We start from the raw sequence: 57,412 nt of genomic DNA, 5'->3' as shown, positions 1-57,412 counted from the left end.
GGGTACGAGGTTTTGACAACCTGTTAATTGCCGTAGTTTTCCCGCTCCGGTGATATGGTCGGCATGGACGTGGGTTTCCAGACAAAAAGTTAACTTGAGATCCAATTCTTTGAGCAAGTTTAGATCCCTATCCACTTGTTCTAAAACAGAATCTACCAAGGCCGCAGACCGACCCTTGGGGTCAGCAATTACGTAGGTGTAAGTGGAGGTTTCCGGATCAAACAATTGACGAAACAGCATGGCTTTTATCGACTCTAATCTTTACATCGTGGAACGAAAACCAACAAAGATCAATCATTCATCGGTTAGATCTTTTAATTATCAGGGAAAATACGGACAGAGTAACAGCCTTGGTAAAATTTTCAGATAATTATTTCATACTAAAAGTGATGGAAACCACTGCGGTGATGTCTTTCTCGATGGAAGAGGTGTCATAGATTCCCATGTCGTTGACATCGGTGGAATTGCGGGAGGTAATTTGAAAAACTCCGGTTTGGGCACTCCGCACTGCCCCCACTTTGCTATTGGTGCTACTGGCGATCGCCTCGGCCCGAGCTTTGGCATCCTTGGTTGCTTCGGCCACCATTTCAATGCGGAGGGGGGCTAACTGAGTATAAAGATACTGGGGCGGTTCTACCGTTAAATTAATGCCTTCATTAATCAATTCGGTGGCTTCCTGGGACAATTTGCTGTAACGATCCACGTCATCGGCACTAATTTCAAACCGTTGCGTAAGACGATAGGCCAAGGTTCTCCCGGTTTCCTGCCCATTTTCAGTAACTTCGGGAATGGCATAGGTTTCCATCGCCCCCATACTAATGGCTGCCGTGGGCACATTTTTTGCTTGGAGATAGGCTTGCACCCGTTCAGTTTGACTTTGTAAATCCTGGTAAGCTGCCTGGGCGGTGGGCTGCTGACTAGAGACAGATAATCCCCAAACAATGTAGTCAGAAGTGATGGGTCGTTTGGCTGACCCCGTAACTATTAATACATCATTAGCATTTTTTACTTCCAGTAAGGCCTTGGCGGCGATCGCCGTGCTGACCACCAAAGACAGGGAAAGTAAAGCTAAACCAGTCAGTAATTGGGGGAATTTTGGCGGTAACAGGGCCTTGATGGTACTCATAGATAGTGCAGCCAAATTTTCAAAAAGAACCTAGCTGCCATTACCGAGAAAATAAACCCCAGGAACACAGCTAGTCCAAGGCTAACATCAATAAAAGGCATTGTTTGCGCTCCCAGTCCAAAAAATACTTTGGCTGTTCCTGACAGTAATTAGTAGGGTTGCAGAGCCAGAACGGTATTATAAGTTTTACCAGGGTTTAGCTAGGGCTTTCTCCTATGTTTTGGGGCAAAAGGTCTTGATTTTCCTCAATCCCAGGCCCTAACCAGCGTTCGGTAAATTCCGCAATTACCCTGCTGTAAAGCAAATTGAGCATCTCCACATTGATAGTCTTTTGCAAAGGACTATTTTCCTTGAGCACAAAGCCATAGGGCTCCAGGGAAACTCGAATTTCTGTCACCTCCAAGTTAAGATTAGGATTCTGTCTGGTGTAGTAAATTAAGGCTGGCCGGTCGAACATTACCGCCTCCACCTGTTTTTTTTGTAGTAGGGTAATGGCTGCTGTCAAATTATTAGTTTCCCTAACGTCAGCCTGATAAAAATTAGCCCAATCCACCGCTGTGGTATCCCGCACCACTGCCACCTCTTTATTTTTCAAATCCCCCACACTTCTAAACAAAGGTGTTGCACTAGCTTCGGAAAGAGCCGTGGAAAAAGCCGAAGCTAACCCCGCCGTAATGGAAGAAAAACTTAATAAGGCCACCAACATCCATACCCCCGCCACCAGTTGCCCTAACTTAGTCCTCGGCGATCGATCGCCATAGCCCACTGTTGTTAGGGTAACTAAGGCAAACCACATGCCATTTTGGACTCCTTCTGGGTAATGGGGGGAAAACTGCTCAGGATTTTTGCGATGTTCTGCTAACCAAATTAAATTCCCCACCAAAAATAAAAGTAGAGTAAGTACCCCCGCTGAAGACAAAGCGGCTATGCCAAAAAAAGGCGAAAATCTTTCCCATAAACTCACCGGTTTGCCTGGAATTAACAGGCCAATGCCACTACTGAAATAGGGCTGGGTGAAGGTAATGCCCTCTATGGCGGCCCGCTCTGGGGTAACACTAATGGGACCAATTAAAATATCCAATTCCCCTTCCGCCACCGCTGTGATGCCTGCGGAGATGGAATTTTGCCTTACATATTCTGAATTCCACTTCTGGGACTCGGCCACTGCTCTCCACACATCTAGGCTAATACCGGTAAATGCTGCGTTTTTTCCTTCTCCATAAAAGACAAAGGGAGGATTGCCCACCACCCCCACTTTTAGTGTTTGCGAGTCTACTGTCTCCACCCCCTGGCCTTGCACTGGTTCCAGCCCTGGTCTCGTAGTAATGTCAATGGCGATCGTGGCAAAACTAAGGGAAACAACTAGTATTAGGCGACGCAGGATTAACATTTGCCAGACAGAGCCTCAAGGACAAAGAACTACGCCCCTATACTGCCATAGATGGAGTTTGGGTCTTGCCATTTCTGCGCTGTTTCCCTCGACAAGCTCCCCGCTTCTTCTTCTGTTCCATAAACCGAAAGAGGGTTTTAAACTTCTTGGGGAATTGTTTGGGTGAGCAACAAAAAAGAAGCCCCGAAGAACTTCTTTTCGTTTTTTCTTTTTTTTTAATACCCCCAAGGGAATTCGAATCCCTGTCGCCTCCGTGAAAGGGAGGTGTCCTAGGCCTCTAGACGATGGGGGCTAGGCAGTCTCGATAACAGTTCGTTATTTCAGACGTTTTTAAATATAGCGATAAAGATTGATCACTGTCAACCCTAGACAATGAATTTTTTCTACGGTCAACAGGCCTGGGGTTTAACGGTAAAAAACAGTCCGCCCTGACCGGCCAGCTCATTACTAGCGAATGGGTTCGTGGACCGTCACCAGTTTAGTGCCATCGGGAAAAGTTGCTTCCACCTGTACCTCCGGTAACATTTCCGGCACCCCTTCCATGACTTCGTCCCGACTCAATAGGGTAGCGCCATAGTTCATCAACTCGGCTACGGTACGACCATCCCTGGCCCCTTCCAGGATAGCGGCGGAAATATAGGCCACGGCTTCGGGATAGTTGAGTTTGAGCCCTCGGGCCTTACGGCGTTCTGCCACTAGGCTGGCGGTAAAAATCAACAATTTATCTTTTTCCTGGGGGCTTAGCTGCATGGGATAAAAAATACAAAAGGAACTTGACTGAGAAAAATAAAAAGTTGGGTAATACCCTGACCGTAAGTATAGCGATTAGTCCGAGCAATATTAATGATTTGGAGGCAGAGTAACTTTTTGGGCTAGTCTGAAAATATACTTTCTTTCACCATGACCGATGACAAAAACCGAGTTACTCTGGCCAGCTTTGATCACTGCTTTGGCGACGATGCTTTACCTGGTGCTGGTGATTAATGTGGGGCGGGCTCGGGCTAAATATGGGGTGATGCCACCGGCCACCACCGGCAATGAAGACTTTGAGCGGGTGCTGAGGGTACAGTACAACACCCTGGAGCAGTTAGCCTTTTTTCTGCCGGGGCTATGGCTATTTGCCATTTACCGAGATCCAACCATTGCTGCCATTTTGGGGGCCGTCTGGTTACTGGGGCGCATTCTTTACGCCTGGGGCTATTACCAAGCGGCGGAGAAAAGAATGGTAGGTTTTGCCCTTGGTTCCCTTAGTTCCATGATTTTAGTGGTGGGGGCACTGCTGTCCATCCTTTGGCAGTTGCGGCAACTGTCCCAGTTTTGAACAAACTTTGTGATTTCTCTTCACCTAAGGGGAAACATCGGGGCGATCGCCTTTGTTCGCTACACTGATAGTTTGAACCCTTCATAAAGTGAGTCCTTAGCCTACAACGGTTGGGGGCTTTTTTTCAGCGGGAAGTCAGGATCAGATCAACCATCGATCAGTGGTCGGAAAAAACCTTAAAGCACCTGGGCCCGCAACCAGGCCACGGGTAAATATAGTAATTTCTTCGGAGTGGGTACATAGGCACGACGATTAAACACATTGTAATTATTGGCCTCAATCACATCCAAAATGCCTTTGTACAACATCAACGCTGTCCACACCGGCCAACGGGCATCCCGATTTAAAGCCCGAATACCCCGTTCCGCATCTTCAAAATAATGGCGGGCCCGGTCAATTTCAAACTTCATTAAACTGCGCCAACGATCATCGTTTACCCCATTGAGTAAATCCTGTTCGCTGTAATTAAATCGTTCTAAATCTTCCAGGGGTAAATAAATTCGACCCCGCTCCACGTCTTCCCCAACGTCCCGCAGAATATTGGTCAATTGGTTCGCCACCCCCAAGGCGATCGCCTCTTCCTGGGGAATGTACACGGCATCGGGTTGCCAAGGGGCCTGGCCATTGCCCGTATCGACTCCCAACACAGCACTGGACATCAGACCGACGGTGCCCGCCACTCGATAACAGTACAAGTCTAGTTCTTCAAAGGTTTGGTAACGGGAACGGTAAAGGTCCATCCGCTGACCGGCTATCATGTCCCGAAAGGGCTGAATATCGAGCGGAAATGTTTCCAAGGTATCCACCAGGGCCACATCGGCATCGTCCTGGGGTTGGCCAGCAAAAATCCCTTCTAAACGCCGCTCCCAATGGTCCAAAGTTTCCGGGGTGGTGGTGGCCGCCTGGGGCCCATCCACTAGTTCATCAGTCCTACGACACCAAAGATAGATCGCCCAAATGGCCCTCCTTTTGGCAGGGGGCATCAGCAAAGTTCCCAGGTAAAAAGTTTTTGCGTACTGGGCCGTTACTTGACGACAAATTTCGTAAGCTTCCTCAACAGAAGCACAGGGCTTTGCAGATGGAGACGGTTTGGGCAGTTGTAACATTAAGGACGGACGGGGTTCGGAAGTCAGCCACCAGGATTGGGGTTTGGTAACTGCACGCTGGGGAGAAATTTGACCGTTAGCCATTTAGCATTGTCGCATTAGGGTTGCCATTTGTCAGGAAGATTACCAGGGAGTCCAGGCGGCTTAACCCACGGTGACTATTTCCCTGGTGGGGGGAACGGTTTGGGGGTTGAAATCGGCGGCGATCGCCTGGGCGCATTGTTTGCCGGAAAGCACCGCCCCTTCCATACTGCCCAAGTATTTTTGCATGGTGAAGTCCCCTGCTAGGTAAAAGTTGGGCACCGATGTCCGTTGATCGGGGCGACAAGCCTGCCTTCCGGGGGTAGCTTTGTAGACTGAGCGGGGGGTTTTGACCACGTGGGATTTAAGCAGTCGGGCTGGATTATCCCCGTTGAAGTGTTGGGGAAAGAGTTGCTTGATCTCCGCCATGGTGGCCGCCACAATCTCTTCGTCGGATTTGCCGATCCAATCCTGGGCCGGAGCCAGCACCAATTCCAACATGGATTTGTCTGGATCACTGTATTCTCGGCAGGTGTTGCTCATGTCGGCGTAAACACTCAACAACGGCGATCGGGAGAATAACAAATGATCAATGTCGGTTAACTTACGGTCAAACCACAGGTGGAGGTTAATGACCGGGACTCCTTCCAAACCTTGGATTTGCTTAAACTCAGGATATTCTCTCCAGGGCGCTGGCACCATGGTTTTCAGGGGATCCACCGGCATGGCAGACACATATAAATCCGCTGTGATCACTTCGTCGGGGGCTCCATCTAGGCCCCGGATTAAGTAACCCTTAACGGAACCATCTTCATTAAGCAAAATTTCTTTGAGAGGTTTATTAATGTGTACTTCCCCTCCCCGTTCCGTAATATAGTCGACCAAAGGTTGGCAAAGACGCTCCGGTGGTGCCCCATCCAGGAATGCCATCTTAGAGCCATTTTTTTCCTGTAAAAAGCGATTGAGGGCAGTAAGTAAAATGGTGGCGGAAATTTCATCGGGATCAATAAAGTTCAACGCCTTACTCATGGCAATGAAAACTTCTTTTTCGATGCGGGGGGGAATATTTTGTTTGGCCATCCACTCTGACCAAGTGTATTTATCCATTTCTTCCACATAGCTCTGGCCCTGGACAATGGCCGGCAAGAGTCCCAAGCCAAAGCGAATTTTCTCCGGCCAGGTAAGCATATCGTTGTTGCGAAGAATGGCTACCAAACCATTGATGGGGGCCGGAATATCCGGAAAATCGAACCGAGAGTAGGTACCTGGTTTCTCTGGTTGGTTGAAGATCATGCTGTGCTCTTTCCATTGCAGACGATCTTCGATATCCAATTCCTTAAATAACTGCAACATGTTGGGATAGGCCCCAAAAAAAATGTGTAGGCCGGTTTCGTACCAATCTCCGTCCTCATCTTTCCACGCGGCGATCTTCCCGCCTAATACATCCCTACGTTCCAAGACGACGGGGGTAAAGCCCGCATCGGCTAAGTATTTGGCACAGGCTAGGCCGGCTAATCCGGCTCCGGCGATCACAACGCGCATGGGTTACTGTCTCGCTAAGGCATTTGGGGTTTACAGGTTGATTGTTATTATACTTTACGTTTCGTAATATTTCGGGGGACTTTGCCAAGATAGCCAATTTGTATTAAATGCTACCAGGGCGATCGCCAAGGGAGAAAACTAGCCTGGTCAGGGGATGGGAGTATTTGACCGCCTTAGGCCACGGCGATGCAAACAGTGGCGGCGAACTTTTTCGCGTCCCTTGGACCGCCAGAAATAGCAACCAAATTCCCTCCATCGGTAACGGAAAACCAGGTCACTGCAGCGGCAGGGGATCAGGAATAGTCTTCTTCAGTTTCCGCTTTCTCCATGGCTTCTTTTTCCTTTTTCCTCTCCGCCAGTACACAGGCCTGTCCTGCCCCCAACACAAAGCCGGCGATCGCCCCGAACCAGATTAAGCGCCGCCCATAGAAAGTACAATAGGGCTGACTCATGGTGACCTGTACTTGGCTAGGCCGTTGACGCAGGGCAATCTGCCCCATGCCCCAACCAAACACGGTGCCGAGGAGGGCAGTCATCACCCCACTCAAGACAATAACACGATAATTCATAGGACTAAGGCCTCCTGGTCTGACAATGGAACAATACACAGTTCATGCTTAGCTCAGCCGGCGGGATCCAGGGGCAGAAATAGCCCACAAATAAGGGCTTATAAGGACTTACCAGCACTTAAAGCAAGGCCATGGTTGTCGATAGTATATTAAAGGTAAGGGAAAAATAATTTCCCCCCTGTGATTATCCTAGTCAAAAATCCACTTTTTATGAGCAATACCAGCAATTTTCGTCAGATCATGGCGGAGGCAAAAGGCCAAAGTCTGATCGGGCCAAACGTGATCAAAAACGCCCTCCCCTATCTTGGCGGAGGCTTGGTGCTGACAGCGGCGGGAACCTTTGGTGGTCTCAGCGTCATGCAGGGCAATCCCGGTCTATTCATGACCACCTTTTGGGTCGCTTTAATCGGTAATTTTATTCTCTTTTTTGTCGCCATGCGGGTGGCGCAAAGTGGCAATAACGCAACGGCTTTGCCCTTGCTAACCCTGTATAGTCTGCTATCTGGTTATACCCTGAGTGGCATTATTTACCTGGCCCTGCAAACCAGTGGAGTGGGTATCCAAGGCATTGGTGTGGCGGCCCTGGGCTGTGGTGTAACTTTTGTGGTGGCCCGTAGTATTGGCTCCAATTTATCGGAAGAAGATGGCATTGCCCTGAGCAAAACCGTCAGCTTAGCCTTGATTGGACTAGTGGTGGTGATGCTTCTCCAAGTGGTGCTCGGCTTTTTTGGGGTCATTACCCCTACCTTTTTGGAAGTGGCCATTTCTGGCTTCGGGGTGTTGCTATTTGCCGGCGTGTCGGTGGTGGACTTTTTTGTTCTCCCCCGCACCTACCGGGATGATCAATATTTGGCTGCATCCCTGTCCATGTATTTGACCTATATCAACCTGTTTATCTTCATTCTGCGTCTACTGATTGCCCTCAACGGTCGAGACTAAATTTTTAGTAAGATCTCGTTGCTCAGAATTTTAGCTGTAAAGATAAGCTGGATCCCCTAGTTAACCAAATAACTGGGGGATTTGTGCTTTGGGGAGAAATTAGCCAACAAGCTTCCCCATTGCTGGCGGTTTTCTCAGTCTTCGATGGTTAATTTTCTTGGCTTATAGGAGCGTTCTATTTTGTATTCAATGCCCTGGGCTCCCTCCATCTCCAAATCCTGGAGATAACCTTGGTGGTGGGCGATCGCCTCTTCTTGGGAAGTAAAGGGGCCAAAATAATAGGTACAGCGGGGAGACTGGGTGGAAACACGAATCCACCATTTACGGTTGGCAAAAAAGGCTAGACTGACGGCACAGAAGAAAATAAGGAACAGCAGAACGCCAAACATAAACAACTCGCTCGATGGGAAATAATGAATGATATGGGGATAATGTAAGGCAATATAACCTGGGATAGCCCAACCCCGAAAAGGTGGATGGCAATAATTCAGCAAACTCTCCCCAGAGTATAGTATTGGTCAAGCACAATGGAGACGATTAATCCCATCCCCCCCTATGTCAAAGTCCAAGTCCTCCGGGCATCGTTTTTCCCTGCTGATGTTACTGCGTCTACGCCGTGGCTTTACGAATAATTTAGATTTGACCGATGAACATAAGGTGCAAATCTACACCCAGTTATGTGAGTCCGTTAGCCTCAGGGACATAAGCTACTGGATTGAGGTTTTGTTTGCGGCGGGCATTGCCACCCTGGGGTTGGTACTGAACAGTCCAGCGGTAATCATTGGAGCAATGTTGATTTCCCCTTTGATGGGGCCAATTTTGGCCAATGGCATGGGTTTGGCGGCGGGAGACGTGGTGCTCTGGTTGCGGGCGGCGTTTAACTTATTACTGAGCTGTAGTTTAGCCATCGTTTTTGCAGCCATTCTGGTGGTCATAGTCCCTTTTAAGGAAATTACCCCCGAAATTTTGGCTAGAACCAATCCTACCCTTTTGGATTTAATTGTGGCTTTGTTTTCCGGGGCGGTGGGATCGGTGGCTACCTGCAAACAAGCGAAGGGGGTAGCGGCTTCTTTACCAGGGGTGGCGATCGCCGTGGCCTTGATGCCGCCATTGTGCGTGGTGGGTTACGGCATTGGTATCTATTTCAGCTTGGCTTCTTCCCAGGGTTTGACCGTGGCCAAGGGGGGAGGACTGCTATTCATCACCAACCTAGTGGCGATTATTTTCACCGCCATGATTGTGTTCTTTTTCGTCCACTTTGATGTGCGGGCAGTGCGGGAAGCCATTGGGGAATGGAAACAAGAAAATGCTGAAAGCCAAGTGGTCAGTTCTTGGTTGAGAAGATTGCCGGCCTACACCACTTTTCAACGGGTAGGAGGTTTGCCCAGTCGCTTTTTCTTGATCCTGGTTACCCTGGGGATCATTTCGTTTCCTCTGACCAAATCCCTGGAACAGGTGCGACGCCAAGTGACCCAGCAACGGGAAGAAAACCAACTTAATTCCACCATTAAGCAGATCTGGCAGGATAATTTCGACGGGGGCGATGATGAATTTCGTTCCTACATCGACCAGGTAAAAGCGAAACGGGATAACAACCAAGTATCGATACAACTCCAGGTGGTGACCGACAAGCTCTACAGCCAGGAAGATGAAGACCGCTTTGTGGACAAGTTAGCCACTGCCCTGGACCTTAGCCCCAGTGACATTACCTTGCGGTTTGTGCAAATTCCCACCAGCCAAGCGGTTAACACGGAATCTATTCCAGTCATCACCCAAGTTAGTTATTTGCCAGACCTACAGGGGGAATTGATGGGGGAAATTAGTCGTTCCCTCGCCCTGGTGAGCCTTCCTGATGCCCTGCAATTGGTGGATTATCAAGTCGTACTCCGGAGCGATAATTCCGCTTTTAAGTTAGTGGTCATCTACCTTGGTGATCGAGATTTACAGGAGGACGCCCAAGTTATTCTTTCCAATCAAATTCGGCGATCGTTACAGGTTAATGATGCCATGGTGGAATACCAACGCCTCGCCACAGATCAAGGGCTTATTCCCCTCACCGTTCTCGATGAAACTGCGGCGATCGCCAGTGCTCCCCTGAATCTTTCCAACCAAGATCAAGCAGTACTCGACAATGTGGGACAAATTCTCCGGTCCCATCCCTCTCTGTATTTGCGACTCACCATTCAACGTCCTCCAGATAGTAATCCCGCCAGTCTTTTTTCCCAAACAGAGCAGATTAGAACTTATTTGAGTGATAACTGGCAAATTCCCGATAGCCGGGTGCAGGAAACCACCAACGTGGGCGAACCAACCCAGGTTTCCTTCAATCTTTTTCTGGGAGATGATATAACGGATGGCAGGAACAATCCCTAACCAATAGTTAAAAATCTAGATAAATTGCACCATGGCCACCCCCCAACGTTTAACTGACCCAGAAATCCAAACTGCCCTGGGAGAACTCGGCGGTTGGAGCTTGCAGGGCAATAAACTCCATCGTCAATTTAAGTTTGCCAATTTTAATCAAGCTTTCGGTTTTATGACTCGGTTAGCGTTGGTGGCGGAAACCCTGAACCATCATCCAGAATGGTCCAATGTATATAATCGGGTCACCATTGATTTAACCACCCATGATGCAGGCGGCATTACAGAATTGGATGTTAAGTTTGCCACCAAGGCTAATAGTTTTGCTGATTGATTTTCACTCAAATTTGACCAATAAAAACCCCCTCGATTATCAATTCAAAACTAATCAAGGGGACTGTCTTACTTTATTTTTCCAACAAGGTTTTTAACAGAGTCTATACACACTAGTGTCAATCAGGCTTATTTAATTTCACCACAATCGCTGATAACGATCGCCTGTTTAGTTTGACCACTTTGGGAACCGTTAGCTTCAAGTTGCTCTAGAATTTCTAAACCTTCCACCACTTCACCAAAAACGACGTGCTTACCATCAAGCCAAGGGCAAGGTACAAAGGTTAAGAAGAATTGGGAACCGTTGGTATTGGGCCCGGCATTGGCCATGGACAATAGCCCAGGGCGATCGTGCTTTAACTGGAAATTTTCATCGGCAAATTTTTCTCCATAAATAGACTCACCGCCGGTACCGTTGCCCCGGGTAAAATCTCCCCCTTGGGCCATGAAATCGGTGATGACTCGATGGAAATGGGAACCTTTGAAGTGTAGGGGTTTACCAGCTTTACCCACACCTTTTTCTCCAGTGCAAAGGGCCCGGAAATTTTCAGCGGTTTTGGGGGTAACTTCGTCAAACAATTCCATCACAATGCGACCTGCGGTATCGCTGCCGATGGTAATATCAAAAAAAACTTTGCTCATCATACAAATTTCATTGGGCAACCCATTTTACCAGATTTCTGAATGGCAATAGGTGGCGAGCCAGTTTTAGCCCAGGCAAAATTGAGCAGATTGAATGCTTACTGAAGACTAGTTTCTAAAGTAAAAATTAAGAGGTAATACAAGCAAACGTTATATGAAGGAGGGCACCATAAACAGGAGTATCTAGCCAAAGCGACCAGCCACATAATCCCTGGTTTGGGTTTCCTGGGGACTAGAGAAAATATTCTGGGTGGTGTCGAATTCTACTAACTGACCGATACGGCTTTCATCGGTATTGAAAAACGCTGTGTAGTCAGACACCCTCAGGGCCTGTTGCATATTGTGGGTCACAATGGTGATGGTCACATTTTCCCGCAGACTATTGATTAATTCCTCAATTTTCAGAGTAGAAATAGGATCGAGAGCAGAACAGGGTTCATCCATTAACAACACCTTGGGATTGACCGCTAACGCCCTGGCAATACATAGGCGTTGCTGTTGTCCCCCCGATAAACCCAAAGCAGATTTTTTCAAACTATCCTTGACTTCATCCCACAACACTGCCCTAGTGAGGGAACGTTCGACAATTTCATCCAATTCGGCCCGGCTCACATTGCAACAAAGTTTAACCCCATAGACAATGTTGTCGTAAATGCTGGTGGGGAAAGGATTGGGGCGCTGAAAGACCATGCCAATTTCCCGACGCAGGCTATTAATATTGACCTTTTGATCGTAAATATTTTGTCCGAAAAATTCGATTTTCCCGGTTACTTTCACCCGTCCCTCCAGTTCGGCAATGCGGTTAAAAGCTTTGAGCAAAGTTGATTTACCACAACCAGAAGGGCCAATCATGGCAGTGACCTTACCAACGGGGATTGCCATGGTTACCCCCTCTAACACTTTTTTGGTGCCGTAATAAAATCCCAAACCTTCAACCCTGAGGGCAGGCTGTAAATCCGCTGCTGTGGAGCTGGGCATTGAACCGGACAAATTAGTCATAGCTGGTAAACGGAGAAAACGGGAAAATTAACGATTAGGTATTGATGGCAGAGCTAAAAACGCCGACGGATCAGCAGACGGGAGGATAGATTAATGGTCAAAACCAGCATTAATAGTACAAGAGAAGCGGTCCAGGCAATGGCGTTCTGTTCTTCAAAAGGAGAACTGGCATAGTTGTAAATCAGTACGGGCAGGGAAGGGGTGGGGGCCATTAACCCCTCTTGCCAGAATTGACTGAAGAGCGCAGTGAACATCAAAGGAGCCGTTTCCCCGGCGGCCCTCGCCACTGCTAACAATACCCCAGTGGTAATGGCGGGAATGGCACAGGGAATTACCGTTTTGACTGTGGTTTCCCATTTACTAGCCCCCAGGGCAGCGGAACCCAGGCGGTAATGGAGAGGCACTAATTTCAGCGCTTCTTCTGTAGTCAAAGCAATAATGGGAGTCATAATTACCCCTAAAGCTAGACCCCCGGCGTAGGCCGAAAATTGCTTGGTGGTAATAACCAGTACTCCATAGGCAAATACCCCCACAATTACCGAGGGCACACTGCTCAGAATCACGGTGACAAAACGTACCCCATTGGCGATCGCCGAGCCGGCCGCAAACTCCGCCAAAAATACCCCAGTCATCACCCCCAGGGGCACACTAAAAAGAGCGCCCAGTCCGACCATGGTCAGAGTACCCACAATGGCATTGGCAAAACCGTTGGGTTCCCCTTCCACCCCCACTGGAGCTGGTAGATGGATAAACACTTCCCAGGAAAGAGTGGGCAAACCTCGTTGAATAATGGCAGCTAAGATAGCCAACAAAGGCAGCAGAGCCACAAGGGTGAGGGTAAAGGACAACCCCCCCATCACCCAGGCAAAACCATTACGGAAAAAGGATAGGGGCGCAAGTAAACTACTAGGGGCAGAACTTTTCATCGCTTTAATTGCTCTCCCCTTGACGACGAATGGTTGCCACCATCAACACCGCCAGACTATTAATACCGAGGGTAATAACGAAAAGGATTAAAGCTAAATACATCAAAGCGCCGATGTGCAGCTCATCCACTGCTTCGGCAAATTGGTTAGCTAGCACTGAGGGAATGGTATATCCCGGTGCCAGTAGGGAAGCCGAGATAATATTTGAGTTACCGATCACCATTGTTACTGCCATGGTTTCTCCGAGGGCCCTACCTAGGGCCAAAATAGTGGCACCAATAATGCCAGAACTAGCAGAGGGCAAAATCACCGAGCAGATAGTTTCCCATCGGGTTGCCCCCAGGGCCATGGAAGCGCTACGGAGGCTGGGGGAAACAGAGAGTAAAATGTCCCGGCTGATGGAAGCAATGGTGGGAATAATCATCACGGTCAGCACCAATCCCGCCACCAGCATGCTGGGGCCAAAGGGTTCCGTACCAAAAATTGGTAACCAACCCAGATATTTAAACAGTGCCCCCTGCACAGGCATTAACACTGGAATGAAGACAAAAATGCCCCATAGACCAATGATCACGCTGGGAATGGAAGCAATCAGTTCCACCAGAAAGGCAATGGGCACCCGCACCGGAGCAGGTAGAAGGTTTTCGCTGGTCATAACCGCCACGGCCAGCCCCAAGGGCAGGGCAAAAATTAGGGCGATGAAGGAACTAACCACCGAGCCGAAAATATAGGGTAAGCCGCCAAACAGTTGCCCACTGCTGTCCCATTGTTGACTGACGATGAATTCCCAACCAAACTTGGCGATCGCCGGTCGGGCATCGGTAAAAACCACCCAGGCGATCCAGCCGAGAATCACCACTACTCCGAGGGAACAGAGACGGGTCAACTGTTTAAAGCCCCAGTCCAAACCATTGGTGAGGGAATTCCCTTGGGTAATATCCCCTCCCCGGGCCAGAGTGAATTCTGAACGACGTGAAAAACCTTCCACCATACCTATTGCCTTTTCCTAGAGCCTGTTTGCCAAGTTTTAATTTGCCCCCTAAATCTCCCAATACCGGGGGATCTTTATCCAGTTTCTTCCCGAACTGAGGAGACTAGGGGAGCTTGAAAAACCGCAGATTGACTTGATATTTGGTTTATTTGATCTTGTTAACTGCTGCAATTACCCGTTGGGCAACGGCGGGAGGAATTTTGGTGTACTCCAACTGGGTATTATGGTTTTGGCCAGTGGTCAAAATCCAGCGCACCAAAGCTTTGACGTCCTTGGCAACGTTGGCATTTTTATTGTTTTGATACACCAACAACCAGGTCAAACCCACAATGGGATAACCGGAGGCAGGATCACTTATTTCAGCAACAAAGTTCGCGTCAAACTTGGCTCCACTGATGGCTTTATTGGCCTCTGCCAAGCTGGGTTCTACATACTGACCGGCCTTATTTTGTACCTTGGCGGTTTGCAGATTGGGACCCTCGTTACGGCGGGCAAAGGTGTCCTGGACATAACCGATCGCCCCGGGGGTTTGCTTAACCGTTGCCGCTACCCCGTCATTTTTCGGACCTTTCAGTACTTGGAAACCCCAGTTGGGATCTTGGCTAGCACCAATCTTGCTTCTAAAGGTGCTACTAATAGCGCTGAGGTGGCTAGTAAAAATATCCGTGGTGCCACTACCATCGGCCCGTACCACAACTCGAATGGGAGTGTTGGGCAGTTTGGAATCCACCTGGTTCCAGGTTTTTAGTTCCCCGGTGAAAATTTTACCCAAGGCAATGCGAGAAAGTTGTACTTTTTTGCCTGGTAAATTGTAAACTACCGCCACAGCGCCACCAGCGGTGGGCACCATAACCACACCCCGTTTCATCTGTTGACGTTGGGCGGAAGTGGGCACAGCATCGGTGGCACCAAAATCAACGGTTTCACCGATAAATTGACGAATACCAGCGCCACTACCGACGGAGTTGTAATTGACAGTATTACCGGTAGCTTTTTTATACTCAGCAAAATAACGTTGGTAGAGTGGGGCCGGAAAACTCGCTCCCGCACCATTGAGGGTACCGGCAATGGCCTGGCCAATGCCACCAAAACCGACGATAACGCTGACTACGGAGAAGGTAGCAACTTTTTGCAGTGAACTAAGCATAGGAATTTGCAATCTAAATTGTAGTGCAGTTGAAACAGTCAGCCCTTGTTCGCTGATGGGGTTTCCATTGGCATAATTATCGACCTAAAAAAACGGCAAAACCCTAGGGTAAGACGGGCCGTTTGCTGTCAATAAAGCCAGAAACCTTACTGGTCCGTTCTAGCTAACAATATTAGTTGCATTTTGTTAATTTAAAACACGAAATTTTTTTTATTTTCAATGCATAATTTCCCAAAAAAGTCGATTAACTTTTGGTTAACCATAGCCGTTTTTTGACTTATTTTAAGGGGAGTTAATCAGTTGATTAAGTCGAAATTAAGATAGAATTAAGAAAAGATTAAGCCGGCAAGTAATTGGTCGAAATATTCTTGTTTTTTTGTGGTTATCCCTTGAAAAAAACTGAAAGTTATTGCCTGTTGAGAGTGGGGGGTTAACCCTGTCAACCCTCCCCAGATTGATCTACAAAATGTTCAATTTCACCATCGCAGACCGATTTGGCTTCCCCACGCCCCGCTCACCCTGGTAAGGAATTTTGGGTCTATCATGGAAAAGCAAACTGTAAAGAAACCTTAAGCAGTTGCCCTTTGCCTCATTTCCTCCCCAGCAGATTATTCCGTGAGTTCTTTCCAGACCCTCCGTCAACTATCTCCCTCCACCCAGAAAACTTTTGCTCTGTTGTTTGCTTCAGTGCTGATGTTTTGGCTCAGCCTCACTGCCCTTCTTCCCACTCTGCCCATGTATGCCCAGGATGTGGGAGCAACGAAACAACAAGTGGGTTGGATTATGGGGAGTTTCGCCCTTGGCCTGTTGGGGTCCAGAATTTGGATTGGTCAGTTGGTTGATCGCCGGGGGAGAAAAATTGCCATTGTCATTGGTGCATTGGTTGTGGCTCTGGCCCCCTTGGGATACCTACTCACCGCCACTGTGGGAGCTTTAATGGCCATTCGAGCTTTTCACGGCATTTGCTTGGCTGCCTATACCACCGGCTATAACTCCCTAGTGGTGGATTTATCCCCACCCCAACAACGGGGGGAAATTATTGGCTATATGAGTTTAGCGGTGCCTATTGGTATGGGATTTGGGCCGGCTGTGGGGGCTTACATTTCCCAAAGCATTGGCTACGAATTCCTATTCATTGCCTCTTCCCTGTTGGGCTTTATTTCCCTGGTTTTGGCCCTACAGGTGCGGGAAAACCGTCCCCCAGATCAATCGTCAGCAGAGGATGTTTTCGGCGATCGCCCCCGACCCCGTTCCATCGGCAAACTCCTCACCAGTCGCTCCATGGCCGTACCCACCTTGGTGTTACTGCTGATTGGGCTTTTGTTCGGTAACTTGGCCACTTTTTTGCCCCTGTTTGTGCGGGAAATTGACCTAGCTACCTATGCGGGAGTTTTTTACAGTGTGGCGGCGATCGCCAGTTTTGTGCCCCGCCTCTTCCTTGGTTCCTTGGCGGATACCTATGGTCGGGGGCTATTCATTGTCGGTAGCCTGATTTGCTATTTGCTGTCTATGGTGTGCCTTGCCCAAGCGGATAACTCTTGGGAATTATTGACCGCAGCCGCCCTCGAAGGAGCAGGTAGTGGCATTTTATTACCCACCACCATCGCCCTAATTTCCGATCGTTCCTCCCTGGAGGAAAGGGGAAGGGTTTTCTCCGTGTGCATGAGCGGTTTTGATGGAGGCATTGCCATTGCCGCTCCCATTATGGGCGTACTGAACGAGATATTTGGTTACCGCCATGTATTTTGGCTCAGCGGCGGATTAGCCCTGGCGGCAATCATGGTTTTTGGCATTTTTTCCAACCCCACCATCGGCCGTTCCCTCAGGTTTTGCATTGGCCGCAGTAGGGACCTCTACGCCACTCCCCAATAGACCTCCTGGACCTAGATAATTCCTGTCAACGGCGGAAAATCTTGTTAAGCTAGAACAAGACTCAGGCGATCGTTCCTAAATTTTTCCTGCCCGGTTCCATGCTGAAAAAATTTTTCTACCATGGCGCTCAGCGGGGTCGCCATTGAACAATTGGGGAAAATTTCAGTGCTGCATCTTATTTATATTTTGGCCTTCACCGTGATTGCCTTCCTTGCTGTTAGCAACCTAATTCGGAGCTTAATTTCCGTCAGCATGGGCAGCCAGCGCACTCCACCCAACAGTTTTTCCCGTCGCTTTGGCCAGAGCAGTCACCCGGAGTTGTTCGATGACCAGGGTCGCCCCATCAGTGAGCCCTTATTGGTGATGCGCTCCGTCAATGTTGACGATGCCAGGGAAAAGTTGAACGCCATTTTTGATGCTTCCCCTAGTGTGACTTTCCAAGAAGGCGAAGAGGAAAAATAATCCTGTCAAGAATCAGCAATAAAATTTTCGAGAATTTCAAATAGATAATGACGTAGGATGATAGGGAATATTGGGTAATGAGCTTTTGCAAAGATGTCTACACACTGTCACTGTCCTCAATGTGGTCATGGGAATGTCGTCAAAAATGGCTTTGTCAAGGGGAAGCAACGATTCAAATGTAAGAGGTGCCAATATAAATTTACCAATCTCTCCAAGGAACGGGGTAAACTTCTCTGGATGAAACTAGAAGCGGTCTTATTGTACATGGGTGGTATGTCAATGAATGCCACAGCAAAACTCTTGGGAGTTTCCACTCAGTCACTGCTCAACTGGATTAGGGATTTTGGCGAAGCAAACTACGAGAAACCGGCTCCAGACTCAGCGATCGTAGTGGAATTAGACGAACTGTGGCATTTTCTTCAGGCCAAAAAAACAAGTTATGGCTCTGGAAGGCATATGACCGTGTTACTGGGAGACTCATCGACTGGGAACTGGGAAATCGTGATAGTCAAACCCTGAGTCGTTTGCTGGAGAGACTGGCAAAGTGGAAAGTGACAGTGTCCTGTACCGATGACTGGAGGCCCTATCAACAACTGCTGGATGAACATCCTGATGCGTTTCATGGGATTAGCAAAAGAGAAACAGTAGGAATTGAGAGAAACAACTCAGATAATCGCCATTGGCTTGCTAGATTTCATCGCCCCACGAAAGTTATCTCCAGGTCAGCCCACATGGTTAATATCACCATGGCAATATTTGCCAAATTCAGGGTCAATGGTAACATAGAACTATTACGCAACTGGCGCCTTTCATTACTTTCTTGAGACTCTCAAGCAGAAAAGTCAAAGGCGAAGAGTGGCCCGGCTATTCCATCCAAGGTGTTATTAGGAAAACCAAGTTCTCCTTCTACTTGACTCAGAGCCCCAAATGCTAAATCACTATTACCCCACCAAGGTTGGCTTGTTAAAAGGCTCTCATTGTCACTGTAACTTCCTTTAAAAGTCTCCACCGTGTAGTTTTGTCCATTGTCACCGCTTCGACAGAGGGGGCAACAAAAGCGCTGCCAACTGAACGTCCTATCGACAATCCATCTTTTTGGTAAGACCTCAAAAGACTTCCCTGAACGACTAATCACCTGGACTTTGGCTTGAGTTAAGAGCCAGATGGCTAACCCAAAGGTATCACCTCGATAACCCTGGTCTACTAACATGCTCTTGACAGACTCGAGGAGTTGAGTTCCTTCTTTAAGCAAACTCATCAGAGCATAAGCTGTGACGATACGTTCACTTGCATTTGCTTCGGTCACTATCACTTTTAAGACTAAGCCCAGACTATCGACGATTAGATGACGCTTTCGCCCTTTCACCTTCTTACCTCCGTCAAAACCGTAGACTTCCCCCTTTTTTCGGTGGTTTTTACCGATTGGCTATCTGCCGCTATTACGCTAGGTTGAAGGCTCTTGCCACTCTAGAGGCGGCATTGCTCCAGCAGCCTTAGATTGAGCCTTTCCCACACGCCATGACGTTGCCATTTACGATAATAGCTATAGACCGTGCTACTAGGAGGAAAGTCATGGGGTAACATTGCCCTGCCCATTGACAACCCGTTTTTAGTTGGTAGTAAATACCATTACAAACCGCTCGCATATCTGTGGTTCGTGGGTGTCCTCCGGGCTTTGCGGGAGGAATCATTGGTTCAACTATTGCCCATTCTGCATCGCTCAGGTCTGTTTCATAGGCTGTCAGACTTTTCATACTCTTTGTCTCCTTCTGCTCTTACTCTTAGTTTTCCTTTTTTTCTTCTCTTACTTGCTATCCATTATAAGACTTTATAAATGGGCTCTAAACACCATAATCAGAAACCCAGGGATCTAGCTTAAATTCTTCCCGCAAAAAATCAATAAAGCAATGAACTTTGGCAGGATAAAAGCGACTGCGACGATAGACCGCATAAATGGGAAAAGGGACGGGTTGATAATCCTGTAAAACAACTTTAAGATTCCCCTGGTAAATATCGTCACCAAACATCCAGATGGGAGCAATTGCAATGCCTAAATCTGATAAAACTGCGGCTCGCACAGCAACGGAGCTATTGGTTTGAAAACTACCTTTAACATTGATTGCAATGACTCCATTTTTTCCATGAAAATGCCATTCATTAATGGTGGACAAGGATGTGTATACAATACAGTTGTGTCTGGTCAATTCCTCTGGTGTTTTCGGTTCTCCTGATTTTTCAAAATAACTGGTACTGGCGACTGTTACACGACGAGTAATACCAATTCTTTCACTAATTAGAGCCTTATCTTGATGATTTCCAATACGAATAGCAAGATCTAGTCCTTCCTGCACCATATCAACAAAATAGTCGGCCATCATTAAATCTATTTTGACCTGGGGATAACGGGCGATAAACAGACTTAAGCGGGGCACAATTTGCATTTCGCCGAATAGGACTGAACAACCCAGCCGTAAGGTGCCAACGGCTTTTTCTTTACCTTCTAAACTTGCTTCAGCTTCAGCAACTGTTTCTAAAATTTGTTGACAGTATTGATAATATTGTTTCCCTTCCTCTGTCAAATTTAGTTTGGTAGTGGAGCGAGTGATTAACCGTACCCCCAGATATTTTTCCAAGGCGGCAATTTGTTTACTGATAGTTGGTTGAGTTGTTTGTTGCTCCCTCGCGGCGGCGGAAAAGCTATTCATTTCAATTGCTCGAACAAAGCTCTGCATACAAGCAAGACGATCCATCGCAATACCTATTCCAATCTGGCATATGGCATATTCTATTTTGCCGGCTTCCCATCGAAAAAAAAACAGGCAATGATATCTCAATCAATAATTCCCATTCCTAAAAACTCGATGTTAAGACTAAAAACCGTTAGTTCTTTGCTAACCCCCCTTATTCTGGCTGGCATGATTGGCCTAGGAGATGTCGCCCTTCACAGTTTTCTACCCCAAACTCAAAGTACGGCGATCGCCGCTCCCCCTTCGGCAAGCCAAGAACAGATCGAACTTATTATCGCCAGTAAAGGAAAAACAGGCAGTGGAGACCAATTGAGGCGATTTTTTTACGGTGATCTAGAACCATTAGGAGTGCAACCGGGGGGCGCTGGAATGGTTGTCAATCTGTACAGTAAAAAGAACGATGTTACCTTTTCCTATTGTGCAACCTACGACGTAGTTGTGGCAGTAAAAGGAGGCCGGGTCGCCATGTTTCCCGCCAGTGAAGTCAAGTAGATCTCCGGGAATTTGTTCAATTAGGGCAATCTTTAGGGGATATGATGGGTTATAGCCTCCAGCTATCTCCGGAAAGATTGTGAATTTACAAATTGAATTATACAAGTTCCAGCAAGAATCTTTGAAAAGGTCTTCACCTGAAAGAGCTGCTATTTTTTCTGATTTTATTCAAGGTCTGAGTGAGGAATTTAGAAATCGAAGACTATTAAGAATAGGAGATTTTGCCCCAGACTTTACCCTGAAGAATACCAAAGGAGAAACGATCATTCTCTCCGAACAATTAAAGACTGGTCCCATATTACTTAAGTTTTTTCGAGGTTACTGGTGTCCCTATTGTGGTTTAGAATTGCGCGCTTATCAAAAGGTTGTTAATAAAATTAGGGCATTGGGAGGGACAATTCTGGCTATTTCTCCCCAAACTCTAGTTGCTTCTCAAAAAACCATTGATCGTCATGATTTGACTTACGATCTCCTCAGCGACAGTGGTTTTCAAACAGCTCAGGATTATGGATTAGTTTTTACCGTTCCCGATGCTGTTAAGCAAATTTATTTACAATCAGGCTGTGTTATTCCTGAGCACAATGGCACCGAAGAATGGTTATTACCCGTGCCGGCCACATTTGTAATTGATCGCCGCGGCCATATCGCCCTAGCTTACGCCAATGTGGACTTTCGTGTTCGCTACGAACCTGAGGATGCCATTGCCATTTTACTGTCTCTTTTTGTTGGCAATTGACTAATTTTTTTCCTAATTTAAGGAATTTAACGCTATGAATATTCGTCCCCTTGTTAGTTCTTTGTCTGCTTTAGCTATTTCTGTAGCTCTGTTGCCCTTGGCTAATTTCCCAGCCCAAGCCCAAATGGTAATGCGTTTTACCACTCCCTTTGTCACGGATTCTGGTTTTGTGGGAGCCGCCGGCAATATGCACTACATCACCCTAGCCGTTACCGGATTTTCCTTAGAATCGGCCACCATTAGTTTACCCATTGACATGGGGCGTTCCATTGATGTCAAAGCTTTTGATCCTAATGGCAAGGAAATTCCCACCACTACAAAAGTGTCCCCTGGGGGAGTAACCATCGACTTTAACCAACCGGTTGAGGCTAATACTTATGTAAGACTGCAATTATCGGGGATTGATATGTCACGAATGGGGGGACGGGTTCTTTATCGTGTCACCACTAAGCTAGAGGGTGTCGATGGAGATATTCCCATTGGTTCGGCAATGGTTCGCTTGAAAGAGCAAGGTTAAGATTAGTAATAATTTAATCTTAGGCGTTGCAAAATTAGGATATAACCAGCAAAACTTATAACCAATTTTGTTTTTATTTCTTCGATCTGCAATGCCTATTAATTAACCTAACTGATTGATTAGCAAAACGCGATTAATAAGTTAACTTAAGTAATTAAAAAGCACTGACTTGCTGGAAATTTAAGAGATTTAAACGTGAATAAAGTGCCGACTCTTATCTGTTTGCCCGACAATCGATTACTGGAAATTGACTCAAACGAGACTATTTTGGATGCCCTTTTAAAGGGTGATATTGCCCACATAAGTGTGTGCGGCGGGAAAGCCAATTGCTCAACCTGCCGCATTATGGTTCTAGATGGTATAAAAAATTGTAGTCCTCCTACCAGTATCGAACAAGCCCTTGCTAAAAAATTAGATTTTCCCTTTCACGTCCGTCTAGCGTGTCAAACAAAACTATCAAATTCAGCAACTATCCGTCGTTTAGTGTTGGATGAGGGCGATATAGATTTAATTGATCATCAATTAACTACGGGGGCAATCAATACCGAGCGCAATGTTGCCCTATTAATGGCTAATATTCGTGGGGCAACTAATTTTGATGAAGTTAATTTTCCCTACGATATTGTCTATGTTATGGGACGCTATTTCAGTCAAATGCAAAAAATTATTGAAAAATATGGAGGGACAATTTCCAACGTCATGGGACGAAAAATGTTGGTTGCTTTTGGTCTCAAGGAGTTTGATGTTTCTGCTGCAGAAAGGGCAACTTGGGCAGCCTTGGAAATGTTTAAATCAGTTCAAGAATTAAATACCTTATTAAATCAAATGCGCTATCGCCCCTTGAATTTAAGTATGGGGATTCATTCTGGAAGTGTTGTTTTTGTTCCATTGGTGGCGGCGCAATCTACCCTATTAACGCCCCTAGGTGAGGTGGCCGCCATTGTCAATCTTCTCGAATCAGCAAACAAACTAAAAGGAACACAACTATTAGTTTCCCAAGATGTTTATCAGGTAATTAAGAACCAGGCAAGGGTCGGCAATCAAATCATCCTCAAAGAAAAAGAAACTACTCTGCAAGCCTATGAAATTTTGGCAATGCAAGGCACTCCCCCCATTATCGAAGATGTTGAGGTTGTTCCACGTCGTCAACGGCTTCTGACATTTGTTAAAAAATTTGCAGGTTCTTGGCTAAAATCTTCTTAAAATATCCCTTTTTCTGCTGGAAAAAGAGAATTTAAATATTTAGTCTTAAATTATTTAAAAATTGTTTAATAAACTCGGGGATTAATTTTTATGATGGATTTTCAAGATACCTGGGCTTTGTTACATCCGGCGATCGCCGTGGTTGTGGTTTTCCCTCTGTTGGGCATTGTGCTTAACCGTGCTTTACTCACCCGGGAACGGCGTTTGGCGATGAAGGTGGGCGAGAAAAGTAAAATTCCTCCCATCGTTGGCACCGAACACGTGGCGATCGGAAGATATCTTAGTATGGCGGTGGTGGGCGTTACTTTTCTAGGGTTAGCCTATCCTATTTTTTCTAAGTTTATTAATAAAAATCTAATTTCTGAAGAGCCTTTTCGGGTTTTATTTATCATTGCGCTGTTCATTTTAAGTATTACTTCTTTCATCTTTCTTTTTCAAGCTAAAACAAGAATTTGGCGGGGGATCTTTGCCACCTTAACGGGAATGGGACTAGTGCTCTTAGGTTGTCAGCCCGAAATTTATCGTCGAGACCATGAATGGCTTGTCTCCCATTTTTATTATGGAATTTTAGCCGCGCTGTTAATGATTTTTTCAGTGGCTACGATTCAAGATATTTATCAAGATCGTCGAAATCGTTGGCGTAATGCCCACATTATTATTAATAGTTTCGCTTTATTGCTCTTTATTGGTCAGGGCATAACTGGGGCAAGGGATTTGCTGGAAATTCCACTTCATTGGCAAAAGCCTTATATTTATCAATGTGATTCCGTCGGTAAAACCTGTCCTCAGTTCAAATAAAGAGAGGATTATTGCAATGGATAGCCAACGAATTTTTGACCTAGAGCAAATTGCTTGTTTTTCTGAGCAAGGGGCAACGGTAACGTCGGTAATCGAGACAGAAAACTCTAGTATTGCGGTTTGGGGCGTTCAACCTCAGCAGATTGTTCAGCCCCATTCCCATCCCGATGGTCAGGACACTTGGGTGATGCTCAAAGGTACTTTAACTTACTGTTTGGGGGATGGGCAAAGTCAAATTTTGCACCAAGGAGAAGTGGCGATCGCCGAGAAAAATCAAGTCCACGGAGCAATTAACCATGGTCGGGAAAATGCAGTTTTTGTTTCTATCTATTCGGCTCCCCACATTGGCTATCAAAAGGAATCAGCATAGTAAATGAAACATGTTTTTTCTGGCTTTCAGACTTTTCTCAAACAAGTTCATAGTCCAATTTATCTTGCCCTTGCCGTTGTTATTTTTTCGGCTGCCAATCCTGTAACTAGTCGTATTATTGAATTGGGTAAAACGTATGAGATCAACGGTCGGAATCCTATTTCCTTCTGTAATGTCCTCTTTGTTGGTAATTTATGCGCCTTGGGTTTGATGATCTTAATTTTTCACCCTGATTGGCAACTTCATAAATTAAGAAAATTAACCCGAAAAGATTGGTTCCTTTTGACTGTTACAGCCATTTTGTCAAGGGCGATCGCCCCTGGATTAATGTTCAGTGCTTTGGAAAAAACTAATGTAACAAATGTGGTTTTAATTGGACGGCTGGAACCAGTTTTTACCTTAATTTTAAGTATTTTATTACTGAAAATATCAGTTAATTGGTTAAGCATGGTGGCGACCTTGATTTCCTTTGTCGGAGTCGCTGTTACGGTTTTTTGGGGGGTTGCTGATCCCCTTGATATGGTGATAAATTTCGATTTTGGCTTGGGGGAAAGCTTTGTGGCGATCGCCGCTTTTATTTCAGCAATCACAACAATTTTGAGTAAGCAACAATTACAATCTATTCCCGTAGGTATTTTTACTGTTTATCGTAGTTTGCTGGGAACTTTTGTGTTTTTTTGGATAGCAGTTATTATTTACGGATTTGACCATTTTATGGATGTTTCTTCTCCCATTTTATGGCGATGGATGTTAATTTATGGTGCTATTATTGTCGTTGTTGGTCAAGTGGCTTGGTTAGCCGGTCTCAAAAATGCAAGTTTTATTCAAATTAACTTAGCAAGTCTAGTAACTCCTATTTTGGCGATTATTTTTGCCTATCTAATCTTGCTGGAAACGCCCACAAACGCTCAGTATTTAGGCGGAATCTTGTTGTTGTTGGGGGCAATACTAAGTTTTATTGATAATCTGAAAACAGCAAAAGATAAGCAAGCTTCAAAGCCTTTAAATTCCCGGGAAGCAATGGATACAAATGTGGGCTTTAGGGGAGTTTAGACAATCATCTAGATTTTTGCGGTTTGGTTAGCAAATAGCTGGTAAAATACTCGCACGACAAACGCACATGATTAACAATAATTCCCAATTTTTGATAAAACGATAATCATAAAAAATCAGTCTCTTCTAAAGATAGCTTTCCAATCACTTTTCTCTGCCCATAATATGGGAAGGCTATTATTGGGACAGGTTTCAAAAAAAGAAACTAGGAGCTGATTATCTTTGTATCCTAAAGGCATTGTTTTAACAAGTTTACTGCCATAAGTATAAGCAATTTCTTTTGCTTTATTCCTTTCCTGAGAAGAATTAAACATTGATGAACTCTCACTGAAACACTGATCTTGTTCGGTGAGATGATCGCAGACAAATACCTTGACATTAAAAGGTAATTCATTTCCTTTTATTTCAATATTTTCTATGCCCGATTCAAAGCCACAGATAGCACCAACAAAGACTGTAATTTTATGTTCTTTTATCAGAGATCCACATAAATTACTCAATGTATCAAGCCCTCTAATGATTGATTGACCAGAACCAATTATATCTTCTATAAAAACAATTCTTTGAATTTCTTTATCTTGGATAATAGCTTCTTTGATTTTAGACAAAGACACATTATGTGAACTACTACGATAAAAATTATTTACCGTCGCATATAATCTTAAGTAGGTAGAACCGCTTTTTGTTGGACTCCCAAAAGCACTTAATAAAACTTCTCTTGTTTTTGTTTCCCCTTTTGCATTTTTGGGAAGCTTGTATACCAATCCTTTTTTTACCTCATTATGAATGATTCCTAGTTTTTCTCTAACTTCTATTTGTGTATAAAACTTTAAATTTAACAATAGAATGAACATAAGACGTTTTTCAATATTGTTTGAAAATTGATCAAGCCAACTGCGAATGTGTTGAGGTGTAATTTGTTGTGCTCTGTATGTTGCGATCTCTCCCCATGATTTACATAAATCAACAATTTCTGTGTCTTCAACATAAGCCCTGTCCTCTTCTTTTTCTAATTCTTCAATAGCTTGCTCATCAAGAGCTTCAGATGTAATGATGTTAAAACCTTCATTTGTTAGCCATTTATCAAAGAATAAAGGCTTAAATCTATAGTTTTCAGATTCCTCAATCAAAATTTTGCGATTGACGAAACTTTCAAATACCTTTGTTGTTACAGTCTTGTCTAATATGCTATTATTCAGAACGACTTCTTTTGTGAAGCTGTTCTTGCCTGAGCGAATTTCTCTAGCATAAGAAATTAAAAATTTTCGTCTCTGAGTTTCAATTTTGTCTACTTCTACTGGATCGCTTTCTTTAATTCCATCTTTCCAGAAATGATTAACATTATTACTATTAATGGAAGATAAACTCTTTGAGATTGCTTTAGTAACTTCTTCATAAGAAACATAAGCGTTTCTGGTTTCACAAGCCATATTATAAATATTTCCACATATTAATTTTGTAAAAAATGGATTTCCTTCTGTCATTTTATAGAGTTCTAATATTGCATTATCAGTAAATTCTATTATTCCTTCAACAGGTTTGCATACTAAGTCTTGAAAGTCTTTCCAAAATCTTCCTTTATCAAAATAATCAACTGGAAAGGATTCAAATTTATTTAATTTATCAGTTGATTGATTGATTGTCGTCATATTCTCTCCGCCAACTAAAATAAATCCAATATTATTGTTACTGCTTAAACTTCTAATATTATGAAAAAAATTGTCTCCGATATCCGTCAGCTTGTATAATTGAGAAGGAATTTCATCGAACTCATCAAGAATAATCACAAATTTGTGATTGGGTTCAATTTTTCGTATTTTTCTAAATAATTTATCTAAAGGTGTAATTGAATCTTCAAACTCAAACCCTGGAAGTTTATATTCATTGAATGGTTGATCATCAATGATTTCTTCATAAATATATTCCCCTAAAGATTTTAAGAATTTTTCGGGAGAACTTTTATCAAGGGAACCTACTGAAATATAAATTGCAGTATAGAGTGAATGTTTTTTTAGCTTATTTTCAATGATTTTGGCAATTGATGTTTTTCCAACTCTCTTTTGTCCAAAGATGATTGAAGATTCTAATTCGTCAGAGAAAATTTTATTTTCAAGCTGTCTAATTTGTTCTGAACGACCAATTAAATCGTTTTCTTTAGAAATAGCCTCTAAACTGTAGGGTTTTTCCTTACTTAATTTTTCCCAGTTTAGTTCTGTATTTTGTGGAAGCAACTCACCACTAAATTCTTCATGGCACCTGGTCTTGTCGCAGTTATACCAATCAACTCTACCCAAGATAATTTCTTCTAGTTTTTCTTTGTTTTTCTGCACAAGAATTTTGGCTTCAAATATCCGATGTGTAGATTCTAATGGCTCGAGATTTCCAATATATATTTTAGGGTCATAAAGCATCAATAAACTATCATCTACATCAAGAGTAACTTCAATATCAAAAGCTTTTCCTTTGCCTATATTATTCACTTGAATTTCTATATTTAATAGTTGGTCTTTTATGTGGAGAGGATATTTTTTCTTTATGAGTTCTACACGTATTATTGTTGGAACAATATCATCTCTCTTTGTATAATCTTCATCAACTAAATTAAGTAGCCTCTTGAAAAAATTACCAATACAAGTTTCAACTAATTCTGATTGTTTGGAACATTGATCAATAAATTCCTGATAACTATTTTTTATATTGTCATAATAGTTGATTTTTGATTCAACAGAATTGCTTTTTTGATAATCTTGAAGAATTTTAAATAGTGATTGTATTTTAGGTTTACTTAAGATATCTTCATCTGAAAACTGTCTAAAAATAAAGCTATTAACTTTATCAGCAAACAAAAATTGCATAAAGTCGCTTTTGAATTTATCCAAATCCTTCAAGTCACAAATTGATTGTTCAAGATTAAAGAACTTGCGATTTAAATTTCCTTCAATTTCTTGAAGTTTTGATGTTTTTTCTTCTTTATCTGATTTAATATCTATCTGAAACTGCTTATAAATATCCACTAAAATCTCATCGAATAAATCAAATGTTTTATTGCGTAGTGTGACACTATTGTGATTCCAAACTACGCTTTGATTCCTGCATAAGGCTCTTAGCATAGATACGGCTATTAGTTTTTTTTGGTTGGTACTTGTTCGCTCATTAAATAAAGCTGAAATAAGGTTAGAACTCTGAGAAATATTTAAGGTTTCACAAATGGAAGCTAACAGTTCATCAGTTAAAACTTTTAACTCATCAACAGAACAGTCCTCAAGCCTGTTTAAATTCTCTTCAATTCTCTTTATTTTAGTAAAATCCATAAGCCTTATGTGTTTTTTTATCCTATAAAATTTGCGTAGGAAGACACTCTTATGGTAATGGTAACAGAATAAAAGGCGATAAAACCGCCCGTCGATACTAATACGTGCTTTTGCAATGACGGCAAGACTTTACTAAAAATTTACTATATTTTTTCCTATGGATTGCCGACTTAAGTGCACTAATCAATGCACTAGTTTGATGATGGCTTTCGATAAATCTCATACAATTAAAGGCTGCTCCACAGAATTTTCCCTTTCCATGACTGATACTCCGATCCTCGGCACTGTTAAAGAACCCCAACGGGACTATCGCACCCTCGATCGCCAGAAGTTGACGCCGATGTTCCAGCACTACACGGAGGTTAAGGAACAGTATCAAGGGGCTTTGTTGCTTTACCGGGTGGGGGACTTTTTTGAGTGTTTTTTCCAGGATGCGGTGATCATTGCTAGGGAATTGGAACTGATTTTAACTAGCAAAGAGGGGGGCAAGGAAATCGGCCGGGTGGCCATGACTGGGGTACCCCACCACGCCTTGGATCGCTATGCGCGGCAGTTGGTGGAAAAGGGTTATGCGGTGGCCATCTGTGACCAGGTGGAGGATGCAGCGGAAGCCCAGGCAGAAAAACGCATGGTGGAACGGCAGGTGACCAAGTTACTCACCCCCGGCACTTTGACCGATGACAGTATGCTTCCGGCCAAGCGGAATAATTTCCTGGCGGCGATCGCCATGGTGGAGGATAAATGGGGCCTGGCCCATGCGGATATCTCCACTGGGGAATTTTTTACGTGCCAATCCAGTAATTTGGATGACCTAGCAGTGGAATTACTTCGACTCCAACCGTCGGAAGTATTGATACCCACCTCTGCCCCCGATATTCGCAATATTTTGCGCCCTGGGGAACCTTCAGAGCATATTCCTAAACAGTTACCCACCAGTTTTTGTTATTCTCTCCGTTCCCAAGCGCCCTTTTCCTTGGTGGAAGCAAAACAGAGATTACTAACCACTTTTCGAGTTAAATCTTTGGAGGGCATGGGCTGTGAAGGTTTACCCCTAGCAATCCGGGCGGCGGGGGGATTATTGGAATATATCGAAGATACCCAAAAAGCCCATGTGGTGCCCATTCAACCATTAAAAACCTATGGCTTAACCGATTTTCTGGTTTTGGATCACCAAACCCGACGCAACTTGGAAATTAACCAAACCGTGCGGGATGGTAGTTTCCATGGTTCCCTACTGTGGGCTTTAGATCGCACCAGCACCACCATGGGTAGTCGGGCTTTGCGGCGTTGGTTATTGCAGCCTTTATTGGATCTCAAAGGTATCCAAGCTCGCCAGGACACCATCCAAGAGTTGTACCATCATCCCGCTTTGCGTCAGGATTTGCGGCAATTGCTCCGGCAAATTTACGATTTGGAACGGTTAACGGGGCGAATTGGGGCCAACACCGCCAGTGCTAGGGATGTGTATGGCTTAGCATCTTCTTTGGTGCGGTTGACGGATTTAGCTGAGTTAGCTCAGGAAGGCCATAGCCCCTATTTAAAAGCCTTACAGACAGTGCCGCCGGAGTTGGAAGAATTGGGCAAATATGTGTTAGCCCACATTGTGGAAAATCCCCCCTTACATATTCGGGAAGGCAATTTAATTCGTAGTGGTGTTAACCCGACGTTGGATGAAATGCGTCAAAGTTTGGAAGATGATAATCAATGGTTAGCTAATTTGGAAGTAACGGAGCGGGAAAAAACTGGTATTGCTAATTTAAAAGTTGGTTATAACAAAGCCTTTGGTTATTATTTAAGTCTACCCCGCAGTAAATCGGAACAGGCCCCAGACAATTACATTCGCAAACAAACTTTAGTCAATGAAGAAAGATACATTACACCGGAATTAAAAGAGCGGGAAACCCGTATTCTCACCGCCCAAGCTGACTTGAATCAATTGGAGTATGAAATTTTTACCGAAGTGCGGGCCACAGTAGCAGAAAAAGCCCAACCAATTCGGGACGTGGCCAAGGCCGTAGCGGCGATCGATGTGTTGGCAGGTCTAGCGGAAGTGGCAGTTTATCAGGGTTATTGCCGTCCCATTATGCAAATGGAACCAGGCTTAATTGACATTGAAGCAGGTCGCCATCCAGTGGTGGAACAATCCCTTGGGGCAGGTTTTTTTGTTGCTAACGACACCCAATTGGGCCACGACCATTGGCATCCTGATTTAGTAATTTTGACGGGGCCCAACGCCAGTGGCAAAAGTTGTTATTTGCGTCAAGTTGGCTTAATACAGTTAATGGCCCAAACCGGCAGCTTTATTCCTGCTAAAACCGCGACCCTGAGCATTTGTGACCGTATTTTTACCAGAGTAGGGGCCGTGGATGATCTAGCTACGGGGCAGTCTACTTTTATGGTGGAAATGAATGAAACTGCCAATATTCTTAACCATGCCACGGCTAAATCCCTGGTATTACTGGATGAAATTGGCCGGGGCACGGCCACCTTTGACGGTTTGGCGATCGCCTGGTCGGTGGCGGAGTATCTAGCGGGGGAAATCCAAGCCCGGACAATTTTTGCTACCCATTACCATGAGTTAAACGAGTTGGCTTCTTTACTGGAAAATGTGGCTAACTTTCAAGTTACGGTGAAAGAATTGCCAGAGGAAATTATCTTTTTACACCAAGTAACACCGGGGGGAGCCGATAAATCCTATGGCATTGAAGCGGGACGTTTAGCGGGATTGCCTAGTTCAGTGATTACCAGGGCCCGCCAGGTAATGGCCCAGATTGAAAAGCATAGTAAAATTGCTGTCGGTTTACGTAAGGGTAATCGGGGTAAAGTTATGGCTAGTCAAGCGGCTGCTGAAGCAGCGGAAGATCAAGCTAAACAGTTAGATATTTTTGGCTTTTAGAACGTGTTTGAAAAGTTTCATTCTGCCCCCTAAATCTCCTCACTAAAGCTCCGGCAATAATGGGGGACTTTAACTCAGTTTTCTTCCAAATTTAGGCGTCCAGAGGGGCTTTTAAAACAGACTCTTAGAGTTGTAAACGTTACGAATTTGCTTAGTTAATAACTAGCTTTATTGATTGGGGAAAATCTCTGTCACTACCCTTTCGGGGCTAGTACTAGTTACCACCACATTATTATCCGGTAAAGATCCCTGGGCTAAATCCCCTGTGAGGTTAAATTTCACTCCTTTTTGTTGTTCATAGATAATATTTCCTTTTGCCTGCAACGTTTGGGGACCAAAATTGTAAGTTAACTCATCGGCATACAGTTGGGATTGTTGCTCCTGGCTCGTAGTATTAGTGCCCTGCTCTAGTTTAGCTATCCCGTCGGCTAGATTGACTGCTCCCCGGTTACCCCGCACAGTAATTTGTTGTTTATAATCCACAATAGTGATGGGATTATCGGTGGAGACAAAGCGGTTTAGGTAAGACCAACTAATGGGTTCGGCGGCAATTTGCAACGGCGGTTCAACGGATTTAAATTGATTTAAGCCTGCTAAATGTACCAACTGTTGTTTCAGCAACAATTCTGCTTGGTTACTTTTCACTTCGTCGGTGGCAGTTTTATCCACAAAGCGCACTAGGGTCAACGGGCGATCGCCAAAAACCCGGTTGTTTTTAATTTCCCAGGTAATTCTGTCGGTTTTGAGTTCCAAGCGACGGGGGTCCTTGGGTTGATTTTGGTCTTTGGTATTGTGTTCTGTCACCGCCACCACATCGCCGGACACAATCAGCTTTTCTTCCTTGGTTTCATAGCGTCCTTCCTTGGCGGTCACGGTCAAATCAGGGTGTTCCCCTTTCAAATTTTGCCGAGCAGTGAGAATGCTAGATTCCGTTTGCCACTCCACTTCCTGGGCCCGCAACACTGCCTTATTACGGGGGTCAAGGGCAACAATATTTTCCCGTAGAAATAATGCTTTGCCGTCTTCAATAATTTCTCCCTTATCCGCCTTCACCTGGAGCACCACTTTGCCATTTTCGTAAAAATCCCCTTTCACGTTCACTAGGGTGGCATTCTTCCCATCAACGCTATACCGAGCTTCCTCCACCTGAATTTTCCAGACAGTTTGCCCTTTAGCATTGGCTTGCTCTAGGGTGGCATTGTTGAGGGTGAGGCTACTTTCTTCCTTGGGCGGTGGGGGCTGACTTTTTTGTTCTAGGGGATCGGGCGGTGCACAACTGCTTAACATTAATGTGCTGAGGAGTAATCCCCCCCATAAAACGGAGGAGCAACGACGTAGGGGCAAAAAAAGTGAAGTTAGCAAAGTTTAACGAGATTATTTGAAAATAAATGATTAAATTAGGCTCTTTTCAGCAAACCAATCCCCAGAGAAAAACTATCAGGGATTTTCAGGCTCCATTACCGCTTTCAGTTTTCTATTCTAGGCGATCGCCATAATTAGGGTTGTTGTGGGTTAGCCAGAATAATGCCATGGTAACCATCCTGGCTTTATTGCCCGACTCCCTGGCCCAGATGCCCGATTAGCCCCGGCCGAGTTCCTCAGCTTTTTACAGGAGTATGGTGAATCATAATTGAGAGTTTAAAAACGCCTGTTACCTCTATTTCTAAACTCAACTTGTTAATATTTAATATTTCAGCTCCCTGATTTTATCCCTAAATTTTTTAAGATTGATTTTCGGTCATTTCTCGACGAATTTCATCGAGAGGTGATTCCGCTTCATCGGGAATAAATTCAAGGCTTATTTTAATTTTTCCTTTTTTCCATAGCTTACCGGGGGCAAGATATTGGCACTCTGTACCTTCAAATAACCACCTTTTGCCTATATCACTATTGAACCATTTTGTCAAAAAGGCTCCTAGTAATTCTTGAACAGTAAAAGTTTTATGATTAATACATATTTTGTCGGAGTCAGTTACTGAAACTACATCTTCAGGGTTAAGTAATTGTCTTTTGTCCATGGTAATGTCCTCAGCTACTTTGCTCTATTTCTCGACGAATCTCATCGAGGGGAGAATCCGAAACTGAATCTTGAACCTCATCCGGGATAAACTCCAGGGCAAAGATTATTCTAAATTTTCCCTTTAGCGGTTTGTCCAATTTAGGATCAATAATTTCAGCAATTATACCTTCTTCTGTAAAAATTTCTGGTTTAATATCGATTGATTTATGGTCTTTCAGACTAACTTGAAAAGCTTTATAAAAATAATCTTTATTACACCAGGGTACAGTTTTAAAGAAATTAACAAACTCACCGATTAAAGTTTTAATTTTGTAAAAGGAATGGTTATTACCACAATCAATAACAGTGTCTTCACTGAGTGAATTAAGGTAGCCAATTTTGTCGGTTTTCATATTTTTAATATTTCAATTGATAAATCATTGAAGATCAGATTGTATTTCTCGACGAATTTCATCTAACGGAGATTGATATTCATTTGCCTCAGGCTCATCGGGAATGAACTCTACAGACACATTAACTGCAATCCTTCCTTTTTTCCAGCCACTGGATCCAGCTTTTAAAATTCGACAATCAACACCTTGACCCAAGTAAATGCTTGCTCTAGATCCAAGTTCTAATTGCTCAATAAATTTCTCTTGTGGTGGCTGCTGAAAAGAATATTCTAAGGTATGTTTAATACGAGATACTGAAAACAATTTGCCGGGAAACTGTTTGTCTAATAACTGTAGGACGTCATCAGCATTTAGGGATTCTAGGAATTCGTCGTAGATAATTTGCATTGCTTGTATGTCAGAAAGGTTACTTAAATCAAAAGAAAAATTATTCAGCTATTTGCTGGTCTCAATGTAGATTTTAATTCATGGTTGATTATTCTACTATTTCCACAAAATCTGCATCTGCAACTATTTCTGCTTGCTTAGTAATGTCTGATTCTGTAATAACAGGTAACTGCTCAAAAATTTGCATGGCTTTTAAACATTCATTAATGCTAACAATACTCGTTTGGTAAAGATCGATTTTCTGTTTAATCTCCGATTGTAAACGGGAATTGCGAGCAATTTTTTCTTCGGCATCCTGTTCCAACGTTTGCTCACGATATTTCCTTGCCACATCATACTGTTCTAAAATTATTTGGGCTTGTTCTTCTGCCATTGGTAGCAGATGGGTTTTTAGGGTATTATTGACGGTTTGTCGGAAATTTTTCCGTACAGTATTGAAAACTTTAGGTTCAAAATCTAGTTTTAGCAACTCCTTAATAGCTGGTTCCGCTTCCACGATCGCCTGGGCATCATAACCCTGGGAAGTTTGCTGGAGAGTTTGCCGGAATTGATAAATGGAAAAAGTACCTTCATCATAAAATCGGGGACTTTCCCGCACATAACGATCACATTCCGTTCGAGCTTCATTAACCAAGGCTTTAGTTATATCTTCTTCCGCCCGTCGTAATAGTTGCTCAATACCGCCATCATTGCCAACCAAACGATAAACTTGATGGTAACAATCCACTTTTCGTAGGCGATCGCCTAATCGTTGAAAGAAATTTTTAACTAGCTCATGAATAGCTTCTATGAAAGCATCTTCCAATTCATTAGCAAGATAATATAAAGCCTCCACCAAAACTGCAATAAAAGGAGCTGTGGAATTACGAGGATGACTTTCCGTTGCTCGCTTATAGGCATTCATTACCGAAAAAGTTTTTAACAACTCATCTAATCGAGCCACCATTCTTGCTTTTAACTTAGTAAAATCTTGGTCAAATTCCCGATCATTGCCGATAACCACATCATTAATTTGAGCACTCATATATTTTTTGAACTCAATACCCAGATTTTGCATTTCTTGATTAAGCAAAGTTAATTCCTGAGCTTTCATCGCCGCAATTTCCCGGGGCTGACTATCTAACTGCCGATAATTTTCTAGATAAAATTGCCGTAGAGCAATACATAACGGTTGCAAATCATTAGCTAGAGTTGCAAATAGTTCAGGATATTTTTCCTCTGCTAAATAAAGACCAATGCCAGAACGAAAAGATTCAATTCCGCTGTCATGGATTAGTTGATCAACTAATGGTATTCCCCATTCACTTAAAATTCTGACATAATTTTCATTAGATGTTTCATAACCATTGACCGAGACCCGGAAAGCAGTGGACAATAACTTACCAGAATTAGCACAGTAGTTATTAAACTCGCTAACAAATTGTGGTGTTTCTTCCTCTCCGTCAAAACCTTTGATGGTGGTGGCAAAAATTGAGTCCAAGCCAAAACGAGTACTACTATTAGTCTGCTTAACTTGACTGCCGTAGAAACCAAGTAAACCACTGGTTTTATAGACCCTAGAATTATCCCGAAATTGCGACTGAATTAAACCCTCTAGCCGTTGTCGCAGTTGAGTATTGTACCAAGTATCGTCAATGCGATTAAACACATAAAATACCCGATCTCGGATGCCATGATTTTTGCTGATGCGTTCTAATAATTGTGTTTCTTCTGCACTCATATCTCCTGCTGCCGCTGGTTTAAGCACACAGATCACTGCTGAGGTATCCGGGCTTTCAATTTTACGGTAAGCTCTTTCCGCATCTTCTTTAACTGGGGCATCAATCCCTGGCAAATCCACCAAGACATTGCCATCTTTTAATAATGAGTGATTACAAAAATAATCCAATCGTTTAAGCACCGCACTATTAGCTCCCCGCCTCGCATAACCTGCCGCTTCAGCTAAACTAGAAAAATTTAACTGATCCATAGAATACGTGGAATTTTGTACAGTATTAATCCTTTCTCGATTTTGCTCAAATCCTATTAGTAGTAAGTGTAGAGCATTGGCTTGTTTGGCTCGTTCTGACTTATTTTCTCCCCCTTCTTCTGCAATTATTTTCTGACAATATTGACTAACCACCTTCACTGCTTCAGGTTGATTAATATTTAAATCCCCCACATTGACATTGAGATATTTTGCTAAAATCAAAGCCTGCTGACGAATTTCCGCTTCACTCAAAAAAGTTAACACTACCCTTTCTTCATTGGCGTTAGCATATTCAATATGACATTCTGTCCCCGTGGCGTGACCTTCTGCACTATAAAGCAATTCCCGCTCCAACAACGCATTGATCAGCATGGACTTACCGGCACTAAAAGCCCCGGCAAAAACAATTTCAAACCGGGGGGACAGTGCCTTTCCTAAGGCCGTTTCCACAATGCTGGTGTCCTGCTGACTGCGGAGTGTGGGTTCCTGGCGCAGAAGCTCGATTAACTGATTAACTTGCTCACGGAGATTCTGACATTGGGGCGCAATCTTGGACATGGAAGCCTCGTTAGTGGAAAAATCGCTCTAATACAAGGCTATGCTCAAACTAATTGGCCGTTGACTTCGACTTTACAAAAATTGATATTTTCCTTGTTTCTTGTGCCACTCCCATGGAAAAAACGCCCCGTATTCCCATCCCTGCCGTCGTTCGTGAGTATGTTTTCCGAAGGGATAATTACCGTTGTCGAGCTTGTGGTTGTAGTCACAATGAAACGGCTTTACAGGTAGATCACATTATTCCTTTGGCAAGGGGCGGTAGTAATGACATGAGTAATCTGCAAACTCTTTGTCAGAGTTGTAATGGCAGTAAAGGAGCTAAGTTTGATCCCCGCTTTCGTCGTCGCCATTGCTAAGCATCAATGATCAAGATCGACAAAATTGATTAGCCTGTCGTGCTTGAGCGTAGTTGCCAACTCCAGTTCTTGGGTTTGTTCTTTTTCCCTTTTGCTATCCCAGACCATTAATTTCACCGCAACCTTGGCGATCGCCCCATCGTGGCCGACTGTTTTTGACAGAAACACTGCGCCGAACCCACCAATCCCAAGCAAGGTTTCAAGTAAGTACTTGTCCTTCAAATGGGTTCCCTCTAAGCTTTTCCAGGACTGTAAAAACATAAACTCTATAATCAAGTTGGGATCTTGGTAAAACAATGATAGTTCCACCAACTCAGGAAAACTGTAAAGATTAATAAAGTTGTTTAGTATTGAAATTTTATTTTGAGTTTGGACCTGTCTGTCGTCATTGACTGTGGCGATCGCCTTTTTTTGCTGTAGCCTAAGCAAAATTACGACGTGGGAAGTTATGAAAGAAGATCTATTGCCCTTTCTTGCAGGCGTTGGCCTGTTGGTGCTTTACCTAATTTGGTCCGCCAAAACCGAAATGGGTACCCGTTGGCCCTGGCGGAAATGAGTTATCGAGATGGGCAAAATTGATTAAGGTAACCAGAAACTAAGGCCATGCGATTGGGTTGGGTCTGTATGGTGAATGCTTCCCGCTCCAAGTCTTGGCGGTGAATATTGCCATACCTGAGCCAGAAAGGTTGGGCATAGACCAATGGTTCGGCCGTTACCCCCAGGGGGGCTAATTGACCTTTACCCTTACATACTTGGGCGGCATGGACTGCCTCATGGATAATGACCGGCACCGCAATACCCAGTTCAAAGGTGAGGGGATGAATCCAAATAGTGCGGCTTTCAGCATTGATTAATCCATAGGCTCCCCGCTGGGGAGGGGGCGACAACAAAACTTTGAATTGCTTGGCTTCCAATTGTTGCTTCACACTGGCAAAGTCTGGATCTGTGGAGGGCGTTTGGGCCATAACCTTAGCGGCAGGGGAAAACGTTAACCCAAAAGTCACAGCTAAGCCCAGCGGCATGATTAATTCCCGCCCAAGCTGCATAGGGATAAGGAAAGAAAAGAAAGATGCTGGGGAAAAATTCATCGGTGAAGTTAGCCTGGCTGAGGGGGGAATGGGGCATGGAACAAAATTGTTTCCGGCTCCTAAGGATGAAGATGGATGGCCAAAACAACGTCGGGCTAGATACAATAAACGCACACCACCAAGGTGTTGGGCCCTACCCTATTTAACCTAATGATTAGGTTTTGCTTTGGGTAAGCTGGGAGACTGTAACGTTCCCCCACGACGGCTCAAAACATTGATCGATGGAAAAATTTACTGTGTCAAAACGTCATTGGTTGCTTTTATGGGGACTACAACTGGGCTTGGCCGGTGGGGCGGCTCCGGTGTTTTCCCAGGCGGTTCTGCCCTACACCCCCAATTTAGACCAACAGCAGTTGGAAGATCAGGGCCTGGCGCTCACAGAAGATGTGGTGCAATTGGTGCGCTTTCAGCAGTACGACCTGGCCTTTCCCCGGGCTAAACTGGCAACCCAACTGGCCCCGGAACAGTTTCAAACCTGGTTCATTCTCGGCACTCTTTATCTACAGCAGGAGGAAGTGGAGCCGGGCATCACAGTGCTGAAAAAAGCCGAGGCCTTGGCTCCAGAGGAAGCAGGCATTAAGTTTACTTTGGGTAATGCCTATTTCCAAAAAGGTCAGTATGACCAAGCTGTGGAGGTGTTGCTAGCAGGTTTGGCCCAGCGCCCCGATACCCCCGCCGCTTTGTTTGATTTGGGGAATGCCTACCTCAAGTTGGTCAAATATCCCGATGCGGTCACTGCCTACCAAAAAGCATTGAAAGCAGAAGAGCAGTTCTGGCCGGCCCTCAACAATATTGGTTTGATTGAATACGAACAGGGAAAAATTGACACCGCCCTCAAACGTTGGCAAGAAGTGATCAAAATTGACTCCGAACAACCGGAACCCCAATTGGCGATCGCCGTGGCGTTGTATAAACAGGGCAAAACGGAGGAAGGATTGCGGAAGGCCCAGGATGCCCTCAATTTAGATAGTCGCTATGGGGAAATTGATTTCCTGGTCAAAAATCTTTGGGGAGAGCAGTTAATTGCAGATACGAAAGCCCTATTTGCTACCCCTACCATGGTGGAAGTATTGCGTACTTTGCCGCCCCCCAGTGACGACCTGTAAAAGCTCGAATTTTCCCATTCCTCTGCCATAACTCCTCAACTTTGCCATGACCCCAGACCAAGTAATTGTTGCCCTAGATGTGCCGGATTTACCCAAGGCGATCGCCTTAGTGGATCGTTTGCCAGGGGTAGGTTTTTGGAAGGTGGGGCTGGAATTATTTGTGGGGGCGGGGCCGGTCATTTTGGCGGAGTTAAAAGACCGGGGTAAAAGGATTTTTTTGGATCTGAAATTCCATGACATTCCCAATACGATGTTGGGGGCCTGCCTGTCTGCCAGTCGGTACGAAGTGGATTTACTCACTCTCCATGCCACTGCGGGAAGTCAAGCTTTAACCTTAGCCGCCCAAGCCATGGCCCCATTGCCCCATCCTCCCAAACTGTTGGCCATTACCCTGCTCACTAGCATTGGCGATCGCCAGTTACGGGAAGAGTTACAACAACCCTTAGCCGTGGATGATTACGTCAACGCCATGGCCCGGTTGGCCCGAAATGCTGGCATTGATGGAGCGGTGTGTTCCCCCCAGGAAGTGGCTAAACTGAGGCAAACCTGCGGCCCTGAATTTTTACTGGTTACCCCCGGCGTGCGGCCTCTCTGGTCGGCCCCAGGCGATCAACAACGGGTCATGATTCCCGCCCAGGCGATCGCCGCTGGGGCCAATTATGTGGTCATTGGTCGACCCATCACTGCTGATCCTAGTCCCGAAGCCGCTTGGGAAAGATTATGCCAAGACCTTGCTGTTTAAAATTGTTGGGCTTCTCCTCGGTAGTCAAATTTGGCCTATCTGTCACTGGCTTTGCCTTGATATTGGTCACAGGCCTGGGTTTAAGCTCCGCCCAAGCCAGAAATAGCCGCTCCCCCAACGGAGGCCACTGCCAACAACCGTTAGCGGAATTGATGCCCCCCCTACTGGACGCACTGCCCAGTTATACCAATCGGGTCATGCAACGGAGTCAAATTGGTGGCGTTCCTTTGAGAACTTACATTTTGATTGCTGGCAATGCGGATTTTGATCCCCTGCCCCTAGCTCAACAACAGTGGCAAACGGAAGTACCGGATACCACTAAACAGGTTTTTTTCACCACCCTGGAAAGAAGCTACACCGACCAACGGGCGATCGCCAGCCAGAATTTTTACTGGGCATTTTTTGTGCAAACGGAGCAGGGTTGGCAATTGGCCTTACTGTACCAACAATTAGGGGGAAGCTCCCCGGATCAGCCCCCTTCTCCCCGACGGGATGCCAGCACCGGGGCGATCGCCCAAGGCATTCGTTTATGGTTGAGGGATTGTCAGGCAGGGGTATTTGCTGCTAGTTGACCCGGCTTAAAATCACAGCAAACCATTGTTGGTCATCGGTCCACACTTGGAGTGGCTCTAGGCCATGGTCCGCCAATTGCCGGGGAATGGCGTTGGGATTGTTAGCATGGAGGGAAAATTTGCGGGATATTTCCGTCAGAATGGTTTCTCCAGCTTGCAGATCCACCGTTAAATCAAGATTTTCCAACCGCACCGTTTGCTTCGTGCCACTGCGTAAATACATTTCAATTTGGGATTTTTGCTGATTAAATACAGCCCGATGGGAAAAGTTATCCAACGCAAAATTACCTTGAAAACGCCAATTTAAATGGCGCAACATATTTAAATTAAATTCCGCCGTTACCCCTTGGGCATCGTTATAGGCGGCTTCTAAAATATCAGCAGGTTTGCATAAATCCACCCCTAATAAAAAGTAATCCCCTGGGTCTAACGCTTGACCTACTTGTTCAAAGAATACTTGACAATCTTCAGGGGAAAAATTACCGAGAGAACTGCCTAAAAATGCCATCAAACGATGGGGATAATTATGATCGGGCAATGATGCCAACGCCAACTGATAAGTACTTACTAAACCTTGCACCGTTAAGTGGAGATAGGTAGCTAAAATAGCCTCCGCATTTTCTCTTAAAATCGCTTCACTGATATCAACGGGAATATAGCGTAGGGCAATATTTTCTTCCGCAAAGGCATCTAATAAAATCCGGGTTTTAGTGGAACTGCCGCTACCCAATTCAATGAAGTCACAGGGCCCCGTAATTTGCACCAATTCCTTGGCGATCGCCTGGAGAATGCTCGCTTCGGTGCGGGTGGGATAATATTCCGGCAGTAAGCAAATTTGCTCAAACAGCAGGGAACCCCGGTCGTCGTAAAAATAGTGGGGCGGCAAAGTTTTAGGGGATTGCTGTAAACCAGCAATAACATCCTGGCCATGGTTGACATAGCTCTGGGGATGGCTGAGGAGCCGGTTTTCTATCTGCAGGCGGAGGGAATTTTGAACGGAGACCATGGTGAGGTGCAAAAACTAACACATCCTCGCACCATAACCTGAACTGTCCCTCCAGATCGACAGACCAGGGATAGATTCAGAATTTTTACCCTGGCCGTATCTAAGGAGCAATCACTTTTTTGCTCTTCTGTTCTGCCTTTTTCGCCGCTTGTTTAGCCCGTTTTTCGGCTTGTTTTTTAGCAGCTTGTTCAGCGGCCAGACGACGCTTTTCTTCGGCTTTTTCCACTTCTAACTTTTCTAAATAGTAGTGGTAATCACCGCTGTAAGCCACCAGTTCCCCGTCCCGAACTTCCACTATTTTATTAGCTACTCGAGAAATAAAATAACGGTCATGGGAAACTAGTACCACGGTGCCTTCATATTCCTGCAAAGCTTCTTCCAGCATTTCTTTGGCGGGAATATCCAAATGGTTGGTCGGTTCATCAAGGATTAAAAAGTTGGCCGGGGTGAGCAACATTTTCGCCAAGGCTAAACGGGCTTTTTCCCCCCCACTGAGGGCGGCCACTTTTTTAAACACCGTTTCCCCAGAAAAGAGAAATCTTCCTAACAGGGTCCGCACTTCTTCATTTTTCCAGTCGGGCACTTCATCATGGATGGTCTCCATAACGGTTTTTTCTAAATCCAAAGCTTCCGCTTGGTTTTGCTCAAAATAGCCGGGCAAAATATTGTGTTCCCCTAATTTTATTTGCCCTTCGTCTGGCAATTCCATACCCATAATCATCCGCAGGAGGGTGGATTTACCGCAACCGTTGGGCCCCAAAAAAGCAATACGATCGCCCCGTTCAATTTCCAAATTAGCCCCCAGGAAGAGCAATTTATCGTTAAAGGAATGGGAAATATCTTCAATAAGCGCCACTTGCCGGCCACTGCGGGGGGCAGGGGGGAAATGGAATTTTAGGGTTCTTACTCCACCCACAGGAGCTTCTACCCGTTCAATTTTTTCTAGTTGCTTTTCTCGGCTTTTCGCTTGGGTACTGCGGGTGGCACTGGCCCGGAATTTATCCACAAAAGCTTGTTGTTTAGCCAAGGCCTTTTGTTGATGTTCATAGGCACTGGCCAGGGCAAGATTGCCTTCTTCTTTCTGCACTAGATAACTGGAATAATTGCCCAGATAGGTGGTGGAAATTCCCCGTTCCGTTTCGACAATTTTGGTGCAAAGCCGGTCGAGAAATTCCCGGTCATGGGAAATAATCACCATGGGAGTTTTTAAGCCCTTGAGGTAAGTTTCTAGCCATTCAATGGTTTCTAAATCTAAATGGTTGGTGGGCTCGTCCAACAGCAGTAAATCCGGCTCCTGGAGTAAAATTTTGCCTAAACTGATCCGCATCTGCCAGCCGCCACTAAAGGAACTCACCAGGCGATCGCCATCCTCCGGCTCAAAACCAATTTCTGGCAAAATCCGCTCAATTTGCGACTCCAAACGATAACCGTCTAGGCCTTCAAATTGCCGCTGTAATTTATCTAATTTGTGAATTAAATTTTCTAGGGTATCGGGATCGGCTACTTCCATTTCCTGATGGACGTGGTGCATGGCATCCTGAACCTGGTTCGCCTCGGTGAATACCGTCCACATTTCCTCCCGCAAAGTACGGCTGGGAGTAACGTCAAATTCTTGGGTTAAATGGGCAATTTTCAGCGCCGCTGGGCGAATAATTTCCCCCGCAGTGGCCTCCACTTCCCCCATAATGATCTTGAGTTGGGTGGATTTTCCGGCCCCGTTGACCCCCACCAGGCCTACCCGTTCTTCTGGTTTAACTTCCCAGTTCACATCTTTAAGAACTTCGCCGGTGGGATAAATTTTGCGGATGTGTTCGAGTCGGAGCATAGGAATAGGGCTGGGGGGAAACTGAGCTTCCAGTGTATCGAAAAATTGCCTTTAAAAACCTGTGCCCCACCATTACGACAGGGTAAATATTAACAAATTATTAACAAGGACTAGAATCACCATGGTTACAACCCCAGATTGGGTGAAAAAAGCCGTTTTCTATCAAATTTTTCCTGACCGTTTTGCCATCGGCCAACAACAGGCGATCGCCGTCGCTCAACAACCAAAGCTAGAACCATGGGAGGCCCCGCCAACGGTGCAGGGTTATAAGGGGGGCAACCTGTGGGGAGTGATCGAACATTTGGATTATCTCCAGGATTCGGGCATTACCGCTTTATACTTGACCCCCATTTTCCAGTCCGCCTGTAATCACCGTTATCACACCCATGACTATTACCAAGTGGATCCTCTACTGGGGGGCAACGAGGCGTTGCAGGCTTTACTAACCCAGGCCCACCGCCGGGAGATGAAAGTAGTCTTGGATGGAGTGTTTAACCATGCCAGCAGGGGTTTCTACTTTTTCAACGACATTTTGGAAAATGGCCCCCATTCTCCTTGGTTAGATTGGTTTCACATTGAAGATTGGCCCCTATCAGCCTATGACGGTTCTCTGCCAGCTAACTATCGGGGCTGGGTAGATTTGCGGGCCCTGCCCCAGTTTAACCATGACCATCCCGACGTACGGGAATATTTGATGCGGGTGGGGGAGTATTGGATTGCCCAGGGCATTGATGGTTGGCGTTTGGATGTGCCCGATTGTGTCAAAGCGGAAGGTTTTTGGCAAGAATTCCGCTGCAGGGTCAAGGCCATTAATCCAGAAGCCTACATTGTGGGGGAAATTTGGTGTGATGCTAGCCCCTGGTTAGCCGGAGATCAATTCGATGGGGTGATGAACTATCGCTTTACCGAACCTACCGTAGCTTTTGCCATTGGCGATCGCCTGCAAAAAGAACATCTACGGGGGGAAGAATATCGTCCTTACCCAGCCCTAACTGCAGAAGCCTATGGGGAAAGAATTAGCCAACTGCTGCAACAACATCCCTGGGAAATTCAGTTAACCCAATTAAATTTACTCAACAGCCACGACACCGCCCGCTTATTAACCCTAGCCAATGGCGATCGGCCCAGCGTTAACCTCGCTCTTTTACTGATGTTTACTTTCCCCGGTGCTCCCTGTGTTTACTACGGAGACGAAGTGGGTTTGCCTGGGGAGGCCGACCCCGATTGTCGCCGAGTTTTTCCTGCTAAAACTGACTGGGACTTGGATTGTTGGGAATTCTACCGCCAATTGATTGCCCTGCGCCATCGCTATCAATGTTTGCAATTGGGGGATTACAAAATTATCGCCACGGCAGGTATGGGCTATGTTTTTCAACGGCAATACGGCGATGAAACCCTAATGGTTGCCGTTAATAGTGGTGACAACATAATAGAAATTATATTATCTCCAGACATAATAAATTTGGATAAAATAGACATAGCTGAACCTGTATTTAGCGCTAATGGTGAGACCGTAATTGACCGGAACACCGCAGGGTTACTTTTGACCATGGCCCCTCAATCAGGAGCAGCTTTCGCCATCATTTGATTTTGGTCATGAAGCTAGCATTTTTTCAAAAATGTCTATCTTTTCTGGGGTTTATTTGGTTGCTATCCTGGGAAGCTCCACCTGTTCAGGCTTTTTCTTGTTACATTGTGCCAGGCCATGAATATCTGACTAAATTTGCGCTCACAAGACTCCAATCCAGTGATGATAAATTAACTAGGGTTTTTTATGGTGATTATGTCGGCGGCGTAAATTATTTATCCCATCCTTTGGCCTATGGCAATGTGGTTAATGATTTTCCTCAACTTGATCCGGCATTTGCCACAAGTTTAATCGGAATTTTGCTGGGACAGGAATGGGAACATTTTACCGCCCAAGAACAGAAAAAAATACTGACTGGGATGATCGAACACAGCGAATCCCATTCCCAGGTAATGCATTTTACCCGTAATTATCTTGACCCGCATCAACAACAGGCTCTTAGTGCCAAAGAGTCTTGTATTCTGTCTCAAAATTTTATCAAAAATGCAGTAATTTATGGCACTGAGGTAATGGCGGGCCAACAAATAGTCAACCAAAACTTGGACCGCTATCAACGCAAACAATTGGGTTTAAAATTTATTGGAGCATCGCTCCATACCGTCCAGGATTCTTTTGCCCCAGCCCATGTTAAACGTCATCCCCAGACCCATTTATTAACGGACGTTTGTAGTTTTCGTTATCCTTATTTCGGTCGTAACCAAGCATCAGTGTATTCCGTTGGTTGTGTCCATACCGTATTTGCTCACGAACGTGACTTTGGTGGGGGATCTATCCTGGAAGATGATCAAATTTGGCAGCGGAGCCAAGACCATTGTCAAATTCAAAGTAATGGCATGGTCGAGAAAAGTTTTAACTGTCTAACGGATCAAGCCCAATTGGGCACCATAGTTAGTCAGGATTTTTTAGCATCCCTAGTTCCTTTTCTAGACCAAGCCCTAAGGAAGCAGACGGTAGCCTATGAAGATCTGACAATGGTGTTGGACGATTTTTTAAATATTTACCATCCTTATCCAGCAAAAGGTTTGACGACCCAGGGCATTATGGCCTGTGATGGTTTAGCAGACTTCACTCCCCACACCCGCTTTGAATATCAGGAAAATTATTGAATCAAGGTTTTATTCATGCTCATTTTCTGGCGGTAGTTTTTCTAGGTTAAGCTGGGTTAGGGCCTATTTGTTAAAGCAACCCCTGTCAATTTGGAGCGCAGAGTAAACCAGCAATGACGCAAAAAGTAGTGGTGGGACTATCCGGCGGAGTAGATAGTTCGGTGGCGGCGGCCCTGTTGCACCGTCAAGGTTATGCCGTGGTGGGAGTTACCCTCTGGTTAATGAAGGGTAAGGGTCAATGCTGTTCGGAAGGGCTAGTGGATGCCGCTTCCATTTGTGAGCAGTTGGGGGTGCCCCACGAAATTGTGGACACCAGAGATTTATTCCAAAATCACATCATTGATTATCTGGTGCAGGGCTACGGCGAGGGCGTGACCCCATTACCCTGTTCCCAATGCAATAAGGCGGTCAAATTTGGCCCTATGCTGCAATATGCTCAGCAGTCCCTCGGTATCGATAAAATTGCCACGGGGCACTATGCACGCATTCGCTTTAATGAAGCCAGTCAACGCTACGAGTTGTTGCGGGCGGTCGATCGCCAGAAGGACCAATCCTATTTCCTTTATGACCTATCCCAGGAAATTTTGGCGGCCACCCTGTTTCCCCTGGGGGAGCAAACCAAAACTGTGACCCGACAGTTGGCAGCGGAATTTGACTTGAGCACAGCGGAAAAAAAAGATAGTCAGGATTTATGCCTGATTGAAGCCCATGGCTCCATGCGGGACTTTTTGGACAAATACATCGCCCCGAAAGCGGGGGAAATTGTTGATCTGTCCGGGGCGGTGTTGGGCCACCATGAAGGCATTCATCACTACACCATTGGCCAACGGAAAGGGTTAGGTATTGCGGCGGCGGAACCGTTATACGTGGTTAAGCTCGATCCGGTGATGAATCGGGTCATTGTCGGCGATCGCCAGAGTGCGGGCAGTGGGGAATGCTACGTACAACGGCTCAACTGGGTTTCCATTCCAGAGCCAACAGCCCCCATCCGCTGTGAAGTGCAGGTGCGCTACCGTTCCGCTCCAGTGACCGTCAATGCCATTCCCTGGCACGATCAACAAATCAAACTGGTCTTTGACGAACCTCAATTTGGCATCACTCCAGGGCAAGCCGCAGTGCTCTATGACGGCGATCGGGTGTTAGGGGGAGGTATTATTTGCCCCCAAAAGTCCGAAACAGCAGGGGTCTAGGCGGCATCGCCCCCCACCACCACATCCCGGATGCGTAAACTGGGGCCACCGCAACCCACCGCCAAACCATTTTGGCCCCCTTTGCCACAGCCCCCAGACTCATCCCAATAAAAGTCGTCGGCGATCGCCTCGATGTTAGCCAGGGTTTTAAACACATTGCCGGACAGGGTCACATCTTTAACCGGTTCCGCTAGCTGACCATGGCGGATCATCCAGGCCTCTCCAGCGCTAAAGGTGAACATTTCCCCGTTGGTCATACCCCCCAGCCAATTTTGGGCATAGATCCCTTCCTCAATGCCGTCTAACAAATTAGCCACAGGAGTTTCGCCCCGGCCAATCCACGTATTAGTCATCCGCACAATGGGGGGATAGTGGTAGTTCAAACAGCGGGCATTGCCAGTGGGTTTTTCCCCCAATTTCCCCGCCGTTTCCCTGGAATGGAGCCTACCCACCAATTCCCCATCTTTAATCAACTGGGTGGTACTGGCGGGCACCCCTTCATCGTCAAAACCATAACTACCCCGGTGCCCTGGTGGAGCCGCTCCATCAAAAATTTGTAATTCCGGCGGGCCAAAGCGCCGACCCAAACTCATCACTTCCAAAAAGTCGGGATTTTCGTAGAGCATATCCGCTTCGGACAGATGGCCAAAGGCTTCGTGGACAAATAACCCAGTCAAAATTGGGTCAATCACCACCGGATAAGTTTTTCCCTGCACTGTGGGCAAAGTTAACGCTTTCACTGCCCGTTGGGCCGCCCCCTGCACCACCTGGTCTAAATTTTCCAAATCCCCGTAGCCCCGGCGGGAGCCTGTGGTTTCTCTACCTACTTGAACGCCGTTGCCATCTTTGGCGGTGGCCGCAAAACGCATTTCCAAATCCCACCAACATTGCTCCAACAGAGTCCCTTCCGAAGTAGCTAGCAACACCGTTTGTTGGCTGTCGCTGTAGCGCACATGGGTGGTGGTAATCTTATCGCTGGTGCCCCGGAGCAAATCATTGTAGTGGTCACACAGAGCTTTTTTATCAGCCAAACTAATCTGGCGGGGATCTTTGCCCGTTAAAGGATTGATAAAGGTTTGTTGAACCGGATCAATGGGAGCCAACAGGGTTTCATCATCCCCAATTAATCGCGCGGCGGCGATCGCCTCTTCTAGTCTTTGGCGTAACTGTTCCCAACGGTTAAAACTGGCAAAACCCCAACCCCCTTGATGACAAACCCGCACCTGGCCACCCATGGCAATACCCTCACTGAGGGTTTCCACCTGGTCACTCCGCAAGCTAATTTGGGTTCCTTCGGACTGTTCCAAACGAATACTGATAAAGTCTGCCTGGGACTGGTAACGGCCAATTAGTTCCGGCAAGGTGACTTTAATGGTGGCTAAGTTCATGGGCAAAGAATTAGGGCGTCATCATCCATGATACTTTTCCTGCCCTTGCTTGACCGTCAGGGTCCATGGAAATAAACAGCTTTCAACCTAAGAGAAGATGATCTGGGAACCAGGGGCATTAATTTTTACCGACAAGACTTGATGATCCTTAAAAGTTTCCGCCAAACGGGGATGCACTGATGGGGGGGCAAAAAATAACATAAAACCCCCTGCTCCAGCCCCCAGCAATTTACCGCCCCAGGCCCCGGCTTCCCTTCCCTGTTGGTAAATGCGGTCAATGTCGCCATTGGAAATGCCCACATCTAAACTTCGCTTTGCCTGCCAGGCTTGATCCAATAATTCTCCGAAGGCTGACAAACATTGGTTACTAGTTAAAATGTCCCAACCTTTGTCCACCATGGCACGCATCAGTTTCAGGGTTTCTCGATTATCACCCACCCTTTTTAATTGCTTTTCCACCACATTGGCTGCCCGCCGTTTAATGCCGGTAAAAACAATAAAAATATGTTCTTCAAACTCCGCCATCCTTTCCGGGGCCATGGTGACCCGACTGACCACAATATCGTCTTCCTTGCGAAATTCCACCAAGTTAAATCCCCCCATGGCGGCCATTAGTTGATCCTGACAACCCACCTTGTCTTTGACCAAATGCCTTTCGACATAAATGGCTTCATAGGCTAAATCCAAAGGACGGATAAATTCCCCTTTAAAAGAGTGCAGAGCCTGGAGCAAGGAAACCGTAAAAGCAGAGGAAGACCCCAGACCGGTAAAAGCTGGTAAATCCGCCACGTTATGAAGCTCAATATCTTTTTCTAAACCACAGAATTTCAAGCATTCCCGAAAAACCACGTGCTCCATTTCGCTAGGATTTTTAACCAATTCCACTTTGCGGTAGGAAACGCGAATGGAATAGTCAAATAAATGACTCAGAAAAGGACTAGCAGTAACGTAGGAAAATTTGTCGATTGCCGTAGCTAGAACCGCACCACCATGCTGGAGAAAATACTCAGGATAATCGGTTCCCCCACCAAAAAAACTAATGCGGACAGGGGCACGGGAAATCAGCATGGGCCTGGCAAAGACAAGGTTAACGACAGATACATTATTGCCGACTGGGGGGCAATGTCAGCGCTCAAAAGAGAAACTGCTGGCTAAACCCAAGGCTAGAGGGAAATCCGTCCCCAAGCCTGGGAGTTTTCCCCCCCGGAGCCCCCATTGGATCTGCCAAAATTAAATTGTTCTTTCCCCCCGCACCCCATGAAATTTTCCCTCGAGTCTCTCTATGGTTGGTACCGTCAAATGCTGAACCATCCCCGGTACCGTTGGTGGATTGTCCTCGGCTCCTTGGTGTATCTCCTCAGTCCCATCGATTTTCTGCCCGACGTTTTCCCCGTACTTGGTTGGATTGACGATGGTTTAATTGCCACTTTGCTGGTATCGGAAATTTCCCAAATGGTTCTCACTGGCTTAAAAAACAAGACAACCAAGCAGGAAAAGGATGCCCCCCAGGAAACCGTGGTGGTGGATGTGGTGGATGTGGTGGGACAGGACGTGGCCCACAGTTAATTCGGTCGGGTCAAACCTGAAATGTTCTTAAATTTCCCCTGATTCCCTAACTGCGGAAAATTTTCAGATCCTGAGGATTTCGACAACGGAATACAGTGACCAAAACCCAGAGCTTTTTAACTTCCCCCAGGGAATCTCTCCTTAGGGAAGTTTTTGTTTGTCTGTTATTCTGTTTGCACTATTACCTTTTCCGCCACAGTTTGGGCTAAACGTCGGGCTGCATCGACCGATTCTGCCTGGGCTAGGGCAACTCCTAAACGCCTATGGGGTCTGGCATTGGGCTTACCAAATAAACGCACATCGGTGCCGGATTCTGTTAAAGCTTCTGCTAATCCGGCGTAACTAAGCTTTTCCCCAGCTTCTAGAGCGAGGATAACTGCGCTGGCGGCGGGCCCCGTTTGTTTAATTTGAGGAATGGGTAAACCTAAAATGGCCCGCAAATGTAGCTCAAATTCGTTCAAGTTTTGGGAAATGAGGGTAACCATGCCAGTGTCATGGGGCCGGGGGGACAATTCGGAAAAAATCACTTCCTCCGGGGTAATGAAAAATTCCACTCCAAAAATACCCGCCCCCCCCAGAGCATCGGTAACGGTTTTGGCGATCGCCTGGGCCTGGGCTAGTTGCCTTTGGGTTAAGGGGGCTGGTTGCCATGATTCTTGATAGTCTCCCCGTTCTTGGCGGTGGCCAATGGGATCACAAAACAGAGTTTCTCCCTGCCATTGGCGGATAGTTAAGAGCGTAATTTCCAACTCGAAGGGAATAAATTCCTCCACAATCACCTTGGTCTGATCCCCCCTCGCTCCGGCGATCGCCGCTGACCAGGCCTGTTGCACCTCTCCTGCATTGTTAACTACAGATTGCCCCTTACCCGAAGAAGACATGACCGGCTTGACCACATTGGGAAAACCAATGGCCTGGCTTACCTCCTCTAACTCGGCCAAACTGGTGGCGTAATTGTAACGGGCAGTACGTACCCCCAACTGTTGGGCGGCCAACTCCCGAATCCGGTCCCGGTTCATGGTCAGATTGGTGGCTTGGGCGGTGGGAATGACCCGATAGCCCCCGGCTTCCAGCTCCAACAATTTTTCCGTGCGGATGGCCTCCACTTCTGGCACAATCCAATCCGGCTGATATTTTTTTACCACTGCTTCCAGGGCATTCCCATCCAACATAGAAATGACTTCGGCAACCTGGGCCACCTGCATGGCTGGCGCATCCGGATAACGGTCCACCGCAATGACCCGATTGCCCAATCTCTGGGCGGCAATGGTAAATTCCTTGCCCAATTCCCCAGAGCCGAGTAACAGAAAAGTTTGGGGCAAAGTGACAGGATTGGCCATGGTTAAATGTTAGAGGGTGGGGGTTAACCGGCTAGGGATCTGGTTTTTCTCAGTTTCCCACAGTTATTGCCTATTGCCCCCTCAGCTCTGGGACAAATACCTGGTCATATTGTCCAAAGTCTCTGGGCTTTGGGCCTTTTGCTTGGGTTTGGCTTTAATAGGGGATTTTAGCGTCCATTTTTTTGATAAACAGCAAATTTACTTGCTAGCGAAATGTATGGATAATTATCCCCCAACTCCAGAGCCCTATAACTTAGCCAATGAATTGGCCAAGGAACGGAATCGGGCCGCCGCAGAAAGGACATTAATGGCTTGGATTCGCACCAGCCTTTCTTTGATCAGTTTTGGCGTGGGCATTGACCGTATTGTCGCTGCCATCCATGGCGCGTTTCCGGGGGGCAGAAATGGTTTTCACCTATCCCGGACTTTGGGTTTATCCTTTATTATCATTGGCACCTTAGCCCTACTGGCGGCGGCCATTAATCACCGTCAGGATTTAAAGCACATTGAACGGGGACGTTTCACTTACCAGTCCCGTCTTTCCATTAGTTTTGTGGTGGCGATCGCCTTGGTGGTGGTGGGAACCTTTGCTTTTTTAGCAATCATGTTCCAATCGTTTTAGGCCGTTCACGCTCACCAATAGAGTTTTCCTACTAAGTATATTTGTATATTTTTGATGGTCTCCTGCGAAAATCTTTGGCAACAGGCCCTAGCAATCCTGGCAACCCAGTTAACCAAACCGGCCTTTGACACTTGGATCAAAGCATCAGTCCTAATTTCCTTGGGGGATGGGGTGGCCACCATTCAGGTGGAGAATGGTTTTGTCCTGAACCATCTGCAAAAAAGCTATGGACCACTGCTGATGGAGGTACTGACGGATTTAACAGGCCAGGAGATCACGGTGAAGCTCATTACCGATGGCTTGGAACCCCATAGCTTAATTGGCCAGGAGTCTTCTCTGCCCATGGAGACCACCCCTAAAAATGCCACAGCGCTCAATGGTAAATATACTTTTTCTCGTTTTGTGGTGGGGCCCACCAATCGCATGGCCCATGCGGCATCTTTGGCTGTAGCAGAATCCCCCGGACGGGAATTTAATCCTCTTTTTCTCTGTGGCGGCGTTGGTCTAGGCAAAACCCACCTCATGCAGGCGATCGCCCATTACCGACTGGAAATGTACCCTAACGCCAAGGTTTATTACGTTTCCACAGAAAGATTTACCAATGATCTGATCACGGCCATCCGCCAGGACAATATGGAGGATTTCCGAAGCTATTACCGCAGTGCAGACTTTCTACTCATTGACGACATTCAATTTATTAAGGGCAAGGAGTACACCCAAGAGGAGTTTTTCCACACCTTCAACAGTCTCCACGAAGCGGGCAAACAAGTGGTTGTAGCCTCCGACCGTGCTCCCCAAAGGATTCCTGGCTTACAGGACCGGCTCATTTCCCGTTTTTCCATGGGCTTAATTGCCGATATCCAGGTGCCAGATTTGGAAACCCGCATGGCCATTCTGCAAAAAAAGGCTGAGTACGACAGGATTCGTCTGCCCAAGGAGGTCATTGAGTATATTGCTTCCCATTACACTTCCAACATCCGGGAACTGGAAGGAGCCCTGATCCGGGCGATCGCCTACACGTCCCTATCGAACGTGGCCATGACAGTGGAAAACATTGCGCCGGTGCTCAATCCCCCGGTGGAAAAGGTGGCCGCCGCCCCGGAGACCATCATCACCATTGTGGCCCAGCATTATCAGTTAAAGGTTGAAGAACTACTCAGTAACTCCCGCCGTCGGGAAGTTAGCCTGGCGCGTCAAGTGGGGATGTATTTAATGCGTCAGCACACAGACCTGAGTTTGCCTCGCATTGGGGAAGCCTTTGGCGGGAAAGACCACACCACCGTGATGTACAGTTGCGACAAAATAACCCAGCTCCAGCAAAAAGATTGGGAGACCAGTCAGACCCTCACTAGCCTCAGTCATCGCATCAATATTGCCGGCCAAGCCCCGGAATCCTAGACCCCTGGCGATCGGCGATTATGAGAGTGAATATGTCAGAATGTAAAATATTTGCTAATAATATGTAGATGCGTTTCGGCAAGGAACGCCAACATAAGTGCAGGTTTGGCCCCTGTGGCCTGGCTTGCTACCCATAAGAAAATGGCATCAGGAGAACAAATATTGTTCCACCGACAGGCCGCATTTGGGTTTTGGCCAACCGCTATACCCCGGCGGTGTAGTTTCCAATCGTCTCGTCTTATTAGAGAATGGAGTCTAAATGGCATAACCCAAATTACAAAAGCCTCCTTTAGAAATTCTTGCCTTTGATGCTAGCTACGCAAGAGGATTTGCATTTATGACTATTGCAGTCGGACGCGCCCCAGTCGAAAGAGGATGGTTTGATGTCCTCGACGATTGGCTAAAGCGTGATCGTTTCGTATTTATTGGTTGGTCTGGTTTGCTGCTCTTCCCCTGTGCCTTCATGGCCCTGGGGGGATGGCTAACCGGCACCACCTTCGTTACTTCCTGGTACACCCACGGTCTAGCCAGTTCCTATCTAGAAGGAGCTAACTTTTTGACCGTGGCGGTCTCTTCCCCCGCCGATGCCTTCGGCCATTCCCTCCTGTTCCTCTGGGGACCCGAAGCCCAAGGTAACCTGACCCGCTGGTTCCAAATCGGTGGTTTGTGGCCCTTCGTTGCCCTCCACGGTGCCTTCGGTCTGATTGGCTTTATGCTGCGTCAGTTCGAAATTTCCCGTCTGGTTGGCATTCGTCCCTACAACGCCATCGCCTTCTCTGGTCCCATTGCGGTGTTTGTCAGTGTCTTTTTGATGTACCCCTTGGGACAATCCAGTTGGTTCTTTGCCCCCAGCTTTGGGGTAGCGGGAATCTTCCGGTTCATTTTGTTCCTGCAAGGGTTCCACAACTGGACTTTGAACCCCTTCCACATGATGGGAGTGGCAGGGATTTTGGGCGGCGCCCTCCTCTGTGCTATCCACGGTGCCACGGTGGAAAACACCCTGTTTGAAGATGGGGAAGATTCCAATACTTTCCGGGCATTTGAACCCACCCAAGCAGAAGAAACCTATTCCATGGTGACCGCTAACCGTTTCTGGTCTCAGATTTTCGGTATTGCTTTCTCCAACAAGCGGTGGTTGCACTTCTTCATGTTGTTCGTGCCGGTAACTGGTCTGTGGATGAGTTCCGTCGGTATCGTCGGTTTAGCCTTGAACCTACGGGCCTATGACTTTGTCTCCCAGGAGCTACGGGCGGCGGAAGACCCGGAATTTGAAACTTTCTATACGAAAAACATTTTGTTGAACGAAGGGATGCGCGCCTGGATGGCTCCCCAAGATCAACCCCATGAAAACTTTATCTTCCCTGAGGAGGTTCTCCCCCGTGGTAACGCTCTCTAATACTTCGATGGTGGGGGGACGTGACCTTCCCTCTACCGGTTTTGCTTGGTGGTCGGGAAATGCCCGGCTGATTAATCTTTCCGGTAAATTACTTGGTGCCCACGTGGCCCACGCCGGTTTGATCGTTTTCTGGGCTGGGGCCATGACCCTATTTGAAGTTGCCCACTTCATTCCCGAAAAACCCATGTATGAGCAGGGTTTAATCCTCCTGCCCCATATTGCGACCCTGGGCTGGGGCGTTGGTCCCGCTGGAGAAGTGACTGATATTTTCCCCTTCTTCGTAGTAGGGGTGCTGCACTTAATTTCTTCCGCAGTTTTAGGTCTTGGGGGTATTTACCATGCCCTCCGTGGCCCGGAAGTATTGGAAGAGTATTCCAGCTTCTTTGGCTATGACTGGAAAGATAAAAACCAGATGACCAACATCATTGGCTACCACTTGATCCTGTTGGGTTGTGGTGCTCTGTTACTGGTCTTTAAAGCCATGTTCTTTGGCGGTGTATACGACACCTGGGCCCCCGGTGGTGGGGACGTACGGGTGATCACTAACCCCACCCTCAACCCGGCGATTATCTTCGGCTATCTGCTGAAAGCGCCCTTTGGGGGAGAAGGTTGGATCATCAGTGTCAACAACATGGAAGACATCATCGGTGGTCACATCTGGATCGGTTTGATCTGTATTTCCGGTGGTATCTGGCACATTCTGACCAAACCCTTTGGCTGGGCTCGCCGGGCTCTGATTTGGTCTGGGGAAGCTTATCTTTCCTACAGCTTGGGTGCTTTGTCTTTAATGGGCTTCATTGCCTCCGTATTTGTTTGGTTTAACAACACTGCCTATCCCAGTGAATTCTATGGCCCCACCGGCATGGAAGCCTCCCAATCCCAAGCCTTCACCTTCCTGGTGCGGGACCAACGGTTAGGTGCCAACATTGCTTCTGCCCAAGGCCCCACTGGTTTGGGTAAATACCTGATGCGTTCTCCTTCTGGGGAAATCATCTTCGGCGGTGAAACCATGCGTTTCTGGGACTTCCGTGGTCCTTGGTTGGAGCCCCTCCGTGGACCCAACGGTTTGGATTTGGACAAACTCCGCAATGACATTCAGCCCTGGCAAGTACGTCGGGCCGCTGAATACATGACCCATGCTCCCCTTGGTTCCTTGAACTCTGTGGGTGGGGTTATTACCGACGTTAACTCCTTTAACTACGTATCTCCCCGGGCTTGGTTGGCTACTTCCCACTTTGTCCTTGGCTTCTTCTTCTTAGTTGGTCACCTCTGGCATGCTGGTCGTGCTCGGGCGGCGGCCGCTGGGTTTGAAAAAGGTATTGACCGGGAAACGGAACCCACGTTGTTCATGCCTGACCTCGACTAGATTGAGACTTTTCTGATTTTGCAAAGGTTTTGCTTTAGTTAAACCCAATTGATTAGTGTCCCCTGCCCATTTGGTGGGGGATTATTATTTTTAAGATAATCCTATTTTTTGGAGTGAGGCCAGTTACCTATTAGACGCGCGACTCGAAAGTCGTTCAGGGGAGTTGGAACGGCTTCCAAAAACCTTTCCCCGCTGGTGTTTAACTGGATGGGGATGGCCCCTTTGGAATGTTCAAACACTAATGGGAGGGTAACCAATGCCGACCCCTTTAGCGAAAACAGGATGTCTCAATAAGCGAATGCTACCGACCGAAAGTTAACCGGAATCCATATTTCAAGACGCTGCTTGAGCCGTATACAGTAAAGGTTGTATGTACGGCTCTGAGGATAGGGATCGGAATATATAGTAGATTCAAATAAGACTGAGATGCTAAACGCCACAGTAAGAGCGGATAATTTCATCAAGAGACGTGTCAATAGGAGCGTACATTCTAGCTCGTTTCAAGGCACTAAAGTCATGCTCAATATCATTTAAATCAGGAGAATACTTTGGCAAAAAAAG

Annotated in this window: 56 protein-coding genes, 1 tRNA gene and 1 pseudogene (1 of these 58 cut by a window edge); 27 read left to right on the top strand and 31 right to left on the bottom strand. The window is 46.0% G+C overall.

Annotation, left to right across the window (positions count from 1 at the left end):
• The 5 genes from H6G46_RS02845 to ureA form a co-directional block, all read right to left on the bottom strand.
• Window positions 1-240: the 5' end (the start) of an MBL fold metallo-hydrolase gene (locus H6G46_RS02845; protein ID WP_010872482.1), read on the bottom strand. The gene continues 459 nt to the left of window position 1, outside the view; only the first 240 of its 699 coding nucleotides appear in the window; it begins with the start codon at window positions 238-240; the stop codon falls past the left edge of the window.
• 130 nt (window positions 241-370) lie between these two features.
• Window positions 371-1,126: an SIMPL domain-containing protein gene (locus H6G46_RS02840; protein ID WP_010872481.1), complete on the bottom strand. Its 756-nt coding sequence runs from the start codon at window positions 1,124-1,126 to the stop codon at window positions 371-373.
• A 196-nt stretch (window positions 1,127-1,322) separates the two neighbouring features.
• Complete coding sequence (locus tag H6G46_RS02835) at window positions 1,323-2,516, bottom strand: transporter substrate-binding domain-containing protein (protein ID WP_010872480.1); 1,194 nt, start codon at window positions 2,514-2,516, stop codon at window positions 1,323-1,325.
• Window positions 2,517-2,735: 219 nt separating this feature from the next.
• A tRNA-Glu gene (locus H6G46_RS02830) sits at window positions 2,736-2,808 on the bottom strand.
• Window positions 2,809-2,963: 155 nt separating this feature from the next.
• Window positions 2,964-3,266, bottom strand: coding sequence for an urease subunit gamma (gene ureA, locus H6G46_RS02825; RefSeq protein WP_010872479.1), 303 nt, complete (start codon window positions 3,264-3,266; stop codon window positions 2,964-2,966).
• Window positions 3,267-3,423: 157 nt separating this feature from the next.
• Here ureA and H6G46_RS02820 point away from each other — a divergent pair, with 157 nt between their 5' ends.
• The gene (locus H6G46_RS02820) at window positions 3,424-3,837 is read left to right on the top strand and encodes an MAPEG family protein (RefSeq protein ID WP_010872478.1); all 414 of its coding nucleotides are present in this window, start codon (window positions 3,424-3,426) and stop codon (window positions 3,835-3,837) included.
• Window positions 3,838-4,013: 176 nt separating this feature from the next.
• Here the strand turns inward: H6G46_RS02820 and crtB are convergent, their stop codons facing one another.
• The 3 genes from crtB to H6G46_RS02805 form a co-directional block, all read right to left on the bottom strand.
• The gene (crtB, locus tag H6G46_RS02815) at window positions 4,014-5,027 is read right to left on the bottom strand and encodes a 15-cis-phytoene synthase CrtB (protein WP_010872477.1); all 1,014 of its coding nucleotides are present in this window, start codon (window positions 5,025-5,027) and stop codon (window positions 4,014-4,016) included.
• Window positions 5,028-5,087: 60 nt separating this feature from the next.
• Window positions 5,088-6,506 (bottom strand): 15-cis-phytoene desaturase, encoded by a 1,419-nt coding sequence (gene pds, locus H6G46_RS02810; RefSeq protein WP_010872476.1) that lies wholly within the window; start codon window positions 6,504-6,506, stop codon window positions 5,088-5,090.
• Window positions 6,507-6,799: 293 nt separating this feature from the next.
• Window positions 6,800-7,075 carry a hypothetical protein gene (locus H6G46_RS02805; RefSeq protein ID WP_199303536.1) on the bottom strand — a complete coding sequence of 92 codons (276 nt, stop codon included), beginning with the start codon at window positions 7,073-7,075 and terminating at the stop codon, window positions 6,800-6,802.
• 210 nt (window positions 7,076-7,285) lie between these two features.
• Here H6G46_RS02805 and H6G46_RS02800 point away from each other — a divergent pair, with 210 nt between their 5' ends.
• On the top strand, window positions 7,286-8,014 hold the full coding sequence (locus H6G46_RS02800; RefSeq protein WP_041425965.1) for a Bax inhibitor-1 family protein: 729 nt from the start codon (window positions 7,286-7,288) through the stop codon (window positions 8,012-8,014).
• A gap of 134 nt (window positions 8,015-8,148) precedes the next feature.
• On the opposite strand, the gene H6G46_RS02795 is transcribed toward H6G46_RS02800, so the two are convergent.
• Window positions 8,149-8,403 carry a DUF1816 domain-containing protein gene (locus H6G46_RS02795; RefSeq protein ID WP_010872473.1) on the bottom strand — a complete coding sequence of 85 codons (255 nt, stop codon included), beginning with the start codon at window positions 8,401-8,403 and terminating at the stop codon, window positions 8,149-8,151.
• A gap of 166 nt (window positions 8,404-8,569) precedes the next feature.
• On the opposite strand from H6G46_RS02795, the gene H6G46_RS02790 reads away from it, so the two are divergent.
• Both H6G46_RS02790 and H6G46_RS02785 read left to right on the top strand, forming a co-directional pair.
• Window positions 8,570-10,387 carry a DUF389 domain-containing protein gene (locus H6G46_RS02790; protein WP_010872472.1) on the top strand — a complete coding sequence of 606 codons (1,818 nt, stop codon included), beginning with the start codon at window positions 8,570-8,572 and terminating at the stop codon, window positions 10,385-10,387.
• A 31-nt stretch (window positions 10,388-10,418) separates the two neighbouring features.
• Window positions 10,419-10,709, top strand: a complete 291-nt coding sequence (locus H6G46_RS02785) for a 4a-hydroxytetrahydrobiopterin dehydratase (protein ID WP_010872471.1) — start codon at window positions 10,419-10,421, stop codon at window positions 10,707-10,709.
• 128 nt (window positions 10,710-10,837) lie between these two features.
• On the opposite strand, the gene H6G46_RS02780 is transcribed toward H6G46_RS02785, so the two are convergent.
• The 5 genes from H6G46_RS02780 to pstS form a co-directional block, all read right to left on the bottom strand.
• Window positions 10,838-11,353: a peptidylprolyl isomerase gene (locus H6G46_RS02780; RefSeq protein WP_010872470.1), complete on the bottom strand. Its 516-nt coding sequence runs from the start codon at window positions 11,351-11,353 to the stop codon at window positions 10,838-10,840.
• Between the two features lie 180 nt (window positions 11,354-11,533).
• The gene (pstB, locus tag H6G46_RS02775) at window positions 11,534-12,349 is read right to left on the bottom strand and encodes a phosphate ABC transporter ATP-binding protein PstB (RefSeq protein ID WP_010872469.1); all 816 of its coding nucleotides are present in this window, start codon (window positions 12,347-12,349) and stop codon (window positions 11,534-11,536) included.
• 53 nt (window positions 12,350-12,402) lie between these two features.
• On the bottom strand, window positions 12,403-13,275 hold the full coding sequence (pstA, locus tag H6G46_RS02770; RefSeq protein WP_010872468.1) for a phosphate ABC transporter permease PstA: 873 nt from the start codon (window positions 13,273-13,275) through the stop codon (window positions 12,403-12,405).
• A 4-nt stretch (window positions 13,276-13,279) separates the two neighbouring features.
• Window positions 13,280-14,266: a phosphate ABC transporter permease subunit PstC gene (pstC, locus tag H6G46_RS02765; RefSeq protein WP_010872467.1), complete on the bottom strand. Its 987-nt coding sequence runs from the start codon at window positions 14,264-14,266 to the stop codon at window positions 13,280-13,282.
• Between the two features lie 145 nt (window positions 14,267-14,411).
• Window positions 14,412-15,413, bottom strand: coding sequence for a phosphate ABC transporter substrate-binding protein PstS (pstS, locus tag H6G46_RS02760; RefSeq protein ID WP_010872466.1), 1,002 nt, complete (start codon window positions 15,411-15,413; stop codon window positions 14,412-14,414).
• 615 nt (window positions 15,414-16,028) lie between these two features.
• Between pstS and H6G46_RS02755 the strand changes: the two genes are divergently transcribed.
• The 3 genes from H6G46_RS02755 (at window position 16,029) to H6G46_RS02745 (ending at window position 18,571) form a co-directional block, all read left to right on the top strand.
• Complete coding sequence (locus H6G46_RS02755) at window positions 16,029-17,285, top strand: MFS transporter (RefSeq protein WP_010872465.1); 1,257 nt, start codon at window positions 16,029-16,031, stop codon at window positions 17,283-17,285.
• A 120-nt stretch (window positions 17,286-17,405) separates the two neighbouring features.
• Window positions 17,406-17,747, top strand: a complete 342-nt coding sequence (locus tag H6G46_RS02750) for a DUF2973 domain-containing protein (protein ID WP_010872464.1) — start codon at window positions 17,406-17,408, stop codon at window positions 17,745-17,747.
• A gap of 93 nt (window positions 17,748-17,840) precedes the next feature.
• Window positions 17,841-18,571 (top strand): IS1 family transposase gene (locus H6G46_RS02745; RefSeq protein WP_102014007.1). Its coding sequence is split into 2 segments (ribosomal slippage): window positions 17,841-18,174 and window positions 18,174-18,571, totalling 732 coding nucleotides; the frame shifts between segments, so codons are not numbered across the junction.
• Window positions 18,572-18,816: 245 nt separating this feature from the next.
• On the opposite strand, the pseudogene H6G46_RS02740 reads toward H6G46_RS02745, so the two are convergent.
• Window positions 18,817-19,501 (bottom strand): annotated as a pseudogene (locus tag H6G46_RS02740) (IS5 family transposase); the annotation flags it as partial.
• Between the two features lie 87 nt (window positions 19,502-19,588).
• The gene (locus H6G46_RS02735) at window positions 19,589-20,497 is read right to left on the bottom strand and encodes a LysR family transcriptional regulator (protein WP_010872459.1); all 909 of its coding nucleotides are present in this window, start codon (window positions 20,495-20,497) and stop codon (window positions 19,589-19,591) included.
• Between the two features lie 111 nt (window positions 20,498-20,608).
• Between H6G46_RS02735 and H6G46_RS02730 the strand changes: the two genes are divergently transcribed.
• From H6G46_RS02730 to H6G46_RS02700, 7 genes are all read left to right on the top strand, one after another.
• Entirely contained in the window at window positions 20,609-20,986 is a 378-nt protein-coding gene (locus tag H6G46_RS02730) for a hypothetical protein (RefSeq protein ID WP_020861700.1), read from the top strand.
• Window positions 20,987-21,065: 79 nt separating this feature from the next.
• Window positions 21,066-21,722 (top strand): peroxiredoxin-like family protein, encoded by a 657-nt coding sequence (locus tag H6G46_RS02725; protein ID WP_010872457.1) that lies wholly within the window; start codon window positions 21,066-21,068, stop codon window positions 21,720-21,722.
• A 34-nt stretch (window positions 21,723-21,756) separates the two neighbouring features.
• Window positions 21,757-22,239 (top strand): hypothetical protein, encoded by a 483-nt coding sequence (locus tag H6G46_RS02720; RefSeq protein WP_010872456.1) that lies wholly within the window; start codon window positions 21,757-21,759, stop codon window positions 22,237-22,239.
• 195 nt (window positions 22,240-22,434) lie between these two features.
• The gene (locus H6G46_RS02715) at window positions 22,435-23,442 is read left to right on the top strand and encodes an adenylate/guanylate cyclase domain-containing protein (protein WP_010872455.1); all 1,008 of its coding nucleotides are present in this window, start codon (window positions 22,435-22,437) and stop codon (window positions 23,440-23,442) included.
• A gap of 90 nt (window positions 23,443-23,532) precedes the next feature.
• Window positions 23,533-24,240, top strand: a complete 708-nt coding sequence (locus H6G46_RS02710) for a DUF4079 domain-containing protein (RefSeq protein WP_010872454.1) — start codon at window positions 23,533-23,535, stop codon at window positions 24,238-24,240.
• 16 nt (window positions 24,241-24,256) lie between these two features.
• Window positions 24,257-24,610, top strand: a complete 354-nt coding sequence (locus tag H6G46_RS02705; RefSeq protein ID WP_020861699.1) for a cupin domain-containing protein — start codon at window positions 24,257-24,259, stop codon at window positions 24,608-24,610.
• A 3-nt stretch (window positions 24,611-24,613) separates the two neighbouring features.
• Window positions 24,614-25,663 carry a DMT family transporter gene (locus H6G46_RS02700; protein ID WP_010872452.1) on the top strand — a complete coding sequence of 350 codons (1,050 nt, stop codon included), beginning with the start codon at window positions 24,614-24,616 and terminating at the stop codon, window positions 25,661-25,663.
• Between the two features lie 116 nt (window positions 25,664-25,779).
• Here the strand turns inward: H6G46_RS02700 and H6G46_RS02695 are convergent, their stop codons facing one another.
• Window positions 25,780-28,974, bottom strand: coding sequence for an ATP-binding protein (locus H6G46_RS02695; protein ID WP_010872451.1), 3,195 nt, complete (start codon window positions 28,972-28,974; stop codon window positions 25,780-25,782).
• A 259-nt stretch (window positions 28,975-29,233) separates the two neighbouring features.
• Here H6G46_RS02695 and mutS point away from each other — a divergent pair, with 259 nt between their 5' ends.
• Window positions 29,234-31,870, top strand: a complete 2,637-nt coding sequence (gene mutS / locus H6G46_RS02690; RefSeq protein WP_041425962.1) for a DNA mismatch repair protein MutS — start codon at window positions 29,234-29,236, stop codon at window positions 31,868-31,870.
• A 168-nt stretch (window positions 31,871-32,038) separates the two neighbouring features.
• Here the strand turns inward: mutS and lptC are convergent, their stop codons facing one another.
• From lptC to H6G46_RS02665, 5 genes are all read right to left on the bottom strand, one after another.
• Entirely contained in the window at window positions 32,039-33,214 is a 1,176-nt protein-coding gene (gene lptC / locus H6G46_RS02685; protein ID WP_223211377.1) for an LPS export ABC transporter periplasmic protein LptC, read from the bottom strand.
• Window positions 33,215-33,591: 377 nt separating this feature from the next.
• Window positions 33,592-33,888 (bottom strand): KGK domain-containing protein, encoded by a 297-nt coding sequence (locus tag H6G46_RS02680; RefSeq protein ID WP_020861697.1) that lies wholly within the window; start codon window positions 33,886-33,888, stop codon window positions 33,592-33,594.
• Between the two features lie 10 nt (window positions 33,889-33,898).
• The gene (locus H6G46_RS02675) at window positions 33,899-34,282 is read right to left on the bottom strand and encodes a KGK domain-containing protein (RefSeq protein WP_010872448.1); all 384 of its coding nucleotides are present in this window, start codon (window positions 34,280-34,282) and stop codon (window positions 33,899-33,901) included.
• A 24-nt stretch (window positions 34,283-34,306) separates the two neighbouring features.
• Window positions 34,307-34,669 (bottom strand): KGK domain-containing protein, encoded by a 363-nt coding sequence (locus tag H6G46_RS02670; protein ID WP_010872447.1) that lies wholly within the window; start codon window positions 34,667-34,669, stop codon window positions 34,307-34,309.
• A gap of 88 nt (window positions 34,670-34,757) precedes the next feature.
• Window positions 34,758-37,196, bottom strand: coding sequence for a dynamin-like GTPase family protein (locus H6G46_RS02665; RefSeq protein ID WP_010872446.1), 2,439 nt, complete (start codon window positions 37,194-37,196; stop codon window positions 34,758-34,760).
• 113 nt (window positions 37,197-37,309) lie between these two features.
• On the opposite strand from H6G46_RS02665, the gene H6G46_RS02660 reads away from it, so the two are divergent.
• On the top strand, window positions 37,310-37,552 hold the full coding sequence (locus H6G46_RS02660; protein ID WP_041425959.1) for an HNH endonuclease: 243 nt from the start codon (window positions 37,310-37,312) through the stop codon (window positions 37,550-37,552).
• Window positions 37,553-37,555: 3 nt separating this feature from the next.
• On the opposite strand, the gene H6G46_RS02655 is transcribed toward H6G46_RS02660, so the two are convergent.
• The 3 genes from H6G46_RS02655 to H6G46_RS18360 form a co-directional block, all read right to left on the bottom strand.
• Window positions 37,556-37,849 carry a hypothetical protein gene (locus tag H6G46_RS02655; RefSeq protein ID WP_223211357.1) on the bottom strand — a complete coding sequence of 98 codons (294 nt, stop codon included), beginning with the start codon at window positions 37,847-37,849 and terminating at the stop codon, window positions 37,556-37,558.
• A gap of 260 nt (window positions 37,850-38,109) precedes the next feature.
• Complete coding sequence (locus H6G46_RS18365; protein ID WP_223211356.1) at window positions 38,110-38,517, bottom strand: hypothetical protein; 408 nt, start codon at window positions 38,515-38,517, stop codon at window positions 38,110-38,112.
• Window positions 38,518-38,521: 4 nt separating this feature from the next.
• Window positions 38,522-38,677 (bottom strand): hypothetical protein, encoded by a 156-nt coding sequence (locus H6G46_RS18360; RefSeq protein ID WP_223211355.1) that lies wholly within the window; start codon window positions 38,675-38,677, stop codon window positions 38,522-38,524.
• A gap of 199 nt (window positions 38,678-38,876) precedes the next feature.
• Between H6G46_RS18360 and H6G46_RS02645 the strand changes: the two genes are divergently transcribed.
• The 3 genes from H6G46_RS02645 to H6G46_RS02635 are packed head-to-tail and all read left to right on the top strand — an operon-like array spanning window position 38,877 to window position 41,060.
• Window positions 38,877-39,746 (top strand): tetratricopeptide repeat protein, encoded by an 870-nt coding sequence (locus H6G46_RS02645; protein ID WP_223211354.1) that lies wholly within the window; start codon window positions 38,877-38,879, stop codon window positions 39,744-39,746.
• 46 nt (window positions 39,747-39,792) lie between these two features.
• On the top strand, window positions 39,793-40,488 hold the full coding sequence (pyrF, locus tag H6G46_RS02640; protein WP_010872442.1) for an orotidine-5'-phosphate decarboxylase: 696 nt from the start codon (window positions 39,793-39,795) through the stop codon (window positions 40,486-40,488).
• A complete protein-coding gene (locus tag H6G46_RS02635; RefSeq protein WP_010872441.1) occupies window positions 40,467-41,060 on the top strand; it encodes a hypothetical protein in 594 nt (197 codons plus the stop codon). Before pyrF ends, H6G46_RS02635 begins: the two co-directional genes overlap by 22 nt.
• Here H6G46_RS02635 and egtD read toward each other — a convergent pair.
• Entirely contained in the window at window positions 41,053-42,066 is a 1,014-nt protein-coding gene (egtD, locus tag H6G46_RS02630; RefSeq protein WP_010872440.1) for an L-histidine N(alpha)-methyltransferase, read from the bottom strand. The genes H6G46_RS02635 and egtD overlap by 8 nt on opposite strands.
• 100 nt (window positions 42,067-42,166) lie before the next feature.
• A complete protein-coding gene (locus H6G46_RS02625; RefSeq protein WP_010872439.1) occupies window positions 42,167-43,891 on the bottom strand; it encodes an ABC-F family ATP-binding cassette domain-containing protein in 1,725 nt (574 codons plus the stop codon).
• 121 nt (window positions 43,892-44,012) lie between these two features.
• On the opposite strand from H6G46_RS02625, the gene H6G46_RS02620 reads away from it, so the two are divergent.
• From H6G46_RS02620 to mnmA, 3 genes are all read left to right on the top strand, one after another.
• Window positions 44,013-45,479 (top strand): glycoside hydrolase family 13 protein, encoded by a 1,467-nt coding sequence (locus H6G46_RS02620; protein ID WP_020861692.1) that lies wholly within the window; start codon window positions 44,013-44,015, stop codon window positions 45,477-45,479.
• Between the two features lie 8 nt (window positions 45,480-45,487).
• A complete protein-coding gene (locus tag H6G46_RS02615) occupies window positions 45,488-46,585 on the top strand; it encodes a hypothetical protein (RefSeq protein WP_010872437.1) in 1,098 nt (365 codons plus the stop codon).
• Window positions 46,586-46,698: 113 nt separating this feature from the next.
• Entirely contained in the window at window positions 46,699-47,775 is a 1,077-nt protein-coding gene (gene mnmA / locus H6G46_RS02610; protein ID WP_010872436.1) for a tRNA 2-thiouridine(34) synthase MnmA, read from the top strand.
• Here the strand turns inward: mnmA and H6G46_RS02605 are convergent.
• Together H6G46_RS02605 and H6G46_RS02600 are read right to left on the bottom strand one after the other, a co-directional pair.
• A complete protein-coding gene (locus H6G46_RS02605) occupies window positions 47,772-49,163 on the bottom strand; it encodes a TldD/PmbA family protein (protein WP_010872435.1) in 1,392 nt (463 codons plus the stop codon). The genes mnmA and H6G46_RS02605 overlap by 4 nt on opposite strands.
• Before the next feature lie 87 nt (window positions 49,164-49,250).
• The gene (locus H6G46_RS02600; RefSeq protein WP_010872434.1) at window positions 49,251-50,231 is read right to left on the bottom strand and encodes an LmbP protein; all 981 of its coding nucleotides are present in this window, start codon (window positions 50,229-50,231) and stop codon (window positions 49,251-49,253) included.
• A gap of 189 nt (window positions 50,232-50,420) precedes the next feature.
• Between H6G46_RS02600 and H6G46_RS02595 the strand changes: the two genes are divergently transcribed.
• The gene (locus H6G46_RS02595) at window positions 50,421-50,729 is read left to right on the top strand and encodes a YkvA family protein (RefSeq protein ID WP_010872433.1); all 309 of its coding nucleotides are present in this window, start codon (window positions 50,421-50,423) and stop codon (window positions 50,727-50,729) included.
• Between the two features lie 164 nt (window positions 50,730-50,893).
• Here the strand turns inward: H6G46_RS02595 and purT are convergent, their stop codons facing one another.
• Window positions 50,894-52,069 (bottom strand): phosphoribosylglycinamide formyltransferase 2, encoded by a 1,176-nt coding sequence (purT, locus tag H6G46_RS02590; RefSeq protein ID WP_010872432.1) that lies wholly within the window; start codon window positions 52,067-52,069, stop codon window positions 50,894-50,896.
• Between the two features lie 217 nt (window positions 52,070-52,286).
• Between purT and H6G46_RS02585 the strand changes: the two genes are divergently transcribed.
• The 4 genes from H6G46_RS02585 to psbC all read left to right on the top strand — a co-directional run bounded on the left by H6G46_RS02585 (window position 52,287) and on the right by psbC (window position 56,851).
• Complete coding sequence (locus tag H6G46_RS02585; protein ID WP_041425957.1) at window positions 52,287-52,691, top strand: YidH family protein; 405 nt, start codon at window positions 52,287-52,289, stop codon at window positions 52,689-52,691.
• Between the two features lie 54 nt (window positions 52,692-52,745).
• Window positions 52,746-54,089: a chromosomal replication initiator protein DnaA gene (gene dnaA, locus H6G46_RS02580; RefSeq protein ID WP_010872430.1), complete on the top strand. Its 1,344-nt coding sequence runs from the start codon at window positions 52,746-52,748 to the stop codon at window positions 54,087-54,089.
• 337 nt (window positions 54,090-54,426) lie between these two features.
• Entirely contained in the window at window positions 54,427-55,485 is a 1,059-nt protein-coding gene (gene psbD, locus H6G46_RS02575; RefSeq protein ID WP_010872429.1) for a photosystem II D2 protein (photosystem q(a) protein), read from the top strand.
• On the top strand, window positions 55,469-56,851 hold the full coding sequence (gene psbC, locus H6G46_RS02570; protein ID WP_014407100.1) for a photosystem II reaction center protein CP43: 1,383 nt from the start codon (window positions 55,469-55,471) through the stop codon (window positions 56,849-56,851). Before psbD ends, psbC begins: the two co-directional genes overlap by 17 nt.
• A 429-nt stretch (window positions 56,852-57,280) precedes the next feature.
• Here the strand turns inward: psbC and H6G46_RS02565 are convergent.
• On the bottom strand, window positions 57,281-57,412 hold a 132-nt coding region (locus tag H6G46_RS02565), incomplete at its 5' end, for a transposase (RefSeq protein ID WP_190759818.1).

This window comes from Synechocystis sp. FACHB-908, assembly GCF_014698595.1.
Lineage (GTDB): Bacteria > Cyanobacteriota > Cyanobacteriia > Cyanobacteriales > Microcystaceae > Synechocystis.
This window is presented reverse-complemented; position numbering and strand designations above follow the sequence as displayed.

Bases quoted from the DNA above. Each gene is read 5' to 3' on its own strand.
- H6G46_RS02840 (WP_010872481.1), bottom strand. From the start codon at position 1,126: ATGAGTACCATCAAGGCCCTGTTACCGCCAAAATTCCCCCAATTACTG.
- H6G46_RS02835 (WP_010872480.1), bottom strand. From the start codon at position 2,516: ATGTTAATCCTGCGTCGCCTAATACTAGTTGTTTCCCTTAGTTTTGCC.
- ureA (WP_010872479.1), bottom strand. From the start codon at position 3,266: ATGCAGCTAAGCCCCCAGGAAAAAGATAAATTGTTGATTTTTACCGCC.
- H6G46_RS02820 (WP_010872478.1), top strand. From the start codon at position 3,424: ATGACAAAAACCGAGTTACTCTGGCCAGCTTTGATCACTGCTTTGGCG.
- crtB (WP_010872477.1), bottom strand. From the start codon at position 5,027: ATGGCTAACGGTCAAATTTCTCCCCAGCGTGCAGTTACCAAACCCCAA.
- pds (WP_010872476.1), bottom strand. From the start codon at position 6,506: ATGCGCGTTGTGATCGCCGGAGCCGGATTAGCCGGCCTAGCCTGTGCC.
- H6G46_RS02805 (WP_199303536.1), bottom strand. From the start codon at position 7,075: ATGAATTATCGTGTTATTGTCTTGAGTGGGGTGATGACTGCCCTCCTC.
- H6G46_RS02800 (WP_041425965.1), top strand. From the start codon at position 7,286: ATGAGCAATACCAGCAATTTTCGTCAGATCATGGCGGAGGCAAAAGGC.
- H6G46_RS02795 (WP_010872473.1), bottom strand. From the start codon at position 8,403: ATGTTTGGCGTTCTGCTGTTCCTTATTTTCTTCTGTGCCGTCAGTCTA.
- H6G46_RS02790 (WP_010872472.1), top strand. From the start codon at position 8,570: ATGTCAAAGTCCAAGTCCTCCGGGCATCGTTTTTCCCTGCTGATGTTA.
- H6G46_RS02785 (WP_010872471.1), top strand. From the start codon at position 10,419: ATGGCCACCCCCCAACGTTTAACTGACCCAGAAATCCAAACTGCCCTG.
- H6G46_RS02780 (WP_010872470.1), bottom strand. From the start codon at position 11,353: ATGATGAGCAAAGTTTTTTTTGATATTACCATCGGCAGCGATACCGCA.
- pstB (WP_010872469.1), bottom strand. From the start codon at position 12,349: ATGACTAATTTGTCCGGTTCAATGCCCAGCTCCACAGCAGCGGATTTA.
- pstA (WP_010872468.1), bottom strand. From the start codon at position 13,275: ATGAAAAGTTCTGCCCCTAGTAGTTTACTTGCGCCCCTATCCTTTTTC.
- pstC (WP_010872467.1), bottom strand. From the start codon at position 14,266: ATGGTGGAAGGTTTTTCACGTCGTTCAGAATTCACTCTGGCCCGGGGA.
- pstS (WP_010872466.1), bottom strand. From the start codon at position 15,413: ATGCTTAGTTCACTGCAAAAAGTTGCTACCTTCTCCGTAGTCAGCGTT.
- H6G46_RS02750 (WP_010872464.1), top strand. From the start codon at position 17,406: ATGGCGCTCAGCGGGGTCGCCATTGAACAATTGGGGAAAATTTCAGTG.
- H6G46_RS02735 (WP_010872459.1), bottom strand. From the start codon at position 20,497: ATGGATCGTCTTGCTTGTATGCAGAGCTTTGTTCGAGCAATTGAAATG.
- H6G46_RS02730 (WP_020861700.1), top strand. From the start codon at position 20,609: ATGTTAAGACTAAAAACCGTTAGTTCTTTGCTAACCCCCCTTATTCTG.
- H6G46_RS02720 (WP_010872456.1), top strand. From the start codon at position 21,757: ATGAATATTCGTCCCCTTGTTAGTTCTTTGTCTGCTTTAGCTATTTCT.
- H6G46_RS02710 (WP_010872454.1), top strand. From the start codon at position 23,533: ATGATGGATTTTCAAGATACCTGGGCTTTGTTACATCCGGCGATCGCC.
- H6G46_RS02705 (WP_020861699.1), top strand. From the start codon at position 24,257: ATGGATAGCCAACGAATTTTTGACCTAGAGCAAATTGCTTGTTTTTCT.
- H6G46_RS02700 (WP_010872452.1), top strand. From the start codon at position 24,614: ATGAAACATGTTTTTTCTGGCTTTCAGACTTTTCTCAAACAAGTTCAT.
- H6G46_RS02695 (WP_010872451.1), bottom strand. From the start codon at position 28,974: ATGGATTTTACTAAAATAAAGAGAATTGAAGAGAATTTAAACAGGCTT.
- mutS (WP_041425962.1), top strand. From the start codon at position 29,234: ATGACTGATACTCCGATCCTCGGCACTGTTAAAGAACCCCAACGGGAC.
- H6G46_RS02680 (WP_020861697.1), bottom strand. From the start codon at position 33,888: ATGGACAAAAGACAATTACTTAACCCTGAAGATGTAGTTTCAGTAACT.
- H6G46_RS02675 (WP_010872448.1), bottom strand. From the start codon at position 34,282: ATGAAAACCGACAAAATTGGCTACCTTAATTCACTCAGTGAAGACACT.
- H6G46_RS02670 (WP_010872447.1), bottom strand. From the start codon at position 34,669: ATGCAAATTATCTACGACGAATTCCTAGAATCCCTAAATGCTGATGAC.
- H6G46_RS02665 (WP_010872446.1), bottom strand. From the start codon at position 37,196: ATGTCCAAGATTGCGCCCCAATGTCAGAATCTCCGTGAGCAAGTTAAT.
- H6G46_RS02660 (WP_041425959.1), top strand. From the start codon at position 37,310: ATGGAAAAAACGCCCCGTATTCCCATCCCTGCCGTCGTTCGTGAGTAT.
- H6G46_RS18365 (WP_223211356.1), bottom strand. From the start codon at position 38,517: ATGGCCCAAACGCCCTCCACAGATCCAGACTTTGCCAGTGTGAAGCAA.
- H6G46_RS18360 (WP_223211355.1), bottom strand. From the start codon at position 38,677: ATGCCCCATTCCCCCCTCAGCCAGGCTAACTTCACCGATGAATTTTTC.
- pyrF (WP_010872442.1), top strand. From the start codon at position 39,793: ATGACCCCAGACCAAGTAATTGTTGCCCTAGATGTGCCGGATTTACCC.
- H6G46_RS02635 (WP_010872441.1), top strand. From the start codon at position 40,467: ATGCCAAGACCTTGCTGTTTAAAATTGTTGGGCTTCTCCTCGGTAGTC.
- egtD (WP_010872440.1), bottom strand. From the start codon at position 42,066: ATGGTCTCCGTTCAAAATTCCCTCCGCCTGCAGATAGAAAACCGGCTC.
- H6G46_RS02625 (WP_010872439.1), bottom strand. From the start codon at position 43,891: ATGCTCCGACTCGAACACATCCGCAAAATTTATCCCACCGGCGAAGTT.
- H6G46_RS02620 (WP_020861692.1), top strand. From the start codon at position 44,013: ATGGTTACAACCCCAGATTGGGTGAAAAAAGCCGTTTTCTATCAAATT.
- H6G46_RS02615 (WP_010872437.1), top strand. From the start codon at position 45,488: ATGAAGCTAGCATTTTTTCAAAAATGTCTATCTTTTCTGGGGTTTATT.
- mnmA (WP_010872436.1), top strand. From the start codon at position 46,699: ATGACGCAAAAAGTAGTGGTGGGACTATCCGGCGGAGTAGATAGTTCG.
- H6G46_RS02605 (WP_010872435.1), bottom strand. From the start codon at position 49,163: ATGAACTTAGCCACCATTAAAGTCACCTTGCCGGAACTAATTGGCCGT.
- H6G46_RS02600 (WP_010872434.1), bottom strand. From the start codon at position 50,231: ATGCTGATTTCCCGTGCCCCTGTCCGCATTAGTTTTTTTGGTGGGGGA.
- H6G46_RS02595 (WP_010872433.1), top strand. From the start codon at position 50,421: ATGAAATTTTCCCTCGAGTCTCTCTATGGTTGGTACCGTCAAATGCTG.
- purT (WP_010872432.1), bottom strand. From the start codon at position 52,069: ATGGCCAATCCTGTCACTTTGCCCCAAACTTTTCTGTTACTCGGCTCT.
- H6G46_RS02585 (WP_041425957.1), top strand. From the start codon at position 52,287: ATGGATAATTATCCCCCAACTCCAGAGCCCTATAACTTAGCCAATGAA.
- dnaA (WP_010872430.1), top strand. From the start codon at position 52,746: ATGGTCTCCTGCGAAAATCTTTGGCAACAGGCCCTAGCAATCCTGGCA.
- psbD (WP_010872429.1), top strand. From the start codon at position 54,427: ATGACTATTGCAGTCGGACGCGCCCCAGTCGAAAGAGGATGGTTTGAT.